The sequence below is a fragment of the Bacillus sp. 7_6_55CFAA_CT2 genome, from assembly GCF_000238655.1.
GTDB lineage: Bacteria > Bacillota > Bacilli > Bacillales > Bacillaceae_G > Bacillus_A > Bacillus_A cereus.
Genome location: NZ_JH414710.1, coordinates 200,593 through 255,855, shown reverse-complemented (window position 1 = coordinate 255,855; position 55,263 = coordinate 200,593). Strand labels below are relative to the sequence as shown.

Here is a 55,263-nt window from a genome sequence, read left to right as displayed (position 1 = left end):
ACCTGAATTTGTGAAGGAGAAGCAAAAACATCTCCGCACACCGCCGCATCTAACATTCCTTTTCCGACTAATCCTGCATGTGCCGGCTCATGGCCACTACCGCCGCCACTAATTAACGTTACTTTGTTTTCGTTCATTTCTTTCTTCTTAATAACTTTATATTTTTTCAAAAGTTCAAGCTCTGGGTGAGCCATAACCATTCCGTTACACATTTCCATTACTAATGTTTCTGGTTTGTTTATAATCTTTTTCATTGTGATTATCCCTCAATTCCTTTAATATATTGTGATATATTTGAAATCTTCTTCTTACTACTCATGTTAAAATGAAAGCGTTTTATAGTAAACGGACAAAATGGACAATCTGTCTAAAGACACCGCTCTCATTTATAGATAGGATTTTTATATTACTAACATTCTAGGGATGATTCAGATGACCTCTTCTATAATTTCTAAAAAGATAATCGCGAACTCATTGAAATATTTAATGGAAACAGAGTCGTTTCATAAAATATCAGTGAGTGATATTATGTTACACTGTCAAATGCGTAGGCAAACTTTTTATTATCATTTTAAAGATAAATTTGAACTATTAAGCTGGATTTATAGAGAAGAAACGAAAGAAAATATTATAGACTTTCTCGATTATGAAAAATGGGAAAACATTTTTGATTTATTATTTGATTACTTTTATGAAAATCAAAAATTTTACCGAAATGCTTTTAAAGTTATTGAGCAAAACTCGTTTAATCACTATTTATTTGAGCATACGAAAAACTTATATATGAAGATTATTGATGAACTATCTGTAAGCTGTGGATTCAGCCTTTCTGATGAGACAAAAAATACGATTGCCTCCTTTTATAGTCATGGCTTCGTTGGAACGATAAAAGATTGGATTGAAAGCAAGTGCGAAGTAGATCCTTCCATTATGTCTTCTCTTATGAAAAATATGATAAACAATCAATTACTACTATTACTTGAGCAATCAGCAAAGTAATTAAAGGGTGGCAAAAGCAATGAAAAAGATTATGAATGATGTACAAAATATCGTTCAAGATATGCTGCATGGCTTTTATTTTGAACATAACGACAAAGTAAATTACGACGAAACAAATAACATCATTTATGTAAAGGATATCGAAAAACTAAAGCAAAACGTCGCGATTATAAGCGGCGGTGGTAGCGGACATGAACCCGCTGATATTGGCTATGTAGGAAAAGGTATGCTTACAGCGGCAGTAAACGGCAGCATTTTCACTCCGCCTACAGTGGAACAAATTGTAGCGGCTACTCGCCTCATGCCAAAAGATAAAAGTATTTTATTCATCATTAAAAACTTTAAAGATGACGTTGAGAACTTTCTAGCGGCTGAGCAGATCGCTAAAGAAGAAGGAAGAAAAATTGACCATATCATCGTAAATGACGACGTTTCAATTGAAGATGATGCTTCTTTTAATAAAAGAAGACGCGGCGTCGCTGGTACTGTTTTCGTTCAAAAAATACTTGGTGCGGCTGCTCTTGAAGGTCATTCTTTAGAAAAACTAACAACACTTGGCCGTTCTATCACTGAAAACTTACACACATTAGGAGTTGCCCTTTCCCCTGCCAACGATCCAGTAAAAGGAAAAGCTTCATTCACATTAAACGAAGATGAAGTCTTTTATGGCGTTGGTATCCACGGCGAAAAAGGTTACCGTAAAGAAGCACTATCCTCTTCTGAAATATTAGCGATCGAACTAATGAACAAACTTAAAAGCATTTATCGCTGGAGAAAAGGAGACAACTTTGCCATCCTTATTAACGGACTCGGTGCAACGCCATTAATGGAACAATACATTTTCGCAAATGATATTCGCCGTTTGTGTGAACTGGAAGGATTGCAAGTTACATTCGTAAAAGTTGGTACACTGTTAACTTCTTTAGATATGAAAGGTGTTTCGCTTAGTTTGCTTAAGGTAGAGGATTTGGATTGGGTGAAGTGGTTGAAGGTGGATGTTAGAGTGGGTAATTGGTAAGTAAAAATTATGATGATAAAAGCCTTTAACTATAACAAGTTAAAGGCTTTTTACAAATTGAAATATCGCACGAGCGTTCAAAAGAAATTCGTAATTACCTCACTGGATGATTACAGGTCTTCCAAATAAAGCTGGATGATAAATTAACATTGCACCTACAAATGAACACACTAAACAAAAAACAGCCTCGTATTTTATGACTAAAGGAGAGTTCGTATCAAACTCTTTTTCCTCTCTTTTCAATATCAATTTAAATAACGCTGTATATAATACTTTATATAATACATACCCAACTATCGCCCCAAGGGTATTCGTAAATAAATCATCAATATCTGTAATTCTATTATTTAGTAATTGATTTAACTCAATTGCCAATGAAAAAAGGAATCCCGCGCATACGGTGTTTTTCATTTTTCTAAACTGCGGCCAAATAGTCGGTAATAGAAAGCCGAACGGCATAAACAGTACAATATTTAAAAGATACGTCGTACTACCTGCCGTATCAAATAGAGTCAAGTTGATTTGACTTACACGAATCCACGTTTCATATCTACTTATATCCCATACAGTCGCGATTTGCGTCACCTTATACACTAGCGAAAGATAGAATAGAAAAACATATACCCATAGAAAATGCCGAATAGATATGTTTCTTTTCGCTTTAAAATAAAATCCAATTTGAAACAAAACACAAAAAATTATAGTGAAAAAATACGTATACAAATAACTAATCAAAACTCCTGTATGCATGTGGAATCCCCTAACTTTACATTTTCATCTATTATTTTAGAATATAGTTTAAGAACCAGTACTTTGTTCATATATTTAATCTTCTACTTTGTCTTCGAATATAGGGGATATACTAAAAATAAAAAATCCCCACTCCTTCATTTTCAGTCTCCTCCTTGATGTAACTTGTTTATAGGATAGGAAAAACTTTTAAAATAAAAAGTAGGGTAAATATAAAATTTTTCTTAAATTTTATGTTAGTTTTTATTATTACTCTTATTAGGAATCCGCTATTCGTTGTTAGGTAACGCCATGCTTACACCTATAAAAGTATTGAATTACTGAAGAATTCTGTCCTCAATATAACAGCAGATTCACATCAAAAATGTAAATCCTCATTTCCTTCGTATTTTCCTTTATTAAGTCTTTTTCTTATGAATAATTCTGCCAAAATTAAATTAGGTACCCATGCTAACCAAGCAATAATAGCGTAACTAAGTTCAAACCGCTCTATTCCAAATAGAACGATAAACAACGGTAGCCAAATTCTTAATGTAACTGCTCCAAAGGTTAAAGAATAATTTCTAATCATCCAGTTCCGATGCTCTTTAATTTTTTTATTCTTAACTCTATGTAACGCTTGATATGCTGATGTTAGCCAAAATACAGATAACAAACCAAAGCCTAACTTCGCTACCAATCCTCCCGTAGCATAAAAGGATAGGTATAGTCCAGAAACGCCTCCTAATAATATACCAACCATGTAGATTCTCCCAACTATTCGATGACGGTTGATATTCCTCTCTCTAAATTTAGTGGATAATGTGAAAGGACCAATTACTAATGCTACTATACTAGTTGTAATATGTATAAATAGCATCATATACCAGAACGCACTTAATTTAGATCCAAACATAAGCTTCGCTTTTACAAGCCCTGTTTGAAATCCATCCATAATAGAATATTGGACAACAATATAACCAGATACTAAAAGAGCAAAAAAAGTGAATACAAACCAAATTTTTCTGTTCAAATTTTACTGCCTCCCCATTACATTCACGAAAATTAGATTATATATTACTGTTCATTCTCGGGAAAAATAGAAAAGCCTTCTAGCGAAATGAAGTGACCTCCGAAAAAGGGACATTTAATAGATTAAGATTTCCAAAAATAATGAATATATATGTTATATTGTTAGACGTACTGAAAAAGCTAAACAGTACAGCAATGGGGATTTTTCTAATGGATATGTTACAACAAGTAATAGATAAATTTAAAATGAGTAAACTCTCAAGTATATCATTCTATACTTGAGAGTTTACTCATCTATCCCTTCTCATCCCTCATACTGTAATACCCCAAATTAATAATAATCAAGAAATACCCACCCATAATTCCAGCTGCAAATGTCCACATGAATTCATGATGTTCAATTTCATACATAATAATCGCGCCGAGTATTGCGGCTGCGAACCGATTTATCATTCCGAGCATCGGTGCTTTTTCTTTTTTTACAATGCTATCTCCGAACTTTTCAATACGCCTTCCTAAAATCCAGGCGCAGTACATACTCACCAAAAGGCCAATGCTTATCGCGGCAAACTGGGCTCGAAAAGGTGTCACGAGCCCTCCCAATGACATTACACCTAGCAAACAATACATTTGTATGTTGAATGATCTTAATGCCATACGAATCATGTTATTCTCCTTTATCTTTCTCATTGTAATTCCGTATTATCAATCCAATCTTTCAGAATCCAAGCTTTCAGCTATATCTTTTTTAAAATGAGGAAATTTGATTTTGCTCACCATTAAATACGCGAGTACGCTTGTACCAAATGCCACGGAAACTGGATTATTTAGGCGACATAAAATGAGGAGACACATCGCCGCGAATGGAATGGGCATTCCGATGAATGTTGGGAGTTTGCTTTGCTGTGTGTTAAATCTCGCAAGCCGAAGCATTCCGCAAATACTGTAAGCGAGCGCGCATATCATCCCGATAGACTGCAAATCTTTTAACGAAGCATTATATGCAAGAATAGATGGTGCCACACCAAAAGTAACTAAATCCGCAAATGAGTCCAGCTCTCCACCAATTTCTGAAACAGAATCAAGTTTCCGAGCGATCATGCCATCAAACAAATCAAGGACCATACCTGTAATAATGAACATAACTGCACCGTACATATCGTCAACGAAAACAGCATGAATAGCCAAAAGCCCACACACAAAATTTGCTATCGTAATCATATTTGGTATGTAACTCATCACATGCTTCTCCTCCTTTCTACTAATTGCTTCATCTAAGTTCTTACTCATTACAATCAAGATCCTTCTGCTTTTCTTCCAATATCACTTTATTTATTTTCGTTAACGTCTCTGTCATTTGCTGCAACGCTTCAATATCAATTTTCGAGAAATACTTCTCAATTAATACATCATCTAACTTCGACAATTGCTCCATATACTTACTACCGTTTGGACCAAGTGTAAGGAAATACTCCCTTTTATTATTCGGATTCACTTGTTTTGAAATCATCTGTTGCTTTTCCAATTTCGATAAAACTTGGCTCACCGCACTTTTCGTTATATTAAACGTATTCGCAATGTTATTTGCTGTCGTGTTTTCATTTAAATGAATATGAAATAGCATGCTCTCTTGCTGTCCAGTAAGACCAAACTCATCCTTTAAATCTTGAAATAGTAAAATGTAGAGTTCCGTGTAGGCTCGATTCATTTCATTAATTACTTCTTTATATGATCTCGTCATAGCGTTCTTCCTCCAGTCACGCTTTTATATAGTTTAGTTAACTTAACTAAACTATATTATACCTTTATGTTCGTGTAAAGGGAAATATAGCTCCGGACTTTATTCACAATGAAAAAAGAAGACATCCATTAAGATGTCTCCTTTTCATGTTGAAAAATACTAACCGTTAATCAGCTGTTGCTTGAATTTATCTAAAACTTTCTTTCTCTCTTCATAATCTTCCGCATCAGCTTCTTCCCAAAGCTCAAGGTCAGCCCCTCGCTCAATTAATGCAATCGCATTGTTGCGAACTTCTTCTTGAAGACAACCTTTCTCCAATTGTATTGCCGCAAGACCAATGTATACTAAAGACATTACTTCTAAATCTTCCTCTATATCAAACTCATCTACATACTCTTCTAAAATGAGCTTAATTGCTTCTTCTACATTATTACCTTCTTCTATATATTCAATAAACTGCTCTTTCACATCACAAGTCGTATCATCATCAAATAATCCAGTTCCCCAAGCGCCCATATGCTACAGCTCCTTCTTTGTGCTTTTTTCATTCCTATTTCAATCTTAAATATAGTAAAAGTTCATTACAAGACTAGTTATATACATCATTATATTTTACAATTACTGTAGGTAACTTACATATTTCACCACATGTATCACTCTGAATAATCAAACATAAATATTGATAAAATTCCATATAGACCCATTAATGGTTAAAATGTTATAATAGAACTACCCTACATAGTTACTCATATTCAACTTGAGGAACTAGCGTCTTATTAAGCAATGCGCATAAATTAGATAAAAAAGACACTTTTTACAGTGTCTTTTTTATTTATATTCTCATGGAAAATATCTCTTTTATACACAAAATCTATTAACTGAAGAAGGAGACTATCATATGGAGCATCCTCTAGTAAGAGAACTACGTAACATACGTATATGCCTTATTATCTTGATCATTGTCATTGCATTTTGGGATCGTGAAAGAGTGGTAGAAATCAATGATCATGGCAGCAGTTCTGCCCCAAATATTAGCAATATGACCCAAATCGGTGAAAATACATTTGCACATAAAGATGACTTTGGTCAAATTAAAATATTTAAGTTTAACCCTGATACAAACGATATTTCACTCATTAAAGAATTTAATGCTGATGAATATTAATGAAATACAAAAGGACCTGCTCACATTCATGCGTCAAACATAAAGTAAATGGAATCCGTTAAAAAACACGAGTGACCCCTTGTTTTCCCCTCTTATTAAAGGAGGAACTATTATGGGATTTGGTGGTAGTTGCGGCGGAGGCTGCGGTTTTGCTGGAGGATTTGCATTATTAGTTGTGTTATTCATTTTATTAATCATCGTTGGAGCTTCTTGCTTCTGCTAACAAACTATTGGAAAAGACACTCTTATATGGGTGTCTTTTCTTTGTAAACGAAAGAGTATGAGAAGTGGAGCCTTTAGCCATAATTATGACTAAAGGCTTTTTGTATACAACTTAAAAAGGAGCTGACTTTATGGAGCATAATAAAAACGGGATGCTTGCTTTAATCGTTTTATTTGTAGGACTAGCATTTTTTGTTATCGGTATGGTTTATCATTTATGGGGAACGGTTTAAAAATAAATAATAATTCATTTAAGAAAAAGTACTCGTACGAGTACTTTTTTAAATGTCATATAAAAACATTCTAAACTTACTTACATGCATACAATCATCAATTATAGTTATATAATTGGGAAGGTTGTAAATTATCAATCTATATCTATATTGATTAGGAAAGGAGCTAAAAATGTTAGAAATCATTTTTGTTGCTGTATTACTTTTATCTAGTATCATTCCCATCTTTATCAAAAGGGGTTTGACGAAAAAAATGGAGTCCTTTTACTAATAAATTATGCATTATTATTTGCCACCATCATTGTAATTGGTGCAAACTGGCGTATGATTCCCGCCTATTTCTTATTGTTCGTTTTAACATTACAAGTTTTTTTGAAACCAAAAACTACAGCCGTTTCTAAAAAGTTAGTGATGAAAGTTTTAAAAGGTTTAGGAATTATCGTAACTGCTATCGCAATGTTTACATTACCTTTACTTTTTCCGATCATAACACTCCCGGAGCCTACTGGAAAATATACAGTAGGAACGAAAGCTTTTCATTTAATTGATACAAATCGAAAAGAAACAACTGTACCAAATAGTCAGGGAAATCGTGAGTTAATGATACAAGTATACTATCCTGCCACAAAAGGATCAGGGAAGCCTTCTGCCTATTTTGAGAACATAAACGAGCTGGCTGAACAATTGGCAGTAACAAACGGTGCTCCATATATCGTAACGACACATTTAGGGCTGACAAAAACACATTCTTATCAGAATGCTAAGCCACTTCAAGATAAAGAAAAATTCCCCCTCCTTTTATTCGGCCATGGGATGGGATTATATGGTCAACAAAATACATTCCAGTTAGAGGAATTAGCTAGTCAAGGCTATGTAGTAATCGCTCTTAATTTCACAGGATATGCAGCAACAACGATTTTTCCTAATGGAAACCGTGTAGACTCTATACCAATTGAATATACACCTACCGCCTTAAATACCATAGTTCAAAAATGGGAACAGGATACTACTTTTGTTTTAAATGAAGTAATAGAAGGCAATTTCGATAAAAGTTTTAAAACTATTGCAGACTTAATTGACTATGACAAAATTGGAATGTTCGGTCACTCTTTTGGTGGAGCAACTGCCGCACAAATGTTAGTGAAGGATACGCGTATTAAAGCTGCAATTGATATGGATGGCGGATTATATGGCGATCCACTACCTAAAGACGGTCCTCAAAAACCATTCATGTTGATGAATGCTGAAGCTACGATTCATTTTATGAAAGAGGCTGAGAATCCAAAGACAACCGGAATCCAAAATGAATTATTGGAAATAGTCTATTCAAGAAATAAAACTATTGAAAAACCGGGCGTGTACACAGTGGTAATTCCAAAAACAAACCATACTAGTTTTACAGATTTAGCAGCATTTTCACCTATTATTAATGAACCTGGCGAAGATGTAGCCACAAACTATAAACTGATTAATAAACTAGTAACTAACTTTTTCGATCAAACTTTAAAAGGCAAAAGCGAAAATCATTTAGAAGAAATTCAGAAACAATACCCTGAACTTCCTCTCATTAAACACAAATAACTATTTTCCTAGTTATGTAACCCCTCCTTATGCTTGAGGGGTTTCTACTTTAACACAATTATAAAAAGGCCCCATTATTGGGGCTCTTAAAAAATAATAAGAATAAATGAATTAAAACAAATAACAGACAACTAAAATATATATGCTTAACATTATATAATCTATATATTTATGTAAAATTATATAAATATATAGATTATTATACGCTATACTAAAATAGGAGTCGACAATCGTTATTTTCTTCTTATTTTTAAAGCAATATGGATATACCTTCTTAACTCATTTGGATTGGATAAGAAAAGAAGACAGCTTAATTGATGTCTTCTTTTTTTATAGTTTTATGAATTTTTTTGAGCAGATGCTCTCCAATCACGAAAAGATGTTGGGCGTCCAGAAAAAGCTCTTTGCTTTGTAACAGATGGTTTTTCTTCAGGAGTCATTGTTTTTTCTTTAAGCGTCGCTGGTTTTTCTTTAAGCGTCACTGATTTTTCTTCAAGAATGGTCACAGCTGTTTGCATTTTCTCTAACTGTTCTTTCAACAATTGTTGTTCAATCTTTAAATCCGTAAGTAAACGTAAAATCATCTCAGAATTAGCCATAAGATCCTCCTTCCCCCAATACACAGAATAAAATACAATATGTAGAAGACGAAATGCCGGTGACAAAAATAAGGTCGTCAACTCTTTTTAACTTCTAAAATCCTTTTATTTTTTTAAGGACCTGCTCCATTCATCCTTAAAAACATAAAGTAAATTAAATCCATTAATAAATGGTCTTTATGGAAGGAGGAGTTAATATGGGCTATGGCGGTAGTTGTGGTGGAGGCTGTGGTTTCGGCGGCGGATTTGCCTTACTTGTTGTGCTCTTCATCTTATTAATCATCGTTGGCGCTAGCTGTTGGGGCGGCGGATTCGGCTGCTAAGGAGAGGCACTCTTGAGAGTGTCTTTTTTTTAATATGTGACTCGTATACATATTAAAAAAAATTTCCGTTCTAGAAGTACTATAATATTAGCTTAACATGTCAGTTCCCCCTAATTAATAGGTGGTTCTAGCCTATAGAATTCTTTTAAATATAAAATGAAACTATATTTCTCAATGAATAAAACAATTTAACATGGTAAAATAATATTTGGATGGGAGTCCAATATATTATTAAAATTAAGATGGTTCAAGTCGAAGGAAGGCACCTTAGGGTGTCTTTTCTTTTTTATAAATAATTATAAATTAAAATTGCAAAGGATGCTTACTACTTACAAGGAACATTTTCTTCCGTACAACTATTTATTTATTTGAAACTAATTACTATTATAAATATAAAGAAGTTATGGATAAAGTAGTAAGGTAAATAAAACAAAATATAGATTTAATTCCTGTTTCTCAACGAGGTACCACCAGCATTTTCAAAAAAATACGCTAAGCAAAAAAAATAATCAGCTGTCCATATGGACAGCTGATTTACATCATTACATTTCTATTATTTATCTTACCACTTGTACAGATACTGGTTTCCACCCCTGATTTTCTACCCAATCAATATTAACCTTATATTTTTTATTATTTTGCTTATCTCGTACATTACCGTAGGCTTTATTATTACCATTATTCCCAATAAAATCGAAAATCAATTGGCTCTCTGGAACATCAACAGCATAAGAAATTGCTTTTTTCATCTCACTCCAATCTACTGTTCCTTCTTTAAATTTCATTTCAGGTTTTGCTCCTTGCTCGGTACCAATTGGCTTCCAAGAAGGATTAGTTTGAGAACCCTTTTCTTGAGATGCCGTTTTTTCTTCCTCATTATTTTCAGTTCCGTTCGTTTTTACCGATTTTTCTGTTTTTGATTTCTCTTCTAGCTGTGCTGCCTCTTTATCTTCATTTTTCTTTTCTTCTATCTTTGCTGCCTCTTTATCTTCATTTTTCTTCTCTTCTATCTTTGCTGTTTCTTTATCTTCAGTTTTCTTCTCTTCTATCTTTGCTGTTTCTTTATCTTCGGTTTTCTTTTCTTCTATCTTTGCTGTTTCTTTATCTTCAGTTTTCTTCTCTTCTATCTTTGTTACTTTCTTTTCTTGAGCAATTGCTTTCGTTGATGTATTAGAAGGGGTAAACAATTGGTATGTCACTATACCAACTGTCACTAATACCAAAGTAAATGCAATATTAAAAATTGCCTTTTGACGACGATTCTGTTGTTTTTCTTGAAATCTGCTTACTTGTCCCATTCTTCAAACCTCCGTGTTTACTTTCTCCTCTACTCTTTATGTATTATCCCTAAAATTCTTAATATTTTTATTAAACAATAGAAATAAACTACACTTTCCATACAGGATTTCATATCATAATAAAATTTGTGTTTTTTCAAGTATCTGACATATGTTATTCAAAATAGTTTAATACATTAAAAATTGATAAGCTTCTGCACTTAAGAAACCTTCAATTTTATTCAAAGGTGATTCCAATTATGTCCATATTAGATCTCCTGTAGAAAGCTTTTTAACAATTAAACCTCTTCTTCCCTTATTTATAATTTTTAAATTAAATTTCCCTCTATAGTATAATAAAGATGTTTCGTTTTCTAATGGGGTATGTCGTAAAATCAAAAGGGATTTTATCTCTTTTACCTTCTTTTCAGAGTAAATTTCACCACTAGGAAATTCTATTATTCCTAATGTAATCTTTAATTCGCTCTCATCGAAAGGCCACTCCTTATTAAGTTCCCTTATCTTTTGTATAAAGCTTCTTTTGGTTTGTCCTATATATAGCAATGTTACACTCTTAGCACATACTCTAGAGATTGCAAATATCCCCTTCTTAGAAGCTTCTTCCCTATTATAAAAATCATTTATACTATACATTCCATACCATTTAATATGTACTGTTTCTATGAATCTCACCTCATTTTTAGACAATATTATAATTTCTGAATGTTCAAATTATAGTGGGCGCATAGTCCTGATTACTTGAATTATAAATTGTGCTTTTCAATAATACATTTTATTATTACTAATTTCAATAATACAAAAAAAATACAATATTATAGTTTAATTACAAAACTTTATAAAAAAACAAAGTGATGTCGTACCAAATATTATATTTTTTCAATATCAGACTACCATGAACAAAAGTTAGAGAGTTATGGAATAAAATATAATTTGTATGTACATTTCTTTCAAAAGAAGTTTTGTAGTTTGCAACTGAATTAAAAAAACATAGATTTTTATGACTCTTTCGGAGATATACCAAAGTGAGATCTTTTATATGCACGTTACTATTACCGAACTAAATTTCGGTATAGTATTTTTTTGCAGCTCCTTGATTTTTCAACAAATACGTATAAAAAATCAATAGTAGGAAAATAAACTGCTGGCTAAAAGTTTACTTTCGATAAAATAAAAAAGGACCTACTCCATTCATTCTTAAAAACATAAAGTAAAGTGAACCCGTTAAAATACATGAATGGCCCTTAGTTTTAATCCTCTTACCTAAAGGAGGAACTATTATGGGCTATGGTGGTAGTTGCGGAGAAGGCTGTGGTTTTGCTGGAGGATTTGCTTTGCTTGTTGTACTCTTTATACTATTAATCATTATCGGATGCAGTTGCTTCTGCTAAAAAACTATTAGAAAGGACACTCTTATATGGGTGTCTTTTCTTTATGAAAAATATCTAACTATCAACCTTTTCCTTATGACTTCTAACATCAACAAAGGGTGATACAAACTATTACATATGTTTGTACCACCCTTTATTGATGCGGTTAAACTTCACAAGTGTTGAAGTTTTAGACTTCTCCCTTAGTGTACCCATATTATTAGAACATCCTGTAATCTGTAGACAAAATGTAGCTAATAAAAACAATATTAATAATTTCTTCAATAAATCCTCCTACATGCATAAAACACCATATGTTACAAAACAAACATAGCATTAACTCTTTATAAAAACAATATAATCCTCGTTCCTTAAGCTATCTCTTAACATAAGAGTACCGCTACATATTCATCAAGCTAAGATTTTAAAATATCCTCTACTTAAGGAATTTGTAAGTATCAAGTAAGAAAAACGAGAGCTTTGCTTCGTATAATCAAAATATAAAGTGAAGGAAAAAAGATTATTTTTGGGATTAATATGCATGTAACAAGAGAAGAAATCTACATTTTTTTAGAATAATAATATTAGTATGTCCAAGTTTTGGAGATTGCTTGCAAATATTTTGAAGTTTTCGCACCAGAATTCTAATTACCATACCTGTTTTGTACCAGCACATATTGGAGGTTGAAACATGAATAAAAAAAAGAAAATACAAAAATCAGTCCTTACCTTTACCCTACTCTTTTCTTTAGGCGTTTCATCTTTCCCGCTTACAACAACTATTCACGCAGATACACATGAGGAACAATCTGCTGAAAAGAAACTAGTCTCTTTAACGGAGCGTACATCATTATTTTTTGAATATCTCCAGCAAGGTAAGTATGCAGAGGCAATACAGTTGACGTCTGCTGCTTTTCAATCCAAGTTTACAGCAACCACATTACAAAACTGGTGGACACAAAGTGGTTGGAGCGGGATAAAAAGCATGGGAATCCCCGTGATAAAAGAACGAAACTTGGTCCATCAGACGGTGGAAATTCCAGCAGATACCGAAGGAACTACCATACCGCTACTCCTTAAATTCACACCTGGCGGGAAAGTAGATGAAATTGGAGAAAGGCCACCCGAGGAATCTTATACTATCCCGCATCCTAGCTATGATCAACCTGACTCCTATCAAGAACGTGAAATCGTCATTGGAAATTCTACCTATCCGTTACCAGCGACATTAACAGTTCCGAAACATAAGCGTGGTGAAAAACTGCCCGTAGTTGTTCTTGTTCATGGTGCTGGCATCCATGATCGCGATAGCACATATATGGGAACAAAAATCTTACGAGACATTGCGGTGGGCCTTTCATCCAACGGAATTGCAGTGTTGCGCTATGAAAAACGCACCTTAGAACATGCATTAAAGATGAGTACAGAACCTGTTACGTTAGACCGTGACACTACAGATGATGCTATATTTGCAGCAAAATCAGCAGCGCAGCAGGAAGGCATTGATCCAAATAATATTTTCATTCTTGGACATAGCCTAGGAGCTGGCACAATGCCACGTATACTAAGCAAAGCACCTTCCACACTTGTCCGAGGAAGCATCTTACTCGCACCACCTGCACGCCCTTTGACTGACATTGCTATTGATCATTCTCAATACCTTGGGGCGTCAAAGGAAGAAATCGATGAACTAAAAAGACAGGTCGCTTTTATTCAGGATCCTACTTTCAATCCTAATCATCCTCCAGCTGGCTACAATTTTGGGTCACCTCATTTTATGTATGATGTTTCTAGGTGGCGTCCAGTTGAAGAGGCAAAATCACGAAAAGAGCCTTTACTCATTCTGCAAGGAGCACGTGATTATCAAGTAACAGTAAAAGATGAATATACAAAATGGCAGAAAGGACTTTCAAACCGCGGGAATGTTCAGTTCAAAAAATATCCGAAATTGAATCATTTCTTCACGGAGGGTGACGGGGAATTAAGCCTCCCTAGTGAATATGAAATCCCTGCTAACGTTCCCGAATACGTCATCCAGGACATTATTACATGGGTTAACGAGACAAAAAAATAAGCAAACATCAAAAGCCTTCATGCAATCATTATTGCGTGAAGGCTTTTTGAAACTAGTGATTCAGAGATAGCTATTATTTTATATAATATTTGCCCCAAAACGAAAAATTAGAGTCTTTTATAGCAATGAAGTTCATTTTAAGAGCAACCTGTTCTGTGAGCTTAACGGTGATGGGCGGTACCCCTAGAATAAAGAAACAAGAGTAGTTAAAGAGACTACTCTTGTTTCTTTTCCTTCTCTTCTTTTTCAATTTCAGATACAGATTTTGCTGGTTTTTTAATCATTTTATCTAATTCCCCAGAACAACCAAACTTATCCTCAAATTTATCTGTAGTACTTATACTTGCATCAAACCATAATTCCTTATCATTATTTATATATCCTTCTACAGAAGGAACTCCCATTGGACTTACATCATTTTTTGTAAATGTAATCGATTTTACATCTTTAATATTATAGTGAATATATTTTTCTACTCGTTCTTTTTGCTCGTTCCAAAACTTTTCTTCAATTTCTTTTTGTTTTAAATATTCCATAGTAAAATATCCTCCTGCTATGATCACCACAGCAGATACAATCAAAATCATTACTTTCTTCATTGGAAATCTCCTTATAAAAAGCCTACCAATGTATTCTTCTTAAAATGGGATACAGAAAATAAGAGTAGTACAAAGACTACTCTTGTTTTTTTTCTTTCTCTTCTTTTTCGATTTCAGATACAGATTTTGCAGGTTTTTTTATCATTTCATCTAATTCTCCAGAACGCGTAAATTTATTTTCAAAGTTTTTAGTTGTACTTATACTAGCTATAAAATCTAATTCTTTATTATTGTTTATATAACCTTTTAATTTAGGGACTCCCGTAGGACTTACACCCTTTTCTATAAACGTAATAGATTTTACATCTTCAATATTATAATAAATATACTTTTCTACTCGTGCCTCTTGTACTTTCCAAAATTGTTCTTCTTTTTCTTTTTGTTTTAAGTATTCCATAGTAAAATATCCTCCTGCTATGAGTATCACAGCAGATATAACCAAAATCATTGCTTTCTTCATTGGAAATCTCCTTATAAAAAGCCTACCAATGTATTCTTCTTAAAATGGGATAGAGAAGACAAGAATAGTACAAAGACTACTCTTGTTTCTTTTCCTTCTCTTCTTTTTCAATTTCAGATACCGACTTATCAGGTTTTTTTATAAGTTTATCTAATTCCCCAGAACATCCAAAATCATCTTCAAAATTTTCCGTAGTACCTATACCAGTATCAAACCATAATGCCTTATCACCATTTATATAACCTCTTATATGAGGAACGCCCATTGGACTTACCTTATGTTCTCTAAATGTAATCGATTTTACATCTTTAATATTATAGTGAATATACTTTTCTACTCGTTCTTTTTGCTCGTTCCAAAACTTTTCTTCAATTTCTTTTTGTTTTAAATATTCCATAGTAAAATATCCTCCTGCTATGAGCACCACAGCAGATACAACCAAAATCATTACTTTCTTCATTGAACATCTCCTTATAAAAAACTTACCAATGCATTCTTCTTAAAAATGGGATACAGAAAATAAGAGTAGTGCAAAGACTACTCTTGTTTCTTTTCCTTCTCTTCTTTTTCAATTTCAGATACTGATTTTTCTAGGTTTTTTTACAAGTTCCCCTAATTTTCCAGAACGTGAAAGTTTATCTTCAAAATTCTTCGTAGTACTAATACTAGCTGAGAAATTCAATTCTTTATCATTATTTATATATCCATCCACAGAAGGAACTCCCATCGGATTTACTTCATGTTTTGTGAAGGTAATCGATTGCACATCTTTAATATTATAACGAATGTATTTCTCAATTCTTGTCTCTTGTTGTTTCCAAAACAGTCCCTCTTGTTCTTTTTTTGTAAGTATTCCATTCCTAAATAACCTCCTGTTATAATGAAAATTATGGATATTATAATAATTATTGCTTTTTTCATTCCTATTCCCCTTATCATTAAATATATTTAAAATATACCACGAAGTGAGTTGAGGCAGATGAATGAATTGAAAAAGAATACCATTGCGACAGATGAAGATTATTTTGAGCTTTCAAGTATGGTTTATAAAAAAGATTATTTGGAAGAAGGGAAAGAGATAAAAGGAATTGACGGTAAATTATGGAAGGTAATAGACACCTTCGATGCAGATCACACAAAGGTGAAAAATGGATTACAAGCAATCGCTGTAGTACCCGCAGATAAGTATAAATCTGGTAAAAAACAGTATGACGATGTAATCATTGCATACCGCGGTACTGAATTTGGTAGATTCGATGGAGATAAAACCACAGATATAGTTCAAATTACACTTGGACAGAAAAAGAACCTTGGTGTAGCAGGTGAAAAGGTACCGACATCATTTGATAGTGCAGTAGAATTTGCAGAAAAAATTAAGAAAAAATATAACCCTACATCTATTCACACTACCGGACATAGTAAAGGTGCTGCAGAAGCCCAATATGTAGCAGCAGAAATGAATTGTTATGCAACAACATATGCTGCACCAAATATTTATAGATTACTAAGTGATAAAGCAAAAAAACGAGTAGATGAAGGCGTAATGGAAAATAAAGTAGTAGATTATACTCATAAAGAAGATGCTGTAGGAAATTTCAATCAATTTGGAGCACCTATGATTGGTAAACAATTTACAACAAAAAGTAATGGAACAGATAGTATTCTCGCGGCTGTATTTATGGGACAACATCCAATGTCAACATTTCTAGAAATGTTCCACAATAATGGTAGTGTTCGACTAGAATTAGAACCAGATGATATCATTCGTCATGCAAAAGAGATACAAAAAATAAGCGATATATTACCTGATATTATTAGAAATATAGAAAGATTTCAACAACAAGAAGAAGAGGAAGTTGCGAAATTAAAGAGTCAATTGAAGCATGAGACAGGACCTGGAGGAAAATATCATCTGTTAGAAGAACATGAAGTAGATGAAGCAATTAGAGAGGTTGCAAAAATATCCCAAAACGGAAAAGACTATTTTCATGATATACAACTAGCAGAAGAACTAATTCATCTTTTACGGAAAAAACAAAAAGAATTGATTCATTTTGGAGATGATATTGCTTATGCAGCTAATTCATTACGAGATAAAGATAATCAATTAGGAACAAATTTTGAAGGACTGGCGGCGAGATAATATGATGGATTTTATAGGGGAAATTCAAAAAATAGAGAAAGAAATAGAAAAAGCTACAGTTGGTGCAGTTGGAACTATTATAGATGAGTTGCAAGCTGTTAAAAAGCAATTAGAAAAAGAAATGCAACAATCACTTTTAAAAACTGATGTAGCATTCAAAACAAATAGCATAGTAGCAAGCCAAAAACATGCCATTCAAAAAAACAAAGAAGCATTTCATGATGTATGCAAAAGTTTATCTGAACAAGGAATTGAATTAAACAAAAGTTTTGAAAGCAAAACAGGTAGTGCAATAAAAGAAACATTAAATAAACATCTCAATCAAATTCGAAATGAAATGATTTCTAAACAATATGATTTAATTAATAGTTGTGGAAAAAAATAAAAAATTTCTATTATTATTTTAATCTATATGTATTAGAAAAAGTCCCCTTATGTAGGACTTTTTCTAATACACGAATAGATGCTATATTATCAAGCATTGCTCCTGATTCCATTCTATGTAGCTTTAATTTCCTAAAAGCGAAATCTACAACAAGTTGAAGAGCCTCTATTGTATAGCCCTTAGCATTATGCTCCTTATCTAAAGTAAATCCCGTATAACAGCTTTGGAGGTCTCCCCTAACAATTTGAGTTAATGAAATGTCTCCGATCAGTTTATCATTTTCTCTTAAAAAGATTCCAAAAGGATTACTTGCCCTTCAGCTTTCTTTTTTCATACTTGTTCAAGACGTATTTTTTGATGTTATTTTGTATAAAAAACTTTTGCTATCAACCTGTTCGAAAAATTGATAAAGAATAAGAGATTGAAGGATGAAAACAGAAGACTACAAGGAAAACTGTATGAACAAATATAATGAAACAAGGCTCTTACTTTGTAGTGGTATCCACGAAGTAAAAGCCTTGTTTTTTCTACTCATTTTTTATATCAGTCTTGATTTTCCAATGGAAAGGCACAGAAAATCTACTACAGAAGTTGTGATACCTCTAGGATTAACAAATTCTTTAAATTTCTGTGTACTACGTACAAGCCCTCTACTTTTGGCATGTGCCTCTAATTCAGCTCGAACTTGTATTGTATCCGGAGCCATTCTTTCTAAAGCATGTTCAGAATATTTACGAACATTGATTTCAAGTTTTTAAAACTCATTTATTGTAACTGTAAAATGTGGCTTGAATTTTACTTCGATTTTTTTCTTTTCTTCTGTACCTAGAATGTATAGTGAATCATTACGAGTATATATTTCTTTCACTGATTCCATCTTGGTTTCTATGATACGTTTGTCTTCGTATAGCATTATTAATTCAACTGTTGCATCATAATAGAACATATTCATAACCAGTTCAAATCCAAGTTTATCAATTTTACTATATCGATACGCACCTGCACCTGGAATATAGTAATCTTCTGGTTCGCTTTCGAAAATTTCTAGTAACTCATACTTATCATGTTTAATATCCAATATTCCTCAACCTTTTTGTCATAGATTACTTACTATGCTATTCATTCTATTCTTTTTTCTTTGCGGGAACAACTGTGATAACGTCACCTTTATCATTTATAACTACGTAGCCTTCGTCTCTAACGTATTTCCAAGTACCAGGATTGTCTCCTGGTTTGCGAGTGCCCGTTTTTATAATATCTTCAACTACATTTGGAGTCATTCCTCGAGGATCAACTTTTTTTAATTCTTCCATGTATTTATCTGATCCGAATGTATACCCTTTTCTTTCAGCTCGCTCACGTGCTCGTTTTGTAAGCTCCGCTCGAACTTGAACTGTATCAGGTGCCATTCTTTCAAGTGCATGTTCAGAGTACTTACGTCCATCAATGACGCCGCCACCTCTTGGCATACTCCATCCAATCTCTTCAGTTACCTTTGATACTTTCCCTAAATCCTTCGCTTTTTGCTCTAACTCTCCATATTTACCAAATACTCGACCAATAACTTTAGGAGTGCCACCTACAACTGTAGAAACAGTTCCCCATACATAATCATTCGGCTCATATTTTCTGTCTGTGAAAAATTCTCTTCCATTTTATCTGGATCAACACGTACTTGCCTCAACTAATTTCCTTCACCTATATGTATAAAACTTCCAAATATAAGTATAGCAAATTGATAGAGTTGGTCCAGACATGATTCGTAAATGTGTACTTTTTAATATGTTAGCGGGCCCCATATTATTTAAATTAAGATGATTCAAGTCGGAGGAAGGCTCCTTAGGGTGTCTTTTCTTTATGAATAGAAAGCACGCCTATTTCCGTAGGTGTAGTAAATGATAACCCCTATTACCATTTATTTAAAATATTTCTAAGTTGATATTATATAATTTAGATATATTTAAATTGTATTTTTATTATATAAGTAGTGCAAAAGAAGTTAGACTTTGTTATCATGTTCTACGAATTAAAATTATTTCAAGGAGGATTTTTTGTGTTTGGTATATTAAAAAAACAATGTCGATTCAATAAAATGTCGGCAATATCGTTAGGGATTTTTGTGTTTTATATGATTTTAAAGCAACTTATCGCACTAGTTTATTTCATTAGTGATGAACAGTTTGGCGGGATGAGCATTTCGTTTGACGCAATTGATTTGTTAGTTGTTCTAATAATTTATTTTTATTATCGTAGATCTAAAGAGCCTTTTACAAATCAAAATAATTTTACGATGAGTTTGCCAAAAAGCTTACTTTTAGGTCTAGTACTAACTGTAGTATGTAAATCCCTACCGCTGTTACTAGCAGACTTTATAAGTTTTCATTCATCTAATCAAGTTGAATTAGAAAGCCAAGTAACGTTACCCATTTTAGTCTTCGCATTTTCTATTGCTCTAGTAGCACCCATTGGTGAAGAAATTGTCTATCGTGGTGTTATACAGCATGGAATTTTTAAAAATTCCTGGTTAGGTGTACTTGTTTCTTCAGCTATTTTTGCAGGTATGCATGTTAGTCTTCTTTCTTTAGAAACAATTCCATATTTCCTTTTGGGAATTGGTTTAGGTTGTACTTATAAGTTAACCGGGCGTTTATATGTGGGAATTATAATGCACATGATTAATAATTCGCTAGCAGTGATTGCTATTTATTATTTTTAACTAAAAGAATAAGAGAGAATATGCTACAGGTGAATATTAAGAAAATTAATTTGTTAATATCTTAACTCTATTTCAGACCGAACCGTCCGGTTTGAAATATTAATTCAAGTCAGAAGACACCTTTGGGTGTCTTTTTTTCTGCATTAAAAAGCCCACCTATTTTCCTAGGTAGGCCTTTTTTGATTTTGCATTAGCACGATGATATTATAACAAAACTCCTTAATCCTCAAACTCCCTGATTGTTCTTCTTTAATATACTTAAGATGATTCTATATATACTAGTCTAAAGTACGAGCAGCTGCATAGAATGATCCAGAACCACCATTTCTGTGAGTAACTTTAAGCTTATATTTACCTTTTGGAAGAGTATTGTACGTATTTGTAAAACCCTTTCCTGCTGCTAACGATCCAGAACCAATAACATTACCTTTTGAGTCTTTTAAAGACCAATCAAGTGTACCTTTAGTATTGTTTGTCATATGAACTCTCATATCTGCTTTTTTTACATGCTCGAACGATACTTCTCTTTCACCATTTATCAGACTGAAATCATCTTTAAGTATTTGGGTACGTTGGATAATTGGTGCTGAATTTTTAGTATTATCTACACCTTCTGTACTTGCTGATGTTGCTCCAATCCCTCCAGTTAATACGATACCAATTGTTAATGTTCCTACTACTAATTTCTTAAACATAATAAATCCCCCTTAAATATTTTTTATAACTTGCACCTTAAATGTATCACTTTTATATCTTTTGTAAATATTTTCAATTTGTAGAAATATTTATTTAATTATTAACAATATTGGGATTGCATTTTATCAAATGGAAAATAGAGGGATTTACAATGATATGTAATAATGCATAATAAATCAAGCGAATATCATGATATACTCTCAAAGAGCTGATACAAAATTTCTTTAGATTGGAAAACTAAAGTCTTATCTACCTAAAAGGAAGGTGCCTTATGGCGTCTTTTTTCTATTTTCAAAAGGACCTGCTCAATTAATTCTTAAAAACATAAGGTAAAGTGAACCCATTAAAATCCATGGAATGAACCCTAGTTTTACCCTCTAATCTAAAGGAGGCACTATTGTTATGGGATATGGTGGTAGTTGCGGCGAAGGCTGCGGTTTCGCTGGAGGATTCGCTTTATTAGTTGTATTGTTTATTTTATTAATCATTATCGGATGCAGTTGTTTCTGCTAAAAACTATTGGAAAAGGCACCCTTATATGGGCGCCTTTTTGTATATTAAAAACCTCCCTATTTCCGTAGGCAGGCTAAATGTGATTTTGCACAATTGAGTTATAGCAAAATCATTTATATTGAAAGTAATGAAAATTAACTTAGTAATCCTAATACCTTAATAATCTCAATTGTTTTATTATCTTTTATTTTAAAATAAAGCCTTTTCCCTATACGTTCACTAATTACAATATTTCCAAAGGCTAATTTACGCAAATGTTGTACAATCAAATCCTCTGTAATTCTTGTTTGCTTACTTAAATCAGAAACTGACAACGATCCATATGTAATCAATTTACAAACAATTGATAAGCGAGTAGAATTCCCTAATAACCCTAAAACTTTTATACTTTCGGTATAGAAACTAAAATCCATATGAAAAGCATGTAACAGATTTTCCAACCTCCTAAAATAAGATGAATATCAACCAAAATATCTTAACATAAAAACAGTAAAAAACACCCTAAAATATACCAAATATTCATTAAGAAAAATGATACTTGAATGGGAGTCCAATACATATTATTAAAATTAATGTGTATTGGACTTTCCATCCTCAATGAATGGAAAGTAGAGATGCTTCAATTATGTACCGATCTGGAGCGTCTCCTATATAGTCAAAAGGATAACAAGTTGTTAATGTTAATGTTGGCTCACTTTTTTCTACAATAACTGTTCGATCTTCTGAATCTGTTATCCAATGCTTGTTAATTTCATATGTATATGTTTTATTTTCATATTCCACGATAAGTTGGTCATTTTCCTTTAATTGACCAAGCTCGGTAAAAACAGTATCTCTATGTCCACTTAAAACTGTATGACCATTTCCAGATGGTGTAGTAGTTAAGTCACTAACAAACATACCTACACCCTTTTTTAGTACTTTATCATCAGCTCCCCAAAATATAGAGTATTTCTTTTGTATTTTAGGGATAATTAAATATGCTACTTTATCTCCTAACTGATGGTTTACCTTTGAAGCGGGAATTTGTACAGGTTCTTCTTGTAATGAAGTGTCAATCTTTGTCTCTGTTTGATTGATGTTTTGCGTTTCATTTTCTTTAGAAGGTGTGGAGGTCTCATATTGTTTAGCCTCGTTAGTTGTTAACGACTCTGCTGATTGTCTAGCATTATACCATTCTAGAAAATAATAGGAAAAGATAGTAAGTCCAATAACAGTTAAACATAAGCCTATCCATTGTTTTTTATTCACTTTTATCACTCCATTTGAAAACGACAGGATTTCTCCTGCCGTTTTAAGGAACTATTTTATGCGTTTGTCTTTTTACGACGGAACATTAATACAGAACCAGCTAATGCTAATCCTAAGCTTGCTAACATCATTGTAACACCGTTTGATGCTGTATTAGGTAATTTTTCACCTTGTTTTTTCGTTTCTTTTTTCACAACTGTATTAGTATTTTTCTTTGTTTCTTTTGCAGTTGTTTGAGGCTTAGTTTGTTCTTGTTTATTATTTGTTGTTTGGTTATTTTGTTTTGAATTCTCTTGCTTAGTGTTTTCTTGTTTAACAGGTTCTTGTTTAGTGTTTTCCTGTTTAGTATTTTCTTGTTTAGGTTGTTCTTGAGGTTTAGTAGTTTCTTTATTTTCTGTTGTAGTATTTGTGCTCTTTGGATATTTATAATCTTCACATGGAATGCCGTCTTTATCATTATCTAAACGGTGTGGATCATTTCCAACACCATATCCATTTTGATCCCAGAATGCTTGAGCATCTTGTTGACTTTTAAAATGACCACAGTTTTTTGTATCATTAGGACTCTTAGCTGCAAATGCAGAAGAACTGTACCCCACTGTTAATAGTGTTACCGCTGTTGCTGAAGCTAATAATTTTTTCATAAATTTCTTTATCCCCCTAAATGGTATGTATTTACATTGAAATATTTTACATTTAAAAACCTGAAAATACAATAATAATTTGTAGATAAATGTAAGATTTCTAGATAATAATACCAAACTATTAATTCATATATTGTCATATTATGTCGAAAGAAAATAAAAAAAGAGCCAAAGCTCTCTTTAATAACTAATACTAACCATAGTCACTATTCTCACAGTAATATGAATATGTTGTTTGTTGGATAAATAATGGCCTTGATGAGGCGTTAACTGAAGTGGCATTTAACATCCTCAAATAAGAAAGTCCTTGTATCTCCCTGGTGTTAATCTAATTGTTTGTGGAGTTGTGGATTTAAATGTTCTACTAGTCAATGTGACGAACGCAGCAAATACAAAGCTAAAGCTCAAACTAAAACGAATAAGAGTCTTAGTGTGGTTAGTTGTAAAATTTTCAAATAGAGTAATTGTAGAGTTAGGTGGAATTTCAAGACTTGTAAGGTTAGTTTCTGATCCGAAAATTGTACAGGTCTCTATAAAACTGTTGGTAGAGTTTGAAGAGTTACATGATTATCTTTATTGGAATCAAAATAAACTTACACATCCAAACTATTGATAATAGCTAATATTTGATGATCTGTCCATTTGCCATTAATCCTTATATTTTCTTTCGCTATACCTTCTTTTTTAAACCCCACTTTTTCTAATACACGAATAGATGCTATATTATCAAGCATCGCTCCTGCTTCAATTCTATGTAGCTTTAATTCCCTAAAAGCAAAATCTACAACAAGTTGAAGAGCCTCTGTTGTATAGCCCTTTGCATTATGCTCCTTATCTAAAGTAAATCCCGTATAACAGCTTTGGAGGTCTCCCCTAACAATTTGAGTTAATGAAATGTCTCCGATAAGCTTATCATTTTCTCTTAAAAAGATTCCAAAAGGGTATACTTGCCCTTCAGCTGTCTTTTTTAGAGCTTGTTCAAGACGTATTTTTTGATGTTCTTCTGTATAAAAAACTTCTGGGAGCAATGGACAAACTCGTTGAAAAAATTCGCGATTTCTAATATGTAAGTTAGCTAACTCGTTAGCATCATCAGTTTTATAAAGCCGAATATAAATGTGCTTCCCTACTAGTTTCATAACATCCCTCCAACATTTTTATATGTCTAATGAGGCAAAAGTATACCGTATACTTTATACAGTTGGCTATTGTCAGGAATCATTTTGCACGAAAGAAAAGACACTCTATATGAGTGTCTTTTCCAATAGTTTTTAGCAGAAGCAAGAAGCTCCAACGATGATTAATAAAATGAATAACACAACTAATAAAGCAAAGCCTCCAGAAAAGCCACAACCGCCACAACTACCACCATAACCCATAATAGTTCCTCCTTTAGATAAGAGGGGAAAACTAAGGTTCACTCATGTATTTTAATGGATTCGTTTCATCTTATGTTTTTCCGCATTGATTGAGCAGGTCCTTTCGAAAACTATTCACATATTAACTATATTTTTAAAAATAAATAATTTAACTATATCAATAGATAGATAAATTAATATAATGTATTAATCCTAAAAGAAGGGAGGAATAGCCATGCAATTAGTTTGTTTTAAAATAGTAAGTGGTCAATATTTCTTATTTGTAGAAGGTATTCAAATTCCTGTACCAATTCCAGCAGTTGCTGCAGCTTTATTAATTGGTTTAGGAGTAATTCCACTTTGTTCTTAATGTAAAGAATTCGGACCATTCCTATCTTTCCATTGGAAAAGCCTCAAGTATATGAATACTTGAGGCTTTCTTTATATCAAAGAAAAAACACCTTACAGCGCTTGAAGATCTCCTGATTTAATTAATGCGGCCGTTACATCATCACCGAAAGTATTGAGACAGAATACTTGCTCGTCTACCTTATCCATCACTGTAGCTTCACCTATCACGCCACCTTGAAGTTTAATAAAATAGTTATGTTCTTCTACAATTTTACTAAAATCTCTATTTGCCCATCTTTCAGTAATTGCTAATAGCTCTTCTTTGTTCTTGAAATTGTTTCCGTTTAGAATATTTCTTACTTTCTCTGCATTCTTTTTGGACATAGGGGTTGCTCCCTTTCCTTCACACGCTTTTACTTTTTGATGAGTCATGCTATGCATAGCTGAAATAACTTCTTCTTCAGTAGAAGTTACTGTAATGTGAAGTTGTGCATTTGAACCTTTCACTTCTGCTTCATTCGATAGTATGTCTTCTTTATTAACCTCTGCAAAAACATGGTCCTCACCCTTAAGCGGGACTTCAGCAAACTGTAATATTCCATAAGTCATACCAGTTGCAAGTACTACTCCCCCTATAATAGATGCTAGCCAATACTTTAGCTTCTTATCCATCTTCATTTCCCCCGTCTTCGTTTACATATCTTAACTAAAGAATACCATATTTAATTCCTTTTTATTGAAGAGTCTCTAATTTCTACTATTTAAAAATATTCTCATCGTTTAATGTAATACGATATAATCATTTTATAATACAAAAAAACCCATATTCTCATTCCCTATTTTTTTGGAGGTGATTGTCTTGAATAAAAACATCAATCTACTTCTTCAAATAATAATTGGAATTATAATTATGATTGCACCTATTCTCCTAACAGGATCTATATACGATGTCACTAAATCATTTGGTGAACTATTAGTGGCAGAACTTATTATAAGAACACTTTCTCTCATTATTGGACTTTTAGTTATTAGCACAGCTTTGCATCGTTATTCTCAATAATTATTCATGTTCAAAAAATACAAATATTTTACATACCAATTCTTATGTATTAAGACATCAAAAACAAGTGTTACGAAAGAAATATAAAAAGACATCTTTACCTCTTAAAGATGTCTTTTTTATTTAAATCTTAATTCTCGTTCTGTAAAACCCTCGCTGCCTTTACTCCCTCTTTCTCTTCTTTTAAAAACAACGATACGATAAAAGCAACAATGATAAAGACTAACCCTAGTGCAAATGCACCTTGGAATCCAGACGTTAAACCATTTAACTTCTCTACTGGGTCCATTGGATTTGCGGAGCTTTCCATATAGCTAGCTGTTCCTGAAGACATTTTCGAAATAAAGATAGCCGTACCAATTGCGCCAGCTACTTGTTGCAGTGTGCTAAACAGTGCTGTTCCGTGCGGATATAAATCTGGTGTTAACTGATTTAAACCGTATGTTTGTGCCGTCATGACAAACATGAGTCCAACCATTAATACGCTATGCATAACAATAATTTGTACCATTGATGTATCAGGAGTAATACCTTTAAATAAGAACATTGCTATCCCCACTAACACAATACCGGGGACGATAATAACTTTCGGACTAAATTTATCAAATAGTTTACCTGCGATTGGTCCCATTATGGCGCTAATAACACTTCCCGGAAGCATGATGATTCCTGATTTAAAAGCTGTAACGAGTAAAACTGTTTGCAGGAACATCGGTAATAAAGTCATCGTTGAAAATAACGACATCATCACAATGACGATTAATCCAACTGATAATGTAAACATCGGGACTTTAAATGCGCGTAATTCTAAAATTGGATTCTCAATTTTTAATTGTCGGACGACAAAAATACATAATGAGATAAATCCAACAAGTAAAGCGCCATACACTTTCGTATCAGACCATCCTAAATCACCTGATGCACTAAAGCTATACACAAGTCCGCCAAATCCGAGTGTCGATAAAAGGATTGATGGGTAATCTACTTTTGGTCTTGTTAACTCTGAAACATTTTGAATGTACTTCATCCCAATCATAATTGAAATGATCACGATTGGAATAACAATGTAGAATAACCAGCGCCAATTTAATGAATCCACAATTACTCCAGATAATGTAGGACCAATTGCCGGAGCTGCCATCATCACAAGTGCGATTAATCCCATTGTCGCACCACGTTTTTCAGGTGGACAAATGATTAAAATTGTATTCATTAATAACGGTGTAATTAATCCCGTCGCTACTGCTTGGACGATACGGCCGACTAATAAAACAGAAAATGTCGGTGCGAATCCCGCAATTAATGTACCAGCTAAAAACGTTACCATAGCGATCAAAAACATTTGTCTTGTTGTGAGCCATTGCTGAAGTAACGCTGTAATTGGGACTAAAACCCCAACCACCAACATGTAAGCTGTAGAAAGCCATTGAATCGTTGAAGCTGTTACATCAAATTCTTTCATTAATACCGTTAACGCATTACCAAGTAATGTTTCATTTAATAATGCAACCATTGCCCCTAACAGTAATGCAATTAAAATAGGGGTATGTTTCATATTAGAAGTATCAACTTTGCCACTTGCTGGGCTCTTAGTTGTCATATTCATTTGCAAATTCTCCTCCTGTTTCTTACTAAAAAACTTTAAATACACCAGAACACATGTAATATAATATACATATGTAGATTAAAAAGGGAGAATCAATTTTCAGCCACTGTATATTTAATCTACAAAAAAGGAGAATTGTAGATGAACGATAATGAAAAACAAATTGATTTACGTATTAGACGTACACATAAATTACTATGGGATTCCTTATTTGAATTAATGACACAATCAAAACAGAAATATAGTACGATCACAATTAACCAAATATGTGACCGCGCGATGGTACACCGAACAACCTTTTATAAACACTTTGAAGATAAAGATGCTTTATTAGCATTTGGATTTAAACGATACAGCAAGATGATTGCTGAAATACCCGTTTCAGATCGATTAAGTAAACCATTTCAAGTAATGGAACAATTTCTACACCATGAAGAAATCGGTAAAATATTAGAAACGCAAATGTCTGATGAACAATTTATTAACCGGACACAGTATTTAAGTCACGAAACGAGAAAACAAGAAATAGAAGCGTTACATCAACTGCGCAAAAATCATACGATGCCAAATAATCTAATCATTGAATTTTATTCAGGGGCAATCACCTCATTAAGCGCATGGTGGTTTAAAAATGAAAGAAAAGTTTCTGCTGCTGAAATGGATAGGTATCTCCACCAACTTATTAACAGGGATATTTTTCAGTTTGAAGAGGAATAAGACTACACCTGTTCAATCATGCAATAAAGTGAAACTTTAATCAGTGGGGGGTTTTGTTCATCCCCCGCTGATTATCAGCCCTCACCAATCGGACTTTAACGGACAGCCCGACCCCCACCTAACTTCTTTGCTTCCACTGAATTTTGAGATGGGGGTCTTACTGCCCGTTAAAGCGGGATCAAATTGACCACAAAATAGGAATATGATATATTTTCCGTAGAATACTATATAAGTATGACATCAAATAAAATGGCATATAATAAAAAGAAGAGATGCGCTAACATCTCTTCCTTAACTGCTACCGTATAGGGTGGTGGTTATTACACGTTACTATTTTTTACGAAACCCACCCTTTTGCTTCCTACGGCGCAGAGTGGGTTTTTTGTTGTCCTTATCCAGAAGTTGCTTCCGCAAAAAATACGCTGAAACTTCACGTACAGTCGCTTTTACAAATTCTTTTACAAGGTCAAACAAAAACTCCATATTATCACCCCCTTTCCTTCCAAATGGAAAGAAGGGATAACCACCCACCCTCACAATATGCAGTTACATATATTTCATCAAATAATTGTAAAGATATTATGTAAACAAATGAAATTTCACATAGAAAAAAAGCCCTTCTAAACCGGGCTTTTCTATCACCATTATTTAGCGCTCTTCTTCAAATCCGAACTTTCTATAACTGAAAGCATATTCACCTTTTATTAAGACGGACCATAACCAATAAGATGAGCAATTATAACTGCTATTAAACCGATCGAGTATTCAATTAGAATTAAAGGAAGAATCCACCTTGCCCACCTTGTCCATGAAATTCCTGCAATTGCTAATCCAGCCATTAGCGTACCACCTGTTGGAAAAATAATATTTCCAATACCATCCGCGAATGAAAAGGATAATACAGCTGTTTGGCGTGTAATGTCCAATAAATCTGCAAGTGGCGCCATGATAGGCATTGTCAACATTGCATGACCACTACCTGATGCTAAAATAAAATGAATCGCTACTTGGAAGTTGTACATTCCAACAACACTTAAAAAAGGAGAAATATGTTCCATTCCTTCCGACACTTGATACAGTAGTGGGTCTATAATATGCCCTTGATTCAAGACAACTAAAATAGCGCGTGATACACCAATAATTAAAGCTCCCCCGATTAAAGATGCCGATCCTTGTGTAAAAGATTCTACTGTATCATCAAGAGATATCTTGCCAAGAATTGCAATGATTATAGTTAAAATAATAAATAAGGCTGCAATTTCTTTTATATACCACTCGTACTTAATAACACCAAATACAAGAATAATATAATTGATTAAAAAGGCCGTTAATATCCATTTATGTCTTTTTGTTAACTCTACTTTCGCTGTTAGTAGGCTGTCTTGCTTGTTTGTATCGAATTTTCCGTAAATTCCGCTTGCAGGATCCCTCTTTACTTTCATCGCATGACGATAAACGAATGTAACAGCAATTACATATATGACTACGAATAAAACGAGGCGGAACCCCATCCCCGAATACATAGGAAGACCCGCTATCCCTTGAGCCAGCCCAACTGTAAACGGATTCATAATTGCCGTTGTAAATCCGACGGACGCTCCTACTAGTACCATCGCAGTTCCTGTTATCGTATCAAATCCAACCGCAAGAGCTAGCGGAATAAATAGAGGCACATACACTAAAGCTTCCTCAGCCATCCCCATTAATGACCCGCCAAGTGCAAAGAACAGCATGATAATAGGAATCATTAACTTTTCACGGTTAGCGAGTTTTTTTGCCATCGTTGAAACAAGAGCCTCAACCGTACCAGATGCCTTTAATACACCAAAAAAACCTCCAATAATAAGAATAAAAAAGATAATATTAGCAGCTTCTACCATCCCTGTAGGAATAGATTTTACCGTATCAAAAAATCCAAGTGGCGTTGATTCAATCCATTTAAATGAATCTGGATCTACTGTTGTATACCCATTTTTTTCAATCTGTTCATATTTTCCGGCCGGCAATATATGTGTAATAACAGCCGCAATAATTAACAAGACAAGTAACATTGCAAATACGTTTATTTTCCATTCTTTTCTTTCCTTTTTTTCTTCTGGCTCGAATGAAACTGCCTTCTCTGATACTTGACTCATATACCAATCCCCTTTGCAATAAAATGAAACGTTGATCAATGGGGGTTTTGTTCATCCCCCCACTGATTATTACTTTTCCGGGCAGCTAGCAGTCTGGTTTCCCCACTACCATGACGTACCAAGCTATCCACCAATTCTTTTATTTATAACACGCTAGGATTTAACTACCTTTTTACTAATTTCATTTACAAATTGGTTAAATAAACGTTGCTGCAAGACATCCCTTTCCGACATCATTTCTGGATGCCATTGAACCGCTGCTACATAACGATGAGCCTTCGATTCAATAGCCTCTATTACACCATCAAAGGACCATGCACTCGCCTCAAAATCTTTCCCTAATGTTTTCACTGCTTGATGGTGAAAAGAATTAACCATTAAAGATTTTTGGCCAATAGCCTCATAAATTTTCCCCTCTTCCAGAAGATCTACGGAATGAGAGCCCTGCCATTTACGGAACTGTTCTCGAACATGGAAATATTCTGGCCCCATCTCGTGCTCTAAGTCTTGATAAAGAGTTCCACCAGCTGCAACATTTAACACTTGTAATCCTCGGCAAATTCCTAAAATAGGAATATCTTTTTCTAAAGCCTGCTTTGCCAGATTTAATTCAAAATTATCTCGTTCTTCCTCTACAGTACCTATATATGCTTTTGGAATATCACCGTAATAAACAGGATTGATGTCCGCGCCACCAGCCAATAACAATCCATCTAATTGATTAAGTGTGGACTCAATTTGATCAACTTCCTCAATTGGAAGTAGAACAACCGTTGCACCTGCTCGTTGAATTGAACGAATGTAGTCATAAGAAAAGATAGCCATATCTTGACCTGGTAGCCCTCGTAAGCCCTCCTTCCCTATTTCACTATGATCAATATAATACCCAGTAACACCAATTAGTGGTTTCATTTTCTCTCACCTCATAATTTAAATGGTTTCGTTGTCTTTCTCTGTTGAAATTGTATACTCTTAACCTCCCTTTTCTAGCAAGTGGTAAAGAATTAAATATGTAAATTACGACTCTACTCATTTCCCTATTTCTTTACACACCATTGATATAAGCAAATATCGTGCCAACATTAAAATTCAAACAATTATTTACACATATTTAAATATTTTGTCACTTTATCGGTGTTTACTATGTTGAAATGTATTATAATTGGTTATTAAATGGTTACATAATAACCATTTAATAACCAACTTTAGACCAATTCCATTCAACTAAAGAGGTGCTCTATGAACAAATTTGAAACTAACCACATTGTATTGATCACTGTTTTAAAAGAAACACGAAAAGCCCTACATCAACAACTAACGGAGATGGTAGGTGATCTCATAGATATCGAAAGTTTTTCTATAGAAGAAAGTATTCCAAAAGTATTTCATTCTACATTAATTGTATTACCGAATACATTTACGATAGAAACGGTGAAAGACTTTATTGGGGAAAACTGCGAAGTAATCATAGCAAAACGAACATTAAATTATGAAAACGTGGATCAGCTTTTATTTTTACCAGAAGGCACACAAGCTCTATATGTGAATGATAATCATGAAACAGTATACGAATCCATTGAAACGATGCGTCAATTAGGGCTGAACCACATTGAATATGTCCCATACTATCCTGGAAAAACGAATATACAAATGATCAAGCTCGCAATCACACCTGGCGAACTTGAAATTATCCCTGACTTTGTAGAAAAAGTAATTAATATTGGTCATAGATTAATAGATATTACTACAATCATGTCCATTCTAGATCGATTTCATTTAATGGAGGAATCAGGTAACCACGTTTCTGAAAGATACTATCGAAAAATAGTAGATTTAACAAAGAATTTAGCGAAAGCTCATCGACAACTTCATCAAGTTATTGATGGTGTTGGTGATGGCATACTAGCTATTGATTATGAAGGAAGAATTGTTGTCTTTAATGAATTCTTAGAAAGCATGCTGAAAATAAAAAGTAAAAACGCTATTGGTCATCCGATTGATGCCATTATTGATAATATTGATTTAGTAAACTTCATCCTTTCAAATAAGCAACAAGAAAGCGGAATATTTGTTGTAAACGGCTTGGATGTAATAGTGGAACGTCTACATATAAATGATCAATCAATTATTGTTACTTTTAGAAATGCCCTTAAGACTATCGGGTTTGAACGGAAATTGAGAAAAGAATTTATCAAAAAAGGTTATGTAGCAAAATACAACTTCCATAATATCGTTGGCATTAGCTCTACGATCCAAGACACGAAACAAATTGCCAAAAGGTTAGCTAAGACGGATTTAACTGTATTAATTGAAGGTGAAAGTGGTACCGGAAAAGAGTTGTTTGCAAGTGCTATTCACAATGCTTCCCAGCGAAATAGCGGCCCTTTTCTTGCTGTTAACTTCAGTGCTTTATCGGATGATTTAGTCGAGAGTGAATTATTTGGTTATGAAGACGGAGCGTTTACCGGAGCAAAAAAGGGCGGGAAAATGGGACTATTTGAACAAGCAAATGGTGGCACTATTTTTTTAGATGAGATTGGAGATATTAGTCTGAAACTTCAAGCACGACTCCTTCGAGTATTGCAGGAAAAAGAAATCATGCGTGTTGGCGGAAGCCAAATTATCCCGATAGACGTCCGAATTATTGCAGCAACCAATAAAGATCTACTGAAAATGATTCAAGAAAATATGTTTAGAGAAGATTTATACCATCGGCTTAAAGTACTCTTTATACACCTTCCCGAATTAAGGGCGCGCCGAAATGACATTGAATTATTGGCTAAACATTTTGTTGCGCTATCGGACCCTAAAGTCAAAATTGAACAAGAACTAATTGAAGAACTGCAAGGATATCCATGGTACGGAAATGTAAGAGAACTTAAAAATACGATAGATTATATGCTTGCTGTCCGTACCGGAAACCAAATAACAAAAAATGATTTACCTAATCAACATTACTTTCAAAAGCCTCCACCTAGCAAAACAGATAGCGACCAAGCCGAAAGTATAACACCCTTTTCTTCAAGTTCAAACGCTCTTGATCAAGAATCACTTTTCATCCTTACCCTTATCATGAATTATGAAGAAAAAGGAAAAGCAATCGGAAGAAGGATTATTTCTGAAAAGAGCCAAGAAGTCGAAATAAATTTATCTGAAGCACAAGTGAGACACCGATTGAACTTCCTGAAGATGAAAGGTTATGTGGAAATAAAAAGAGGGAGAGCTGGAATTCATTTAACAAGAAAAGGATTGGAGATTGTACGTAGTCTTTAGTCAAGGTTCGGATTTTCAGATACGTAGAGGCTGTTTTATAAACGGATGAAACCGGATTATAAAACAGCCTCTTTATTAATGAGCATTTTTCCCGATACTTCTTATATTCTATGTAGCTTACATAGTTAATCACTGTTGTGATGGTTCGTTGAATAAATTATCCCTTAACATTTTTCAATTGTAGTATTTGACCTTTTTCTACGTCCCTTGAAGAAAAGATGTTCAAAATCACTTACTGCACATAGTCATACAGATTTTTCGCTAACAATAAACAAGTTACTGTAATGAAAAGAGCACGAACATACCCGCTTCCTTTTTTTATAGCGAATTTGGATCCAACAATCCCTCCAGCAATTTGAGCAATCCCCATTATAAAACCATACACATAGTTTACTTGCCCTACATACATAAACATCAACAATGCACCAACATTACTTCCTAAATTAAGAAGCTTCGCATTACCTGCTGCTTTTAAAAAATCATACCCAATAAATAAAAGAGCGAACATTAAAAACGAACCTGTGCCAGGCCCTAGAAATCCATCATAAAAACCAATAGCAAAAATAAAAAAGGTAAAAATAATGACGTGTCGACCAGATAATTTCTTATGAGTAGAAATACTACCCCAATCCTTTTTGAATATCGTATAAATAGCGACTGCACCAAGCATTACCAACATCAATGGCTTCAGTACTTCTGGGTTCATTAAATGAACAGTCCATGCCCCTATTATGGAACCTATGAAAGTGAGCGGAACTAATTTAAACGCCGATTTCAAATCAAGATTACCAGAACGATAAAACACAATATTACTAGTTGCACTTCCCATTGTCGATGCTAGTTTATTCGTAGCTACTGCACTTGCTGGATTCAGTCCTGTAAATAATAAAGCTGGTAAAGCAATGAGTCCACCACCACCTACAACTGAATCAATAAATGCAGCTACAAATCCAAAAACAATCAAAATCATTAATACGGATGGGTCTAAATAAAAATCCATACTATTAACCTCCCCTTTAGTCACTATTCGAATAGTAACTAATAATTTGCTAAATGTAAATAGTTATTGTAACGTTGAAATATAAAAGCAAACATCGGAGGACGAAAAAAGTGGACTACATAGTGCAACAGCTTAAAAAAATTGGTTTCAATGAATATGAAGCTAAATCTTATGTATCTCTTGTTAAACAGGGGCCTGTCACAGCCTATCAAGTGAGTAAAGATTCGGGTGTCCCAAGAGCGCGAATTTATGAGATTTTAGGTAACCTTGTAGAAAAAGGAATTGTCATGAAAGAAGAAATAAATGACACCACCCGCTATTCACCTCTACCTGTTGAAATCTTTTTACAGAAGGCGCAATCAGAATGGCAGTCTACTTATGAAGGAATTAGTGATTCATTAAAGAAACTAGAAACTTCTGAGGAAAAAACGGATAATCGAGTAATTACTTTAAAAGACAATAAAACAATCATTAGCTATTGTCAGGCATTAATAAAAAAAGCAGAACGACGTATTGTCATTTCAATGTGGGATGAGATGTATGAAGCGTTAAAAGAAGATCTATCTGAAGTAGCTGATAAAGTTACAATACAAGGTATTACCCTGCATGTTGAAAATCCCATTAAAAATCTAGAAGCCCACCGCATAACACCTTATACAGAGACCTTGTCTACAGAACATTGGTTTATTGTATCGATAGATTCTAAAGAGATGATTTATGGACCATCACTTGAAGAGCGTAATATTGCTTTTTATACAGATGACCCCGTTCATATATACTTATTAGAGGATTACGTATGGCATGATGTTTTAGTAAATCGACTTGTCCGACGTAGCCAAGATGATTTGCAGCAATGGATTACTGCAGAGAGAAAGTCTTTCTTTATGGGGAAATGAGGAACATATTCAAGAGCAAACCAAAAGATTTGCGTATTAAACCTAACAACTTCTCCGTACAAAAATAGCCGACTATTATATAGTAAATATTCGGCTATTTTTGTATAAATTTATACAGACGCTGCCATTACCCCAGCGATTAATGAGATAAACGCTTCTCCCACTCTTTCACCTTTTCAATTGTTACATCTAATTTTTTAGCTATTTCTTCTACACTCATTCCTTTAAAGAGCATTCCAGCTGCCGAAAGTGCTTTATCAATTTCTTCTTGCTTCTCTTGCTCATATAAACGACCTACTTTTGTCATCCGTAACCACTCCTTTACTTTTTTATATGTCTTCTTCTATTTTATCATCCAATCTCCACAAACCGCCCAAACTCCTTCAAAAACCTCAGCTTAAAACTCCCCACAGGCCCGTTTCGATGCTTCGCCACATGAATCTCCGTCATCTCCTTCTGCTTCGTTTCCTTATCGTAATAATCCTCACGATACATAAGCATAATGACATCCGCATCTTGCTCAATTTGTCCCGTCTCTCTTAAATCAGATAATAGCGGACGCTTATCTTGCCGTGACTCTACAGAACGAGATAACTGTGATAACGCTACTACACAAACATTTAACTCACGTGCTAATACCTTAAGCTTACGAGAAATCTCACTAATCTCTTGAAATCTATTGCCCTTATGCTTCGGATCGCCCGTAATGAGCTGCAAATAATCTACAATGACTAAAAGCTTTTTATCACCGTGCTTCCGCTTTAACTTACGAGTTTGCATCCAAATATCTTGCACCGTAACACCTGCATTGTCGTAAATCTCAAATGGTAGTTCACCAATCTCCGCAAATGCCTTACTCACCTTCTCCCAGTCCTCTATCGCAAAACGATGCTTCGGATTTTTCAATCTGCCTCCTGACACTTCACCTACGCAAGACGCCATCCTTTTCAACAATTGCTTACTACTCATCTCTAACGAAAATAATCCAACCGCCGCTCCAGACTTCGCCGCATGCAGTCCAACATTTAGTGCAAACGCAGTCTTCCCCATAGAAGGGCGCGCACCAAGAACGACAAAATCACCTTCCTGCAATCCGCACGTCATTTTATTTAACGATGTATAACCAGTCTCAATACCAGTAATCTCTTTCGCATCTTGATGAAGCTCTTCATATAAATCAACTAACGCATCCTTCAAATCAAACTCACATACACAGTCCTTTTCCTCTAACTCACAAAGTGCCGTAATCGTCTCACCAATAATTTTCTCACTCTTCTCCGCAATAAGACGCTCCCCCATCTTGTGCCCGAGAACACCAGCCTGATACATTTTCCACGCACCTCGAACAAGCCCCTCATAATAAGAGAAGTTGGCAGTTGTAGGCACACCATCCATTAACCCTATAAAATACTCCATTCCCCCGATCCCCTCTAAAAACTTCGGATCTACCCGAGAAATGAATGTCACAAGATCAATCGGTTGCCCCTCGCCTTCCATCTTTCGCATTAACTGAAATATAGACTTATGTACTGGCATAGAAAAATACTGCTCCGTCAAACGGCACTCCTTAATAAGCTCTCCATCAATTAGTAGAGAACCTAACACCGTCTTCTCCGCCTCCACATTTTGAATACTCATGGCCGCCACCCGCGCTCCGCTAAAAAGCGCTGCAACTCTTCCTCTGACGGCGCATTCTTCTCCCACTCCTCACACCTCGCCAAAAACTCCTCCGTCTCCCCCGTACTAACAGACGACTCCTTCTTCCGAAAGCTCGCCGTATCCGCCTCAACCTCACACACTTTCGTAAAACCTTTCCCATGCCAACCTCTCAAAATGCCCTTCACATAAGCAATCGTTCGCTTATTATTCTCAAACGCAATTTGAAGAGCCTTCAGCACAAGCTCCTCTGACAAATCTTCCATCCACGCACTCAGTTCCTCTACAGTATGAGGAGACAAACTACCGAAATGCTGCTCATAAAAGGAAAACACACGACTTCCTGTTTCTTCCTCTATAACCTCTTCTTCCTCTGTCTCCTCGCAAACTGGCTCAACATCATCCACAGCTAAATCACTCGGCATACCGAAATGCGCTAAAAGCATAGGAACATTCAGCTCTTCCTCAGCGCACTTCTGAAGAAACATATGTACAAACTCCTTATTCTTCACACCCTTAAGCTCACGAAGCACGCACTTCTCCACATTCGTATTCGTCACCGGATTATAACGAAGCCAATTCAAAACGAATAACTCCCGAGTATCCGCATCATACAGAATCTTCCCATAAACAATGAAGCGCTGCACAAGCTTATCAACAGTCTCCCTGTTATAACCCGTCTCCATCTCAGCTAACCGCTTCGGAAAAGGAAAAATCCCACACTGCGTCGTCTTCGAACAAGTCAACAAGTACACATAAAAATACCGCTCCTCCGGCGTCAAATCCAAAACAAAATCATCCTGCCAAAAATTCACCTGCACAGTACGATACACCGCCATCAAAGTTCCTCCCGTCTCCGTTCAAAAGTAAAAGCCCCTTCATAATATATATGGGAGGATGGCAGGGTTTTTGGCGTATTATTTCAAATTTTTTTTCGACTCCTACTACGGTGTTTGTTGGTGTTTTTGTTTTGTTATGTTTTTTCTTAGTGATTTATTACTTGGTAGGGGCTTGTAAGGGGCTTAGGAGGGGCTAGTTATCGGTTTACTTCGATTAGAAAGACCCATCTCCACATTCTACTTAAACCAATTAAATGAATCCACAAATCTAATAAAAAACATATTAAATTCCAATAAAAAAGACCATATCAAAAGCATACTCCGATGTCATTTTGATACAGCCCCATCTATATTCGCTTAATAATTTTAGAAACATAAAGATATTAAAAATTTAATATACCTACAAAACATTACCGTCCTTTATATAATCATAGATCTTATTATCAATTGATTTCTCCATAATCATATTCATCGTAACAACAGGTAGTTCTTTTCCATTTTTATCTTTCATTTCAGTTTGTTCTACACTTGCTTTATCAGGTGTCGCTTTTCCTAAATAGTAAAAGTCGCTTCCCTCGTCATCATCTTTTTTCACAAAAATATGGACGTCAATATTATTTTCTTTAGCATCAATAATTGTTTGAACTTCCTTTGATTTTAATGTTCTATTACTTCTTGTATACCATTTAAGAACATCTTGATTAAGGAATTCATCACCGTAGTTCACACTGGATTCTACCTCATCATTTTTATGGTATGTGATAAATATTGGACAAGTATAGTACTTTGTCTTATAACCATACATAGTTGAGCTCTCGTCATTATGCCAATTTAAAAGTTTACACACATCTTTTCTTGAGTATTTTTTATATACAGTAAGGTTACTATCACACTCATAGTTTTTGCTCTTTTTCCTTGCACTTTTAATAATGTCCATAACCATACGCTTAAAGTATTGATTTTGTTCTAAGCTTTTTCGGATAGAATCATTAAACATATACATCTTATCGTCCTGTAAAGAGAGAATTGGCTTTTCTCCATATTTCTTTTGACTGTTTTGTGAGAAAAACTCTAATTCAAAAATTCGTTGTACTGAAGTAATCGTTTCATCATCTGTTAAGCAATTAGATTCTTCAAGTTGTTTTATATACTCATCCTTATCAACTTTTTCTTGCTTTAATAATAAGTCTAACAAAACGATTTCGTTTTTACGTTTTCCATTCAATACTTCCAATGAAAACATCGTTAAAACTTTATTTTCGTACTCTGTTAATGCAGGGACATCTTCTTTCATTTTCAATAAGAACTGATAATAGTTCGAATATCCTTCTGCAAGTACAACTGGATCAATAGAATGGTTTACTATAAAGTCATATAGATATGGAGTTCTTCCTATTCTATTTTTCAACTCAGCAAAAGCTTCCTTCAATACTTTCATTGCTGTTAAATTACTATTGTTAATCGCTTTAAAGATCTGCTTTTTCGCTATCTCTTCAAAGTTAACTGTTGAAATACCTTTAATATAACTCGTGTCATTTGTATATCTACGTATATTATCTTTATTTTGTGATCTATCTCCTGAAAGGGCAATCGGAATTAAATAGTTATTTTTATAGTTTCCAATAAAATCAATAATCGTAACAAAATCTTTCGAATCGTGTTTTCGAAGTCCACGCCCTAACTGCTGTATAAAGATAATGCTTGATTGAGTTTGTCTCAACATAACAACTTGGTTCACACTCGGAATATCAATACCTTCATTAAAAATATCTACTGTTAAAATATAATCCAGTATGCCATTTTCTAATTGATTCACCCGCAGTTCTCTTTCCTCTTGGGAATGATCGCCGGTTAATGCAAATGTGCGAAAACCTCTATTATTTAAGGCATGTGATAATTGTTCTGCCTCATCTTTTCGGCTGCAAAACATTAGTCCTGTTACTTTCTCACCAGAAAAACCATAATATTTTACTTTTTCAACTATATGATCTACTCGTTCTTCCGTAACAAGTTTAGATAAAACAGTAGTGTCATCTATCTTTTCACCATTATATTCAAAATCAGTTACTCCAAAATAATGGAAAGGACAAAGCATATCTTCTTCAAGTGCTTCTTGCAATCGAATTTCATAAGCAATGTTGTAATCAAATAGCTCATAAATATTAAAATTATCTGTACGTTCAGGTGTAGCGGTCATTCCCATTAAAAATTTCGGTTTAAAATAATCAATAACTCTATGATAAGAACCAGCACCTGCTTTATGAACTTCATCTATTAAAATATAATCAAATAACCCAGGATCAAATTGCTGTAAATTTTCTTCTTTTGAAATGGTTTGGATCGTCGCAAATAAATATTTAGCATTTATTTGTTTATTTGACCCTGATAAAATTCCAAAGTCCTCATCTATCCCACCAAGAACTTTTTGAAAATCGGATTTCGCTTTATTTAATATTTGCTCTCGGTGAACAATAAATAACATCCGTTTAGGTGCAAAATTTCTGACATCAAATGCTGAAAGATATGTCTTCCCCGTTCCTGTTGCAGAGATAACTAAGCCTTTTTCTTTTCCGGCGTCTCGAATAGCTTGTATTTCTTGTAACGCAGCTTGTTGCATTTTATTTGGGGTAATTTTCAAAGCTTCTTCAATTGAATTGTGATATTGACCAGGTAATTCTATAACTCGATCTAGTAACTTATTTTCTGCAGCTTGCTCATATATTGTTTCGTAATTTGCAATCAACTCTTCGGTTAATACTTGAGAATGCTCCCAAACTTCTTCAAATTGGTTTTTAAAATGCTGTACAATCTCTCCATCTTCATGCGATGTTAACTTAACGTTCCATTCATAGTTTACCTTCAAAGCATGTGCAGTTAGATTTGAACTACCGACAATTAATGAACAATGTGTTTTATTATCAAATATGTATCCCTTTGAATGAAAACCAGATAAATTTGTTAATCTTACTTCTACATTTTCAAGTTTCATTAACTCTCTAAACACTTTTGGTGTATTAAAGTTTAAGAATGTAGATGTTAATATACGTCCTTTAACCCCTTTTTGTTTAAGATCAAGGAAATGTGATTTTAAAGTCGCTAGCCCGCTTTCTGTAATAAAAGCTACTGAGAAAATAAAAGATGTACTATTTTCTAGCTCCTCCAATAATGAGCTTAAAACATTTTCATTTTTTTTCGTATTGTTTACTAATAATTTCGGCTTATATATTCCAGGATGATTATGTTTTTGATCAATAAACCCTTTATATAAAGACCCCTCTAATTTTTGAATAAAATTCTCCATATGATCACCATTTATGACAATTTTTTATATTAATTGTATTACTCACTGATTTAAAGTGCAAATTTATTACAAATATAAAAAACTATCCGTATAAAACGAATAGTTTTTTTCAAATTACTTTACAATCGATTCTTTTGATAATTTCTCAATAGTCGGGATATCCGCAGGTGCCCACTCTAAAGCTGCTAGTTCATTCGGATATAACCATTTAATTGCTACGTGCTCAGTTAGAACCGGACTTCCTTCAACAAGTTTACAATAGAAAGTTTTCAAATGAACAATACCAAAATCATACTCATAGGCTGTATAATCAATTTGCTCACCAATCTGCACGCTACAATGCATTTCTTCATCAATTTCACGCTTTAACGCCTCTTGAGGTGTTTCTCCCTCTTCTATTTTCCCACCTGGAAATTCCCACATAAGAGGTAGCGATTTAGATGGTCCTCTTTGTGCACATAAAATTTTCTCATCTTGAACAATTACTGCTCCAACAACATAAATATTTTTCTTCATTATGTCCTCCTTAAATCTCACAGAAACTCTATACTTTATGTTTCCACACTTTATAGACTGAAAAATGCCTTTTATATCTTTTAACGACTAATATATTTTTAATCAGTAAGGTAGATTTTATCTATCCCTATCTAGCCATTTTAATACAATTAGCCTAACACTCTCATCTCTTTTATATTATATAGAAGTAACTACAAAAATAAAGCCTGATTGAATACTTCCCTCTTAAGCCTCTTTTTTCACCATTTCCTCATACCTAAAATGACACTCCTCCAAAAACCCCCTACTCTCCCCACTATCCTTATAAAAACTCTCCCACCCCCGCTCCCTCAAAATCCCCTTCCAACTATCACTCTCAACCATCCTCTTAATCACACTATCCCAATAAGCAACCTCTTCCTCCGTCATATCTTTTGGGCCCATAATTCCTTTCCAGTGCTGGAAGATGACGTTGATTCCTTGTTCTTTCCATGTTGGGATTTCTGGTAGGCGGTCTAGCCGTTTTGGTGCGGATACGGCTAGTATTTTTATTTTGCCGGCTTTGTATTGTTTTTCGGCTTCGGATAGGGTCATGGTTGCGGCGCCTATTTGTTTGTTCGTTAGAGCATTTATGATTTTTCCTTTGTTTTCGTAGACGAAGAATTGTAGTTCGGCAGGGTTTATGCCGAAGGCTTTGCTTACTTGTACGAAGGATAGGTGATCGTCGTTTCCTAGGCCGGGGGCAACGCCGATTTTGAAGTTTTTCTTGTTTTGTTTTAGTTGTTTCATTAGTTCGTTTGCGTTTTCTATGTTTGAGTCTTTTGATACGACAACAACTTCCCAGTCCGATGCTAATGTTGCGAGTGGCGTGAAGTCTTTATATGTTAGTTTACTGTGGCCTAGTAGGTTGTTCGTTATGAGTAAGCTTGAGTTAATCGCCAGTACGTGACCGCCTTTTTGTTTCGTATATTTCCATCCGACATCACCACTGCCACCTACTTTGTTTGTAACTGTGATTGGTTTTGTGAAGATTTTTTCTTCTGTGAGCGTTTTTTGCATCGCCCGCGCTGTTAAGTCCCATCCTGCTCCTTGAACGTTTGGTGCAACGATTTCTACTTTGTCGATGTTCACTGTATTCGTATGGGATTTTTCCGAGGAACAACCAGCTATTACTACTGTCATGATCCATATAAATAGTAATAATCGTTTTTTCATAGCCCTCGTCCTATTCGGTACTTTCGTTCTGGTCGTCCGATAATGCCGTATGTGTATTCTACTGTGCATTCGTTTGTCGCTACTAAGTATTCTAAATATCTTCTTGCGGTTGTTCTGGAGGCCCCCATTTGTTCTCCCATTTCTTCTATTGTAATGCCCTCTTCGAATCCTTTTATAATCCCTTTCACTTTTTGCAGTGTTAACGGATCTACACCTGTCGGTAAATTTTTTATGTCTTGTGTTTGCGAAATGCCGAAGAAGTTATCGATGAGTGCTTGATTCACTTCATTGTTACTATGTAATAGTTGCTTCTTTCTTTTATAATCTTCAATTGTACGAACAAATTTTTCTAACGTGACCGGTTTTATAAGGTAGTTGCTTACGCCGTTTCGAATTGCTTTTTCTAACATGTGGTTTTCATTCGCCGCCGTTACCATAATGACGTCAACGCTTGGAAAGTCGGCATGAATTTTTGGTAATAAGTCTGTCCCAATTCCGTCTGGTAAATAATTATCTAATAGAAGTAAATCGATTTCTTCCTTTTGTAGTAGTTCTATCGTTTCTTTTGCATTTAATGCTTTTCCGATTACTTTTACATCCTTTATTTTTAATAAAAACTCCTCTTGAATTTGCGCGACGCGGAAATCATCTTCTGCAATTGCAACCTTCAACATATGTCCATCCCCCTGTTTGTTATGTACTTTCTTTCAATGTTTTCGGAAGGTAAATTGTAAAAATAGCTCCCCCATTTTTCTCGTTTTGAATTTCAATTGTTCCCCCTAGTAGATCTACCATTTCTTTCACGTTTGCTAGTCCGTAACCACGATCATTTCCTTTCGTTGAAAATCCTTTTTGAAAAATAGTCGTGATTTTTTCTGCCGGTATCCCTATCCCACTATCTATCACTTCAAACACAATATCGTGCCCAATATCCGTAACAAAGAAGGAAACACTCTTTTCCTCTCGTTCATTCACCGCATCAAATGCATTGTCGATTATGTTTCCAAGAATCGTAATAAGATGCGAAACCTTTATATGGTCTGGTAACGGATGAAGCGTGCTATCTCCTTCAATATGAAAATCGATTTTCTTTTCAGACGCTGTTGCGAGTTTTCCTAATAAAATAGCTTGTACTTTCGCATCGTGAATTTGATGGAATAAAATATGATTTTGGCTTTGATGAATATTAGATTCTTGCTGGATAAATTCAATCGCTTCTTTGTAATGCCCTAGCTGAAGTAACCCTGATAAGACGAACAGCTTATTTGTAAATTCATGTGTTTGAGCGCGTAAGTCCTCCGAATACTTTCTTACCTCAGATATTGTATTCACTAAATTTTGCAATTCTGTTTTATCTCTAAAACTACATACAACGCCTACCGTATTATTATTTTCGAGTATTGGTGTCCTATTTAAAATAAACACTTTATCTTGAAACGCGATTTCTTGATCGTTTTCTAGCACTCTTTCCATATTAAATTCCGGTAAAACTTTTGAAATGTGCTGCTGCATATAATCATCATTTACATGTAGCATCTCTTCTGCCGAGGTGTTCATCATCGTAATAAAACCATTTTGATCAATGGCGATAATCCCTTCTTTTATAGATAGTAGTATTGCGCTTCGTTCCCGGTATAGCGCTGCGATTTCATTCGGTTCCAAACCGAGTGTATCTTTCCGAATGCTACGCGCTAAAAGAATGCCTCCAACAATTCCAGCTAGTAATACAGCTAAGGAAAAGAGTACAATTTCTTTCGTTCTGCTCAGTATGTTAGATTCAATCCCTTTTATTAAAAACTCTACTGTCACAACACCTACGACTTGATCGTAGTCTCCGTTATGAACAATAATGGGTGCCTTTGCCATCAAAGCCGGACCACTTTCCCCATTTCCTTCGAGCGTATAGTATCCTCCAAAAGTAAGTGCTTCATAGTTATATGGATTGTTACTCTTTGTACCAATTAACTCCGAATTAGAATGGGAATACATCACCCCAAAGCGATCTTCTATAATGACATAATCTGCGCCAGCTTGCTCACGAACTTGTTCCGCAATAGATTGAATCGTACTTTTATGCTCGTTATTCTGAAAAGCATCTTTTATAGCTGGCATAAAAGAAAGCGACTTCGCTGTTTGCAGTGCTAACTGTTCCACTTGGCGCTTCGTATCAACGGACTGAATGTAAACAAATATTCCCGCTAATAGGAGAACGACAAATAAAATTAACGCGATAATTAAGCTTACTATTTTCGTTTGTAATGACACTTTGCGTGATTTTTTCATACCCCATACCCTTTGATAAAATATTCAAAACTATCAATCTCCTTTTTCTATTATTATGACAAAACGAATAATGAAGCAACTATTAAAACTCTCCATGTACATAAAGTACAAAAAGAATAAAATTGTCATAATATTGAGATTTCATTCTACAGACAGTACAATTCAACTATAATGAACACGCTTTCATAATTTTCATTTTATTTATAAGCACGAGGAGGAATTAGTATGGCTCAAGTAAAATCAAACCGAGTCCCCGGCAATATTTTCAAAGGTTCCGTCGGTAATTTAATTGAATGGTACGACTGGTACGTTTACTCTGCTTTCGCTGTTTACTTCTCAGCAGAGTTCTTTCCTAAAGGAGATCCAACGAGTCAGTTACTCAACACAGCAGCTATTTTCGCAGTTGGATTTTTAATGCGCCCTATCGGAAGTTTATTAATGGGACGCTATGCAGATCGGCACGGACGCCGGGCAGCATTAACGCTTTCGATTACGGTTATGGCCGGTGGTTCTTTCATTATCGCCTGTACCCCTAGTTACGAAAGTATCGGTATTATGGCACCAATTATTTTAGTTCTTGCCCGTTTACTACAAGGATTATCACTTGGCGGAGAGTACGGAACTTCTGCCACATATTTATCTGAAATGGCTAGTAGTGGTCGCCGCGGCTTTTATTCAAGTTTCCAATATGTAACGCTCGTTGCTGGGCAAATGGTTGCGTTAGGCGTTCAAATTGTTCTTCAGCAATTACTAAGCGAACCAGATATGAAAGCTTGGGGATGGCGCATTCCGTTCATTATTGGAGCGATGGGTGCAGTAGCTGTATTATGGCTTCGCCGCACGATGGATGAGTCGGAGCAGTTCGCAAACATAAAATCACAAAAACGCGAAAGCGCAGGAACCGTTCGCGCTCTTATGAAACACCCGAAAGCAGTATTAACAGTAGTCGGCCTAACATTAGGAGGCACTGTCGCATTCTATACGTACACAACATATTTACAAAAGTTCATGGTAAACACAGTCGGTCTTCCGAAAGAAGTTGTAAGCTGGATTAACTTTGTCGCACTACTTATTTTCGTCGTACTTCAACCAATTGCAGGACTACTATCCGATAAAATTGGAAGACGCCCACTATTAATGGCATTCGGTATTCTCGGAACATTACTAACAGCACCAATCTTCTTCTTTATGGAAAAAACGACAGAACCAATCGTAGCATTCTTACTCATGATGGTCGGTCTCATCATCGTTACTGGTTACACTTCTATTAACGCAATTGTAAAAGCAGAACTCTTCCCGACCGAAATTCGCGCACTAGGCGTAGGTTTACCATATGCACTAACCGTTGCGATATTCGGCGGAACAGCTGAGTTCATCGCATTATGGCTAAAGAGTATCGGAATGGAATCACTATTCTACTTCTACGTAGCCGGATGTATCGCGATAAGCTTTATTACGTATTGGCGTATGGCTGAGTCATCGAAGACTTCGCAGATTGAGGTGGAGCTTGGTGGTGGAGATAGTTTAGTTAATAATAAATCTAGTTAAAATTACGTATTCTATGTTCTTCGTTTACCTGAACTCGATGAATCTCTTTCTTGGCAGAGTAAAGATGTTGTTGGTGCTTTAGAGGTAAGATTAGGATTTACCATTGATGTAAAAGTAACTGTGAATGGAGCGCCACAATACAAAGTACATAACAGCAAGGGTAAAAGATACTATGTATCTATCAGCAATTGAAGCCTATTTGTATGTAAAGTAAGAGGTACAAAAGGGCATCCACTTAAATGATACTTTTTAATTTAAATCAACAAAAGAGACTGCAAATGTTAGGTCTCTTTTGTTAATCATTCTCCATATGTAACTTTCTCTTCACTTACTCCAAGCTAGATAACATGGTTCATTGAAATATTCAATCTTAAAGAAGGCTTGTTCTTCAAAAAATTCATTTCTTGCCCTCAGAATCTAGCAAAGTAGCTATTCAATAAATTTTTTCTCTGAATCCAAAAATTTATAAAACCTATTTAATAAATCTTCTTTCGTAGTTGGGGTATCTTGGGGCATATAAGTAATAAAACTTGTCATATCTTCAGGATAATCATGTCTATCATAAAACTCTGCAATTCTATTTAATAGTTCATCCTCATCAGTAATCTTTTCTTTTAACTTAGATAAGTAAACGAATCCGAGTTTACTTATCTCATTCTGTAATTCTTCACTATTTTCTTCTAGATTAGGAAAGTGGAAATCTTTAATTTCAAACAAAATTTTATCTAAATCACTAGAATCTATTCCCCAAACCAGTTCATTAACAAAAGCTTCATCATCACCGGCTTCCATTAGTTCCACCGCATAATCAGAAATGACATTCGGTTCGAAATATTTTTTATTTACACCGGTGTAAATAGTTTTCCAATCATACTTAAGACCTTTGTTCTTAAAATCTATTAAATCCATATAATTCTCCTTTTACTTTTTGGGAACTTGATTTGGTTTCCCTGTAACAGTACCATTTTCAATAAATCTTCTATGACTTACATTTCCATTTGGTTCAACAATCCACTCAAAGACACCTTTTTTACCACCGTTGCTTCCTTCTGTTTGGAAGAATATTCTACTAATACGATCTCCTCCTACTAATGGAAATTCATCAGCAAATCTTGAGTAATTATCAACAATCTCAGAAAAGCCATGTTCCTTAGGGACATGAGGAAACTCTTTTACTATGATAGGCTTTCCTTTTTCATCTCTTCCCCAAATAAGTTTTACTTCATCAATCTTTTCTCCACTTCCAACTCGCTTTCCATCAATAACAGGTTCCTCTAATTCCTCAATTACTTTTGGATTATCTCCGCTGGTTTTATTGCTGGTATTATCCATCCCTTTAGTAGCATTTTCCTCTTTATTAAGTTTACCATTCTCTTTAACTTTATTAATACGCTCACCAGAAGATGGAGAAGACTCGAATTTTTGAAGAGTATCCTTAGCATTTCGAATCGATTTATCCCAAACCAATCCACCATGTACAACAACACCAACACCAGCCGCTGTAGCAACTGCATCTAATGGAAGAACAATTGGTGATGCTAACCCACCACTTCCTACTTCTGCGACAAGTGTTAAGAAATTAGCCCCACCTACTAAAGATGTAGCCATGTTGCAAGAAATTTCAAATCACAGCACAACACAAATCACACTAAAATACATTGGTATCAACAAAGAAAAAAAGATAATATTCTTGATACATTTCAAATTTAATTTATTTAGAATTACTATTTTTTAATTATATTTTCGAAAAAACGTTAGATTATACATTTTTTCTTTGTTATATTTAAAGAATAATTGGAGTATTAAAATCAACTGATAGAGGTGTTTGCGTGGAATTATTTGAGTATTATAAAAAAAAGGGGAAGTTTAAGTGTTTAATTGGAACTGGGCTTTTTCTTTATGGATTAATTGGTATGTATAATACTTGGGGTAACATTAATTGGGGACCAGTAATCTTAATTATTATAGCTTCTCTTGTATTTTTTAGTATTGGATTTTGGCAATTAAGCAAAGGAAATTTACTAGAAAAAAATATAGTTAAAAATGATTTAACATTTTGGGATATTGATACTTATGTTTTGTTAGAATTACCCAGCAATAATAAACATTTAGGTTTATATACTCCTGATGGAAGATATGTAGCAGGAACAAAGATGATTTCTTCAACATTACCTATTTTAAAAAATAAAGAAGTTTTTGGATTAGAAGCAAGTGATGGAGAAATTCTTGCATACTTTCATAGTGAAATTGAAAATTATGATTGGGCTATTTATGATTCAAATTATAATTGTGTAGGTATGTTTAAAGAAAATATGATACAAGGATTTGGAATGGTACGTGGTTCTTTAATAAATGAAAAAGACATAAAACTTTCTGAGATAGAAGTTGAATTTGATTTTTTTGAAACATCTTTTCGTACAATAGATGATCGTATATTAATAAACTGTAAAAAAGGATATATGCCTTTAGAATGGAGTGAAAAATTCGGATTAAATGTACCTATTATTAAATTAGGTAATAATATTTCTAATGCTGAAAAGATATTTGGTTTAGGTATTCTTATTTATATTTTAGAAACTATTAAAGTAAGAAAAAGTAGGATTTTTAATGATTAGAATTAAATTATTATAAAATTTATTAAATGTTTTATTAAGAATCACCAAAAGTGAAAGTAGCTCTAAAATCAATTTTTATTGTATATTTTGGAGCTACTTTACGTTTACTTCTTAAAATTAATAAGCATGTATCACCAAAACCAACTAGAAATAGAATTGGCAAACAGGTAAAAATCAATTGCCATTTTTTATAGCTTTGTATGTATTTGAATTCCTTTTGCTTTCTCTTCTTTACCCTTCACACGTACAATTAAATCATATGATCCGGGTTTTGGCGCTTCAAAAGAAAGCAAACCTTCTTTTTGAGAAGTGACTTCTTCTTCATAAATGACCTTATCATCTTTTGTGACTTGCAATAAAATCGTACCTTCTTCAACTGCTGCCTCATAAGGAATTTCCACATTTCCTTTTTCAGCTTTAAGCGTTTGTAAATCGTAATACCCCTGCAAAGAACCAATTGTTAAAGTCGTTTCGCCATTTTTTTGAACCTTTGTGACTTTTGTTGCTGTATTACATGCGCTTAACAATACAACAAGAGTCAAAATGAGAAATGAACGAAGTAATTTCATAGAGAGTCCCCTTCCTTTAAATATATATGTCTTAACATTCATTCATTAACTATTTCAAAAACACTAACAGCTTAAAAAAATCACCGTGTTTCTTCAACTTCTTTTTTAAATAATTTTTGAAACTCTAATTCTGTTTCATTAATAAAACCAAGATGTAAAACACTAGAAATATCTTCATGATTCAAAAAGAAATTATACTCCGAAGAAATATTACCATGAGGAAAATAACAACATACATAATCCCATGTTCTTTTTGTTTCAGAATCCATCTGTTTTCTTCCATAAACCATTAATGGATGTTCCCAATCTTTAAACATTACAACAGAACCTATTGGAAGTAATTCTAACTCTAAATTTTGTACCATCTTAGTTTCCCCTTCTTAAAATAGCCTTTTTTATAATGAAATAAGTAATAGAAAACAACAAACAAGTACCAATTGTACCAAAAACTGCAACCGAAATGTTACCTGCTAATGTTTCATTTGGATCCAATGCATTAGGTAAAATTGTACCAAAAATTGCAATACAAGCTAATATAATCATAAGATATTTAAAATTTTTCACTTTTTTATTCATACTAATTATCTCCTTTATTCCTTAACACTAACTTCTAAACCAAATCCCCATAAACCTACACCAGGACCAAATGGTGCATGGAATTTGAATCCGCTTTTTCCAGCTTCAAAAGATCCCCCGAGTGTTCCAAGCGATGCTGATCCCCCAATTTGTAACTTTTTATCCATAAATGGAATAGGAATTTTTATAGCACTCTCATATTTTACTAGAGTAGCTTCAGCTCCTATATGTAAGTTTCCATTTTCCACATGAGCACCTAACTCTGCAGTAGCAAGCGCTACTTTAGCTTCAGCTCCTATTCCAAATCCTTTAATATTCTCTTGTTCTATTCCAGCTTGGGCTACTGTAAAACCAACCATAGGTCCATAGGTTTGTTCTCTCTTTTCTTTATCTTTTACATCAAATCTATCATAAGTACGAGAACTTACAAATGGCTCTGCTTCAAGTGTAAGACCTTTAATAAATATACCACCATATCCCTTTTCCTCAGTAAATGATTTTTCATACTTTTTACCATTTATTATACTACCAATTCCTTTTACAACTACTCCAGTAACTGTTGCTACTCCATTAGCTGTTTCCTCAGCTTTTTCCTTTACCTCTTTTGAATCCATCAAAAACCAATCATTTTTAACAGCTTCTTTTTCAATTTGAACAGCATGAACTTTATCTTCTGATTTTTTTTGAATAGCCACCGTCCATTCCATATTTAATTCTTTCACACTAAATATCCCTGTTAAAGCATTAAAACCTTTTCCACTTTGGACTTCCGCAAGACCTGCAGCAATACTCGCTGCTAATTGAATTGCTGTACTATAATTATTACTAGAGGTCTGATTGAATTGATACAAATGATCCAGCTTTTCTTGCAGTTTTTTCCTCATAACAATAAAAAGATTTACCATAGCATCCATACCCGGAATTGGCATAGCTTGATTGACAGCTTCCATACTTGTTTTCATTCGGTCAATTTCTCGAATTTGTTCTAACACTTCTTGTTCAATAACATCAGTTGAAGCTACCTGTGATTGAAATTGACTTGGAAAGGCATTATTCTGACGGATTAGTTCTTCACATAAGTAAATAATTCCTTGTGCTAGAGGACGAAAAGTTTGTACAAAAAATGATTTTGCACTGCTATACGTTTGCCCTTGTAACACAGTATCAATTGCAAAAGCATCAATCGACTGAATCGCTTGTTCCATACCTTGAATGGTGGCCGTACATACAGCATTCATACTTTGAGTTTGGTTCTGTACTTCTCCCAAATACATATTTAAACTCATGAATTAGCCTCCTTTACTAATTGTTGTTGCTGATATGAAAGGGCGTTTTCTAAATTACTAAGATCTCGTTTCTCTTTAAACAATGTTTCTTTTTTGTTTTCCAATTCAAATGTTACTTTTCGTTCAATATGTTGTGCATCTTGATACGTATTCATAAAAAACTGGGACATTTCTCTATCACCATGCCAAGTTCCTAAAATTCGTTCAAACAAACGACGATTTCGACTCCTACATTCATAAAAATCTGCTTCCGCTTGTTCCTGAGCTTGAATCGCGAATTGATTTCGGTCCTGTTCTTCAAATACATTTCGTAACTTTAGATTTAACTCTTTAATTTTATTTTCAATATCTCGACCCATCTTTTTCCTCCTACTATTTTACTTTACGTAGGTTGTCACATCAGCGAAAAGTATTGTGAAGTTCGTTATCCATTCTCTCAAATTCTTTAGCTACCGAATGAATATTATCAACCGCTTGCTGGAAGGCAGCGGAAAATTGTTTCGTCAAGTCTAAAACTTGCTGATTCGCTTCTTGTGATTTGAAATTAACAGACAACGTTGTACGCGCCGCCTTTGTTATAGAACGACTGGTTGCACTTTGAATCCTATCAGAGGCTGATCCCATTTTCGTAGCAATTTGCGTTGCTGTTTGTAAATTACTTTGAAATTGTCCCATTCTTTCAAACCCTTTCTATAAGTTTTCCAGACGCACCAAAGAAATCTCATTAAATATATATCCCTATCAATATCACTCGCTAGGCATGCAATCAAATGAGCCATACAATATAAGCTGTATGGCTCATTTGAAATACTTGTTATATAGAGTAAAACAATTTTTATTTCAAACCGAAATTACGTGATAATTCTTCATCATGAGAAGCAACAGCCTCTGCAGTTTTATTAAGCTGCATATTAATTTCTTGTAATAGCTGTGCAAAGTTTTGTACCTTTGGCTTTAATTGATTGAACTGTTGGTCAAAACCTTCAAAAGCACGTCCTTCCCATTCTCCTCTTAATTCATTTTGCAAGTTTTGTAGTTGACTTAAAATGTCCTCAATTTGATTTGCACCTTGTCCATATCGAGCCGCTTTCGATTTAAGCTCCTCTGGTGACATACGAATTTGTCCAGCCATTTTCATTTCCCCTTTAATACATAATGAGCAAAATATTTATTGGTTAATTTTACTAAACACATTATAATCTATTATTCTGAACTTTTAAACGTTTTATCTTTCTATTGAATATTAGAATATGAATATTCAATTCTAATCGTTAAATATCCTACTTTTTCTAGCTTTACAAGATTTCATGCAAAAAAGACCACCAAAAGGCAGTCCCTCAAAACTCAATCCCATCCCGCGCTCCACTACTTTCTCATACAAATAATTCGCAACGATAATATCTACTACAGCCAAACCAACTGATTTAAAAATAGTAATCTCTTCATCATTTTCGCGTCCGTTTTTCCCCCGCTTAGGATTTGTCCAAGTTCGGCGTGGAGATTGCTAGTTTTATCGAAATTTGAAAATTACCTGTTTCTAGATTCTATTCAATTAAGCAATCCTACAAATGCCTCTTCTTCCTCATCTATAAAACCTACAAATATAATTTCTTCGATATCCTCATGATTAAATACAAATGTATACTCAGGATTAATATATCCTTCTGAATAAAAACAGCCAATATAGTCATACATCACAAGTTCTTTAATCCTAAGTTTTTGTTTTCTTCCATAGTTATTTATGTGAATTCAGCTCGTTTTTTTGTTTTGGGTGAAAAAATTTTTTAACTTGATAGCAATGTGGTGCTACACCTATTAGGCAAATTCGACAAAGAAAAGATACCCAAAGGTGCCTTCCTCCCACTTGAACCATCTTAATTTTATTGTGTTGTTATTATATAAGAAAAGAAGACATCACTTAAGATGTCTTCTTTTCTTGTACACTTGGTGTTAAGAAGGTATTTATTGCTTAAAAACCATAAAAAAATATAACAATCATCGAGTAAACCTATTATAGCATCAATAAATAGAGTTTTTATATGCATTTTTACATATATATAGATTTATTTATGTTTTATCTATATAGTTAAATTGTCTGTTTCTTGTTTTAATTCGTTTGTTTATTTTGAGTGCTCCAGCAATGGAGCCTTTTTTATGCAATAAAACATTTTCTTAGCATTACTTAGTTGATCTATATTAACTTTATCCTCTTAAATTATATCTATATTTTACCAAACAATTATGTAGATAACCAGTTTTTTCTAATAATATAGTGAATTGATAATTTTAATGGTAGTTATTAATACTTACAGGAAAATTCAGTATGCAATGGAAACTGAGAAATCAAGAATTATAAAAAACTTATAGTATCTTTTGTAAAAGTATATTTATAATTTGTATATTAACATGTTATAATTTAATTTCTAAAACTACCAAAAAAGGACTGCCAGTAATGGTGGTCTTTTTTAAATTGGTAAGATTGTACTAGGTTGAGCAAAAAAATGGAACCGAAAAAGTTATTTCTAATGAGGATAGCCTTCTTATGATGAAGTTTCATTCAGTGAATCTGCAAGCAAACATAAAAGAAGGAAAAAATTACGATATTACTTTACGTGGATATAGAGTACCTATACTTTCATGGTTTCCAAATTTAGATGGTGCCGAACCACAAAATTAGCACTATTCTTTAATAAAAA

65 protein-coding genes and 8 pseudogenes (1 of these 73 only partly in view) are annotated in these 55,263 nt (G+C 34.1%); 24 read left to right on the top strand and 49 right to left on the bottom strand.

Features of this window, described 5'->3' with window-relative positions:
* Positions 1-254 carry the beginning of a dihydroxyacetone kinase subunit DhaK gene (gene dhaK, locus HMPREF1014_RS30335; RefSeq protein WP_000720753.1) on the bottom strand. It extends 1,498 nt beyond the left edge of the window, so the window shows 254 of its 1,752 coding nt (coding positions 1-254); the start codon lies at positions 252-254; its stop codon lies off the left edge, out of view.
* Between the two features lie 178 nt (positions 255-432).
* Between dhaK and dhaS the strand changes: the two genes are divergently transcribed.
* Together dhaS and dhaQ are read left to right on the top strand one after the other, a co-directional pair.
* Positions 433-999 (top strand): dihydroxyacetone kinase transcriptional activator DhaS, encoded by a 567-nt coding sequence (gene dhaS, locus HMPREF1014_RS16960; RefSeq protein ID WP_000204212.1) that lies wholly within the window; start codon positions 433-435, stop codon positions 997-999.
* Between the two features lie 19 nt (positions 1,000-1,018).
* Positions 1,019-2,017 (top strand): DhaKLM operon coactivator DhaQ, encoded by a 999-nt coding sequence (gene dhaQ, locus HMPREF1014_RS16955; RefSeq protein ID WP_000723357.1) that lies wholly within the window; start codon positions 1,019-1,021, stop codon positions 2,015-2,017.
* Between the two features lie 99 nt (positions 2,018-2,116).
* On the opposite strand, the gene HMPREF1014_RS16950 is transcribed toward dhaQ, so the two are convergent.
* The 6 genes from HMPREF1014_RS16950 to HMPREF1014_RS16925 form a co-directional block, all read right to left on the bottom strand.
* The gene (locus HMPREF1014_RS16950) at positions 2,117-2,767 is read right to left on the bottom strand and encodes a VanZ family protein (RefSeq protein ID WP_000556854.1); all 651 of its coding nucleotides are present in this window, start codon (positions 2,765-2,767) and stop codon (positions 2,117-2,119) included.
* A gap of 358 nt (positions 2,768-3,125) precedes the next feature.
* A complete protein-coding gene (locus tag HMPREF1014_RS16945; protein WP_001080294.1) occupies positions 3,126-3,779 on the bottom strand; it encodes a DUF2306 domain-containing protein in 654 nt (217 codons plus the stop codon).
* Between the two features lie 293 nt (positions 3,780-4,072).
* Positions 4,073-4,444, bottom strand: coding sequence for an ATP synthase subunit I (locus HMPREF1014_RS16940; RefSeq protein ID WP_000620619.1), 372 nt, complete (start codon positions 4,442-4,444; stop codon positions 4,073-4,075).
* A gap of 39 nt (positions 4,445-4,483) precedes the next feature.
* Positions 4,484-5,068 carry a CDP-diacylglycerol--serine O-phosphatidyltransferase gene (gene pssA, locus HMPREF1014_RS16935; protein WP_000042020.1) on the bottom strand — a complete coding sequence of 195 codons (585 nt, stop codon included), beginning with the start codon at positions 5,066-5,068 and terminating at the stop codon, positions 4,484-4,486.
* Positions 5,061-5,519 carry a MarR family winged helix-turn-helix transcriptional regulator gene (locus HMPREF1014_RS16930; protein ID WP_000198626.1) on the bottom strand — a complete coding sequence of 153 codons (459 nt, stop codon included), beginning with the start codon at positions 5,517-5,519 and terminating at the stop codon, positions 5,061-5,063. Before HMPREF1014_RS16930 ends, pssA begins: the two co-directional genes overlap by 8 nt.
* A 159-nt stretch (positions 5,520-5,678) precedes the next feature.
* Positions 5,679-6,035: a DUF4259 domain-containing protein gene (locus HMPREF1014_RS16925; protein WP_000501493.1), complete on the bottom strand. Its 357-nt coding sequence runs from the start codon at positions 6,033-6,035 to the stop codon at positions 5,679-5,681.
* A gap of 382 nt (positions 6,036-6,417) precedes the next feature.
* On the opposite strand from HMPREF1014_RS16925, the gene HMPREF1014_RS16920 reads away from it, so the two are divergent.
* From HMPREF1014_RS16920 to HMPREF1014_RS16910, 3 genes and pseudogenes are all read left to right on the top strand, one after another.
* On the top strand, positions 6,418-6,684 hold the full coding sequence (locus HMPREF1014_RS16920) for a YmzC family protein (RefSeq protein WP_000400953.1): 267 nt from the start codon (positions 6,418-6,420) through the stop codon (positions 6,682-6,684).
* A 112-nt stretch (positions 6,685-6,796) separates the two neighbouring features.
* On the top strand, positions 6,797-6,907 hold the full coding sequence (locus tag HMPREF1014_RS30330; RefSeq protein WP_000505681.1) for a YjcZ family sporulation protein: 111 nt from the start codon (positions 6,797-6,799) through the stop codon (positions 6,905-6,907).
* 404 nt (positions 6,908-7,311) lie between these two features.
* Positions 7,312-8,720: pseudogene (locus HMPREF1014_RS16910) on the top strand (alpha/beta hydrolase family protein).
* Between the two features lie 338 nt (positions 8,721-9,058).
* On the opposite strand, the gene HMPREF1014_RS16905 reads toward HMPREF1014_RS16910, so the two are convergent.
* Entirely contained in the window at positions 9,059-9,319 is a 261-nt protein-coding gene (locus HMPREF1014_RS16905) for a hypothetical protein (protein WP_000013693.1), read from the bottom strand.
* Between the two features lie 197 nt (positions 9,320-9,516).
* On the opposite strand from HMPREF1014_RS16905, the gene HMPREF1014_RS16900 reads away from it, so the two are divergent.
* Entirely contained in the window at positions 9,517-9,642 is a 126-nt protein-coding gene (locus HMPREF1014_RS16900; protein ID WP_000540377.1) for a YjcZ family sporulation protein, read from the top strand.
* A 557-nt stretch (positions 9,643-10,199) separates the two neighbouring features.
* Here the strand turns inward: HMPREF1014_RS16900 and HMPREF1014_RS16895 are convergent.
* Together HMPREF1014_RS16895 and HMPREF1014_RS16890 are read right to left on the bottom strand one after the other, a co-directional pair.
* The gene (locus HMPREF1014_RS16895; protein WP_000532034.1) at positions 10,200-10,940 is read right to left on the bottom strand and encodes a YrrS family protein; all 741 of its coding nucleotides are present in this window, start codon (positions 10,938-10,940) and stop codon (positions 10,200-10,202) included.
* Positions 10,941-11,177: 237 nt separating this feature from the next.
* Complete coding sequence (locus HMPREF1014_RS16890; RefSeq protein WP_002100802.1) at positions 11,178-11,612, bottom strand: hypothetical protein; 435 nt, start codon at positions 11,610-11,612, stop codon at positions 11,178-11,180.
* Positions 11,613-12,217: 605 nt separating this feature from the next.
* Here HMPREF1014_RS16890 and HMPREF1014_RS30325 point away from each other — a divergent pair.
* Complete coding sequence (locus HMPREF1014_RS30325; RefSeq protein WP_000540371.1) at positions 12,218-12,328, top strand: YjcZ family sporulation protein; 111 nt, start codon at positions 12,218-12,220, stop codon at positions 12,326-12,328.
* 111 nt (positions 12,329-12,439) lie between these two features.
* Here HMPREF1014_RS30325 and HMPREF1014_RS31650 read toward each other — a convergent pair whose 3' ends face one another.
* Complete coding sequence (locus tag HMPREF1014_RS31650) at positions 12,440-12,592, bottom strand: hypothetical protein (protein ID WP_000734751.1); 153 nt, start codon at positions 12,590-12,592, stop codon at positions 12,440-12,442.
* A 406-nt stretch (positions 12,593-12,998) separates the two neighbouring features.
* Between HMPREF1014_RS31650 and HMPREF1014_RS16885 the strand changes: the two genes are divergently transcribed.
* Positions 12,999-14,381, top strand: a complete 1,383-nt coding sequence (locus HMPREF1014_RS16885) for an alpha/beta hydrolase (RefSeq protein WP_001035260.1) — start codon at positions 12,999-13,001, stop codon at positions 14,379-14,381.
* A 215-nt stretch (positions 14,382-14,596) separates the two neighbouring features.
* Here the strand turns inward: HMPREF1014_RS16885 and HMPREF1014_RS16880 are convergent, their stop codons facing one another.
* The 4 genes and pseudogenes from HMPREF1014_RS16880 to HMPREF1014_RS16865 all read right to left on the bottom strand — a co-directional run bounded on the left by HMPREF1014_RS16880 (position 14,597) and on the right by HMPREF1014_RS16865 (position 16,361).
* Positions 14,597-14,980 (bottom strand): DUF1433 domain-containing protein, encoded by a 384-nt coding sequence (locus HMPREF1014_RS16880; RefSeq protein ID WP_000757415.1) that lies wholly within the window; start codon positions 14,978-14,980, stop codon positions 14,597-14,599.
* Positions 14,981-15,056: 76 nt separating this feature from the next.
* Positions 15,057-15,440, bottom strand: a complete 384-nt coding sequence (locus tag HMPREF1014_RS16875; RefSeq protein ID WP_000710034.1) for a DUF1433 domain-containing protein — start codon at positions 15,438-15,440, stop codon at positions 15,057-15,059.
* A 76-nt stretch (positions 15,441-15,516) separates the two neighbouring features.
* Positions 15,517-15,900, bottom strand: a complete 384-nt coding sequence (locus HMPREF1014_RS16870; RefSeq protein ID WP_000757432.1) for a DUF1433 domain-containing protein — start codon at positions 15,898-15,900, stop codon at positions 15,517-15,519.
* Between the two features lie 77 nt (positions 15,901-15,977).
* Positions 15,978-16,361 (bottom strand): annotated as a pseudogene (locus HMPREF1014_RS16865) (DUF1433 domain-containing protein).
* 58 nt (positions 16,362-16,419) lie between these two features.
* Here HMPREF1014_RS16865 and HMPREF1014_RS16860 point away from each other — a divergent pair.
* Positions 16,420-17,583 carry an alpha/beta hydrolase family protein gene (locus HMPREF1014_RS16860; RefSeq protein ID WP_001004183.1) on the top strand — a complete coding sequence of 388 codons (1,164 nt, stop codon included), beginning with the start codon at positions 16,420-16,422 and terminating at the stop codon, positions 17,581-17,583.
* A 1-nt stretch (position 17,584) separates the two neighbouring features.
* Entirely contained in the window at positions 17,585-17,968 is a 384-nt protein-coding gene (locus HMPREF1014_RS16855) for a hypothetical protein (RefSeq protein WP_000968629.1), read from the top strand.
* Between the two features lie 13 nt (positions 17,969-17,981).
* Here HMPREF1014_RS16855 and HMPREF1014_RS30315 read toward each other — a convergent pair.
* Positions 17,982-18,358 (bottom strand): annotated as a pseudogene (locus HMPREF1014_RS30315) (GNAT family N-acetyltransferase); the annotation flags it as partial.
* Between the two features lie 38 nt (positions 18,359-18,396).
* Between HMPREF1014_RS30315 and HMPREF1014_RS16850 the strand changes: the two are divergent.
* Positions 18,397-18,726: a hypothetical protein gene (locus tag HMPREF1014_RS16850; protein WP_000845490.1), complete on the top strand. Its 330-nt coding sequence runs from the start codon at positions 18,397-18,399 to the stop codon at positions 18,724-18,726.
* Here HMPREF1014_RS16850 and HMPREF1014_RS16845 read toward each other — a convergent pair.
* Together HMPREF1014_RS16845 and HMPREF1014_RS32480 are read right to left on the bottom strand one after the other, a co-directional pair.
* Complete coding sequence (locus tag HMPREF1014_RS16845; protein WP_000351757.1) at positions 18,723-19,046, bottom strand: hypothetical protein; 324 nt, start codon at positions 19,044-19,046, stop codon at positions 18,723-18,725. The genes HMPREF1014_RS16850 and HMPREF1014_RS16845 overlap by 4 nt on opposite strands.
* A gap of 46 nt (positions 19,047-19,092) precedes the next feature.
* A pseudogene (locus HMPREF1014_RS32480) lies at positions 19,093-19,623 on the bottom strand (hypothetical protein); the annotation flags it as partial.
* A gap of 398 nt (positions 19,624-20,021) precedes the next feature.
* On the opposite strand from HMPREF1014_RS32480, the gene HMPREF1014_RS16835 reads away from it, so the two are divergent.
* Positions 20,022-20,684 carry a CPBP family intramembrane glutamic endopeptidase gene (locus HMPREF1014_RS16835; RefSeq protein WP_000467044.1) on the top strand — a complete coding sequence of 221 codons (663 nt, stop codon included), beginning with the start codon at positions 20,022-20,024 and terminating at the stop codon, positions 20,682-20,684.
* Positions 20,685-20,962: 278 nt separating this feature from the next.
* Here the strand turns inward: HMPREF1014_RS16835 and HMPREF1014_RS32610 are convergent, their stop codons facing one another.
* Positions 20,963-21,379 (bottom strand): hypothetical protein, encoded by a 417-nt coding sequence (locus tag HMPREF1014_RS32610; RefSeq protein WP_000473852.1) that lies wholly within the window; start codon positions 21,377-21,379, stop codon positions 20,963-20,965.
* A 403-nt stretch (positions 21,380-21,782) separates the two neighbouring features.
* Here HMPREF1014_RS32610 and HMPREF1014_RS30305 point away from each other — a divergent pair, with 403 nt between their 5' ends.
* A complete protein-coding gene (locus HMPREF1014_RS30305; RefSeq protein WP_000540371.1) occupies positions 21,783-21,893 on the top strand; it encodes a YjcZ family sporulation protein in 111 nt (36 codons plus the stop codon).
* Between the two features lie 134 nt (positions 21,894-22,027).
* Here the strand turns inward: HMPREF1014_RS30305 and HMPREF1014_RS16825 are convergent, their stop codons facing one another.
* The 3 genes from HMPREF1014_RS16825 to HMPREF1014_RS16815 all read right to left on the bottom strand — a co-directional run bounded on the left by HMPREF1014_RS16825 (position 22,028) and on the right by HMPREF1014_RS16815 (position 23,788).
* Positions 22,028-22,306, bottom strand: coding sequence for an ArsR/SmtB family transcription factor (locus HMPREF1014_RS16825; RefSeq protein ID WP_000347623.1), 279 nt, complete (start codon positions 22,304-22,306; stop codon positions 22,028-22,030).
* Between the two features lie 181 nt (positions 22,307-22,487).
* The gene (srtD, locus tag HMPREF1014_RS16820; RefSeq protein ID WP_001036093.1) at positions 22,488-23,144 is read right to left on the bottom strand and encodes a class D sortase, LPxTATN-specific; all 657 of its coding nucleotides are present in this window, start codon (positions 23,142-23,144) and stop codon (positions 22,488-22,490) included.
* 56 nt (positions 23,145-23,200) lie between these two features.
* Positions 23,201-23,788 carry an excalibur calcium-binding domain-containing protein gene (locus HMPREF1014_RS16815; RefSeq protein ID WP_000734536.1) on the bottom strand — a complete coding sequence of 196 codons (588 nt, stop codon included), beginning with the start codon at positions 23,786-23,788 and terminating at the stop codon, positions 23,201-23,203.
* A gap of 373 nt (positions 23,789-24,161) precedes the next feature.
* On the opposite strand from HMPREF1014_RS16815, the gene HMPREF1014_RS31890 reads away from it, so the two are divergent.
* Positions 24,162-24,401 carry a hypothetical protein gene (locus HMPREF1014_RS31890; RefSeq protein ID WP_164876736.1) on the top strand — a complete coding sequence of 80 codons (240 nt, stop codon included), beginning with the start codon at positions 24,162-24,164 and terminating at the stop codon, positions 24,399-24,401.
* Here HMPREF1014_RS31890 and HMPREF1014_RS16805 read toward each other — a convergent pair.
* Positions 24,382-24,927, bottom strand: coding sequence for a GNAT family N-acetyltransferase (locus tag HMPREF1014_RS16805; protein ID WP_000779770.1), 546 nt, complete (start codon positions 24,925-24,927; stop codon positions 24,382-24,384). The two genes, HMPREF1014_RS31890 and HMPREF1014_RS16805, sit on opposite strands and share 20 nt — an antisense overlap.
* Positions 24,928-25,059: 132 nt before the next feature.
* Positions 25,060-25,167: a YjcZ family sporulation protein gene (locus HMPREF1014_RS30300; RefSeq protein ID WP_000540375.1), complete on the bottom strand. Its 108-nt coding sequence runs from the start codon at positions 25,165-25,167 to the stop codon at positions 25,060-25,062.
* Positions 25,168-25,381: 214 nt separating this feature from the next.
* Between HMPREF1014_RS30300 and HMPREF1014_RS32215 the strand changes: the two genes are divergently transcribed.
* Positions 25,382-25,516, top strand: coding sequence for a hypothetical protein (locus HMPREF1014_RS32215; RefSeq protein WP_001177693.1), 135 nt, complete (start codon positions 25,382-25,384; stop codon positions 25,514-25,516).
* A 92-nt stretch (positions 25,517-25,608) separates the two neighbouring features.
* Here the strand turns inward: HMPREF1014_RS32215 and HMPREF1014_RS16800 are convergent, their stop codons facing one another.
* Positions 25,609-26,169, bottom strand: coding sequence for a PRK06770 family protein (locus tag HMPREF1014_RS16800; RefSeq protein WP_000358638.1), 561 nt, complete (start codon positions 26,167-26,169; stop codon positions 25,609-25,611).
* A gap of 187 nt (positions 26,170-26,356) precedes the next feature.
* Here HMPREF1014_RS16800 and HMPREF1014_RS16795 point away from each other — a divergent pair, with 187 nt between their 5' ends.
* Complete coding sequence (locus tag HMPREF1014_RS16795) at positions 26,357-26,557, top strand: hypothetical protein (RefSeq protein ID WP_001038825.1); 201 nt, start codon at positions 26,357-26,359, stop codon at positions 26,555-26,557.
* Between the two features lie 130 nt (positions 26,558-26,687).
* On the opposite strand, the gene HMPREF1014_RS16790 is transcribed toward HMPREF1014_RS16795, so the two are convergent.
* Positions 26,688-28,163: an MDR family MFS transporter gene (locus HMPREF1014_RS16790; protein ID WP_001057530.1), complete on the bottom strand. Its 1,476-nt coding sequence runs from the start codon at positions 28,161-28,163 to the stop codon at positions 26,688-26,690.
* A 141-nt stretch (positions 28,164-28,304) separates the two neighbouring features.
* Here HMPREF1014_RS16790 and HMPREF1014_RS16785 point away from each other — a divergent pair, with 141 nt between their 5' ends.
* A complete protein-coding gene (locus tag HMPREF1014_RS16785; RefSeq protein ID WP_000999277.1) occupies positions 28,305-28,880 on the top strand; it encodes a TetR/AcrR family transcriptional regulator in 576 nt (191 codons plus the stop codon).
* Between the two features lie 330 nt (positions 28,881-29,210).
* Here the strand turns inward: HMPREF1014_RS16785 and HMPREF1014_RS31645 are convergent, their stop codons facing one another.
* The 3 genes from HMPREF1014_RS31645 to HMPREF1014_RS16770 all read right to left on the bottom strand — a co-directional run bounded on the left by HMPREF1014_RS31645 (position 29,211) and on the right by HMPREF1014_RS16770 (position 31,927).
* A complete protein-coding gene (locus tag HMPREF1014_RS31645) occupies positions 29,211-29,363 on the bottom strand; it encodes a hypothetical protein (RefSeq protein WP_000394752.1) in 153 nt (50 codons plus the stop codon).
* Positions 29,364-29,584: 221 nt separating this feature from the next.
* Positions 29,585-31,015 carry a YfcC family protein gene (locus HMPREF1014_RS16775; RefSeq protein WP_000084614.1) on the bottom strand — a complete coding sequence of 477 codons (1,431 nt, stop codon included), beginning with the start codon at positions 31,013-31,015 and terminating at the stop codon, positions 29,585-29,587.
* A 153-nt stretch (positions 31,016-31,168) separates the two neighbouring features.
* On the bottom strand, positions 31,169-31,927 hold the full coding sequence (locus tag HMPREF1014_RS16770) for a gamma-glutamyl-gamma-aminobutyrate hydrolase family protein (protein WP_000803236.1): 759 nt from the start codon (positions 31,925-31,927) through the stop codon (positions 31,169-31,171).
* A gap of 327 nt (positions 31,928-32,254) precedes the next feature.
* Here HMPREF1014_RS16770 and HMPREF1014_RS16765 point away from each other — a divergent pair, with 327 nt between their 5' ends.
* Positions 32,255-34,288 carry a sigma 54-interacting transcriptional regulator gene (locus HMPREF1014_RS16765; RefSeq protein WP_001031768.1) on the top strand — a complete coding sequence of 678 codons (2,034 nt, stop codon included), beginning with the start codon at positions 32,255-32,257 and terminating at the stop codon, positions 34,286-34,288.
* Between the two features lie 232 nt (positions 34,289-34,520).
* Here HMPREF1014_RS16765 and HMPREF1014_RS16760 read toward each other — a convergent pair whose 3' ends face one another.
* Positions 34,521-35,288 carry a TSUP family transporter gene (locus HMPREF1014_RS16760; protein WP_000348459.1) on the bottom strand — a complete coding sequence of 256 codons (768 nt, stop codon included), beginning with the start codon at positions 35,286-35,288 and terminating at the stop codon, positions 34,521-34,523.
* 110 nt (positions 35,289-35,398) lie between these two features.
* On the opposite strand from HMPREF1014_RS16760, the gene HMPREF1014_RS16755 reads away from it, so the two are divergent.
* Positions 35,399-36,184 carry a TrmB family transcriptional regulator gene (locus tag HMPREF1014_RS16755; protein WP_000384585.1) on the top strand — a complete coding sequence of 262 codons (786 nt, stop codon included), beginning with the start codon at positions 35,399-35,401 and terminating at the stop codon, positions 36,182-36,184.
* Positions 36,185-36,323: 139 nt separating this feature from the next.
* Here HMPREF1014_RS16755 and HMPREF1014_RS31640 read toward each other — a convergent pair whose 3' ends face one another.
* From HMPREF1014_RS31640 to HMPREF1014_RS16715, 8 genes are all read right to left on the bottom strand, one after another.
* Positions 36,324-36,491: a hypothetical protein gene (locus HMPREF1014_RS31640; RefSeq protein ID WP_000169783.1), complete on the bottom strand. Its 168-nt coding sequence runs from the start codon at positions 36,489-36,491 to the stop codon at positions 36,324-36,326.
* A gap of 44 nt (positions 36,492-36,535) precedes the next feature.
* Positions 36,536-37,822, bottom strand: a complete 1,287-nt coding sequence (gene dnaB / locus HMPREF1014_RS16745; RefSeq protein ID WP_000027304.1) for a replicative DNA helicase — start codon at positions 37,820-37,822, stop codon at positions 36,536-36,538.
* Positions 37,819-38,679: a DnaD domain-containing protein gene (locus HMPREF1014_RS16740; protein ID WP_000312196.1), complete on the bottom strand. Its 861-nt coding sequence runs from the start codon at positions 38,677-38,679 to the stop codon at positions 37,819-37,821. The genes dnaB and HMPREF1014_RS16740 overlap by 4 nt, the downstream gene beginning before the upstream one ends.
* Before the next feature lie 400 nt (positions 38,680-39,079).
* The gene (locus tag HMPREF1014_RS16735) at positions 39,080-41,980 is read right to left on the bottom strand and encodes a DEAD/DEAH box helicase (protein WP_000427030.1); all 2,901 of its coding nucleotides are present in this window, start codon (positions 41,978-41,980) and stop codon (positions 39,080-39,082) included.
* A 114-nt stretch (positions 41,981-42,094) separates the two neighbouring features.
* Positions 42,095-42,496, bottom strand: coding sequence for a (deoxy)nucleoside triphosphate pyrophosphohydrolase (locus HMPREF1014_RS16730; RefSeq protein ID WP_000739608.1), 402 nt, complete (start codon positions 42,494-42,496; stop codon positions 42,095-42,097).
* 225 nt (positions 42,497-42,721) lie between these two features.
* The gene (locus HMPREF1014_RS16725; protein ID WP_000746676.1) at positions 42,722-43,690 is read right to left on the bottom strand and encodes a tripartite tricarboxylate transporter substrate-binding protein; all 969 of its coding nucleotides are present in this window, start codon (positions 43,688-43,690) and stop codon (positions 42,722-42,724) included.
* Entirely contained in the window at positions 43,687-44,364 is a 678-nt protein-coding gene (locus HMPREF1014_RS16720) for a response regulator (protein WP_000921503.1), read from the bottom strand. Before HMPREF1014_RS16720 ends, HMPREF1014_RS16725 begins: the two co-directional genes overlap by 4 nt.
* A gap of 19 nt (positions 44,365-44,383) precedes the next feature.
* Positions 44,384-45,973, bottom strand: coding sequence for an ATP-binding protein (locus tag HMPREF1014_RS16715; protein WP_000749628.1), 1,590 nt, complete (start codon positions 45,971-45,973; stop codon positions 44,384-44,386).
* Between the two features lie 225 nt (positions 45,974-46,198).
* Between HMPREF1014_RS16715 and HMPREF1014_RS16710 the strand changes: the two genes are divergently transcribed.
* Complete coding sequence (locus HMPREF1014_RS16710; protein WP_000079875.1) at positions 46,199-47,521, top strand: MFS transporter; 1,323 nt, start codon at positions 46,199-46,201, stop codon at positions 47,519-47,521.
* A 39-nt stretch (positions 47,522-47,560) separates the two neighbouring features.
* A pseudogene (locus HMPREF1014_RS32605) lies at positions 47,561-47,735 on the top strand (N-acetylmuramoyl-L-alanine amidase); the annotation flags it as partial.
* Positions 47,736-47,950: 215 nt separating this feature from the next.
* Here the strand turns inward: HMPREF1014_RS32605 and HMPREF1014_RS16705 are convergent.
* Both HMPREF1014_RS16705 and HMPREF1014_RS30290 read right to left on the bottom strand, forming a co-directional pair.
* Entirely contained in the window at positions 47,951-48,430 is a 480-nt protein-coding gene (locus HMPREF1014_RS16705; RefSeq protein WP_000364136.1) for a DUF2247 family protein, read from the bottom strand.
* A 12-nt stretch (positions 48,431-48,442) separates the two neighbouring features.
* Positions 48,443-49,120: pseudogene (locus tag HMPREF1014_RS30290) on the bottom strand (hypothetical protein); the annotation flags it as partial.
* On the opposite strand from HMPREF1014_RS30290, the pseudogene HMPREF1014_RS30285 reads away from it, so the two are divergent.
* Positions 49,113-49,231: pseudogene (locus tag HMPREF1014_RS30285) on the top strand (tyrosine-type recombinase/integrase); the annotation flags it as partial. The pseudogenes HMPREF1014_RS30290 and HMPREF1014_RS30285 sit on opposite strands and share 8 nt — an antisense overlap.
* Before the next feature lie 119 nt (positions 49,232-49,350).
* Positions 49,351-50,136, top strand: coding sequence for a hypothetical protein (locus HMPREF1014_RS16695; protein WP_000418485.1), 786 nt, complete (start codon positions 49,351-49,353; stop codon positions 50,134-50,136).
* Positions 50,137-50,324: 188 nt separating this feature from the next.
* Here HMPREF1014_RS16695 and HMPREF1014_RS16690 read toward each other — a convergent pair whose 3' ends face one another.
* The 9 genes and pseudogenes from HMPREF1014_RS16690 to HMPREF1014_RS16655 form a co-directional block, all read right to left on the bottom strand.
* The gene (locus HMPREF1014_RS16690; protein WP_000771855.1) at positions 50,325-50,705 is read right to left on the bottom strand and encodes a BA_1872 family lipoprotein; all 381 of its coding nucleotides are present in this window, start codon (positions 50,703-50,705) and stop codon (positions 50,325-50,327) included.
* 80 nt (positions 50,706-50,785) lie between these two features.
* The gene (locus HMPREF1014_RS16685; protein WP_000250500.1) at positions 50,786-51,070 is read right to left on the bottom strand and encodes a DUF4176 domain-containing protein; all 285 of its coding nucleotides are present in this window, start codon (positions 51,068-51,070) and stop codon (positions 50,786-50,788) included.
* Position 51,071: 1 nt separating this feature from the next.
* The gene (locus HMPREF1014_RS16680; protein ID WP_001036917.1) at positions 51,072-51,281 is read right to left on the bottom strand and encodes a hypothetical protein; all 210 of its coding nucleotides are present in this window, start codon (positions 51,279-51,281) and stop codon (positions 51,072-51,074) included.
* A gap of 14 nt (positions 51,282-51,295) precedes the next feature.
* Positions 51,296-52,567: a T7SS effector LXG polymorphic toxin gene (locus HMPREF1014_RS16675; RefSeq protein ID WP_000056069.1), complete on the bottom strand. Its 1,272-nt coding sequence runs from the start codon at positions 52,565-52,567 to the stop codon at positions 51,296-51,298.
* Positions 52,564-52,926 carry a DUF3958 family protein gene (locus HMPREF1014_RS16670; RefSeq protein WP_000532192.1) on the bottom strand — a complete coding sequence of 121 codons (363 nt, stop codon included), beginning with the start codon at positions 52,924-52,926 and terminating at the stop codon, positions 52,564-52,566. Before HMPREF1014_RS16670 ends, HMPREF1014_RS16675 begins: the two co-directional genes overlap by 4 nt.
* A gap of 40 nt (positions 52,927-52,966) precedes the next feature.
* Entirely contained in the window at positions 52,967-53,242 is a 276-nt protein-coding gene (locus HMPREF1014_RS16665) for a TIGR04197 family type VII secretion effector (RefSeq protein ID WP_000529664.1), read from the bottom strand.
* 160 nt (positions 53,243-53,402) lie between these two features.
* The gene (locus HMPREF1014_RS16660) at positions 53,403-53,699 is read right to left on the bottom strand and encodes a WXG100 family type VII secretion target (protein WP_000918591.1); all 297 of its coding nucleotides are present in this window, start codon (positions 53,697-53,699) and stop codon (positions 53,403-53,405) included.
* Positions 53,700-53,831: 132 nt separating this feature from the next.
* A complete protein-coding gene (locus HMPREF1014_RS32475; protein ID WP_332309764.1) occupies positions 53,832-53,999 on the bottom strand; it encodes an ornithine cyclodeaminase in 168 nt (55 codons plus the stop codon).
* Between the two features lie 116 nt (positions 54,000-54,115).
* A pseudogene (locus HMPREF1014_RS16655) lies at positions 54,116-54,301 on the bottom strand (DUF4176 domain-containing protein); the annotation flags it as partial.
* Between the two features lie 811 nt (positions 54,302-55,112).
* On the opposite strand from HMPREF1014_RS16655, the gene HMPREF1014_RS32205 reads away from it, so the two are divergent.
* Positions 55,113-55,244 (top strand): hypothetical protein, encoded by a 132-nt coding sequence (locus HMPREF1014_RS32205; protein WP_255344397.1) that lies wholly within the window; start codon positions 55,113-55,115, stop codon positions 55,242-55,244.
* Positions 55,245-55,263: the final 19 nt, after the last annotated feature.

Excerpts from the sequence above, each read along its gene's own strand:
- dhaS (WP_000204212.1), top strand. The coding sequence starts at position 433 with ATGACCTCTTCTATAATTTCTAAAAAGATAATCGCGAACTCATTGAAA.
- dhaQ (WP_000723357.1), top strand. The coding sequence starts at position 1,019 with ATGAAAAAGATTATGAATGATGTACAAAATATCGTTCAAGATATGCTG.
- HMPREF1014_RS16950 (WP_000556854.1), bottom strand. The coding sequence starts at position 2,767 with ATGCATACAGGAGTTTTGATTAGTTATTTGTATACGTATTTTTTCACT.
- HMPREF1014_RS16940 (WP_000620619.1), bottom strand. The coding sequence starts at position 4,444 with ATGATTCGTATGGCATTAAGATCATTCAACATACAAATGTATTGTTTG.
- pssA (WP_000042020.1), bottom strand. The coding sequence starts at position 5,068 with ATGAGTAAGAACTTAGATGAAGCAATTAGTAGAAAGGAGGAGAAGCAT.
- HMPREF1014_RS16930 (WP_000198626.1), bottom strand. The coding sequence starts at position 5,519 with ATGACGAGATCATATAAAGAAGTAATTAATGAAATGAATCGAGCCTAC.
- HMPREF1014_RS16925 (WP_000501493.1), bottom strand. The coding sequence starts at position 6,035 with ATGGGCGCTTGGGGAACTGGATTATTTGATGATGATACGACTTGTGAT.
- HMPREF1014_RS16920 (WP_000400953.1), top strand. The coding sequence starts at position 6,418 with ATGGAGCATCCTCTAGTAAGAGAACTACGTAACATACGTATATGCCTT.
- HMPREF1014_RS30330 (WP_000505681.1), top strand. The coding sequence starts at position 6,797 with ATGGGATTTGGTGGTAGTTGCGGCGGAGGCTGCGGTTTTGCTGGAGGA.
- HMPREF1014_RS16905 (WP_000013693.1), bottom strand. The coding sequence starts at position 9,319 with ATGGCTAATTCTGAGATGATTTTACGTTTACTTACGGATTTAAAGATT.
- HMPREF1014_RS16900 (WP_000540377.1), top strand. The coding sequence starts at position 9,517 with ATGGGCTATGGCGGTAGTTGTGGTGGAGGCTGTGGTTTCGGCGGCGGA.
- HMPREF1014_RS16895 (WP_000532034.1), bottom strand. The coding sequence starts at position 10,940 with ATGGGACAAGTAAGCAGATTTCAAGAAAAACAACAGAATCGTCGTCAA.
- HMPREF1014_RS30325 (WP_000540371.1), top strand. The coding sequence starts at position 12,218 with ATGGGCTATGGTGGTAGTTGCGGAGAAGGCTGTGGTTTTGCTGGAGGA.
- HMPREF1014_RS16885 (WP_001035260.1), top strand. The coding sequence starts at position 12,999 with ATGAATAAAAAAAAGAAAATACAAAAATCAGTCCTTACCTTTACCCTA.
- HMPREF1014_RS16880 (WP_000757415.1), bottom strand. The coding sequence starts at position 14,980 with ATGAAGAAAGTAATGATTTTGATTGTATCTGCTGTGGTGATCATAGCA.
- HMPREF1014_RS16875 (WP_000710034.1), bottom strand. The coding sequence starts at position 15,440 with ATGAAGAAAGCAATGATTTTGGTTATATCTGCTGTGATACTCATAGCA.
- HMPREF1014_RS16870 (WP_000757432.1), bottom strand. The coding sequence starts at position 15,900 with ATGAAGAAAGTAATGATTTTGGTTGTATCTGCTGTGGTGCTCATAGCA.
- HMPREF1014_RS16860 (WP_001004183.1), top strand. The coding sequence starts at position 16,420 with ATGAATGAATTGAAAAAGAATACCATTGCGACAGATGAAGATTATTTT.
- HMPREF1014_RS16855 (WP_000968629.1), top strand. The coding sequence starts at position 17,585 with ATGATGGATTTTATAGGGGAAATTCAAAAAATAGAGAAAGAAATAGAA.
- HMPREF1014_RS16850 (WP_000845490.1), top strand. The coding sequence starts at position 18,397 with ATGAAAACAGAAGACTACAAGGAAAACTGTATGAACAAATATAATGAA.
- HMPREF1014_RS32610 (WP_000473852.1), bottom strand. The coding sequence starts at position 21,379 with ATGTTTAAGAAATTAGTAGTAGGAACATTAACAATTGGTATCGTATTA.
- HMPREF1014_RS30305 (WP_000540371.1), top strand. The coding sequence starts at position 21,783 with ATGGGATATGGTGGTAGTTGCGGCGAAGGCTGCGGTTTCGCTGGAGGA.
- HMPREF1014_RS16825 (WP_000347623.1), bottom strand. The coding sequence starts at position 22,306 with ATGGATTTTAGTTTCTATACCGAAAGTATAAAAGTTTTAGGGTTATTA.
- HMPREF1014_RS16815 (WP_000734536.1), bottom strand. The coding sequence starts at position 23,788 with ATGAAAAAATTATTAGCTTCAGCAACAGCGGTAACACTATTAACAGTG.
- HMPREF1014_RS16805 (WP_000779770.1), bottom strand. The coding sequence starts at position 24,927 with ATGAAACTAGTAGGGAAGCACATTTATATTCGGCTTTATAAAACTGAT.
- HMPREF1014_RS30300 (WP_000540375.1), bottom strand. The coding sequence starts at position 25,167 with ATGGGTTATGGTGGTAGTTGTGGCGGTTGTGGCTTTTCTGGAGGCTTT.
- HMPREF1014_RS32215 (WP_001177693.1), top strand. The coding sequence starts at position 25,382 with ATGCAATTAGTTTGTTTTAAAATAGTAAGTGGTCAATATTTCTTATTT.
- HMPREF1014_RS16800 (WP_000358638.1), bottom strand. The coding sequence starts at position 26,169 with ATGGATAAGAAGCTAAAGTATTGGCTAGCATCTATTATAGGGGGAGTA.
- HMPREF1014_RS16790 (WP_001057530.1), bottom strand. The coding sequence starts at position 28,163 with ATGAATATGACAACTAAGAGCCCAGCAAGTGGCAAAGTTGATACTTCT.
- HMPREF1014_RS16785 (WP_000999277.1), top strand. The coding sequence starts at position 28,305 with ATGAACGATAATGAAAAACAAATTGATTTACGTATTAGACGTACACAT.
- HMPREF1014_RS31645 (WP_000394752.1), bottom strand. The coding sequence starts at position 29,363 with ATGGAGTTTTTGTTTGACCTTGTAAAAGAATTTGTAAAAGCGACTGTA.
- HMPREF1014_RS16775 (WP_000084614.1), bottom strand. The coding sequence starts at position 31,015 with ATGAGTCAAGTATCAGAGAAGGCAGTTTCATTCGAGCCAGAAGAAAAA.
- HMPREF1014_RS16770 (WP_000803236.1), bottom strand. The coding sequence starts at position 31,927 with ATGAAACCACTAATTGGTGTTACTGGGTATTATATTGATCATAGTGAA.
- HMPREF1014_RS16765 (WP_001031768.1), top strand. The coding sequence starts at position 32,255 with ATGAACAAATTTGAAACTAACCACATTGTATTGATCACTGTTTTAAAA.
- HMPREF1014_RS16760 (WP_000348459.1), bottom strand. The coding sequence starts at position 35,288 with ATGGATTTTTATTTAGACCCATCCGTATTAATGATTTTGATTGTTTTT.
- HMPREF1014_RS31640 (WP_000169783.1), bottom strand. The coding sequence starts at position 36,491 with ATGACAAAAGTAGGTCGTTTATATGAGCAAGAGAAGCAAGAAGAAATT.
- dnaB (WP_000027304.1), bottom strand. The coding sequence starts at position 37,822 with ATGAGTATTCAAAATGTGGAGGCGGAGAAGACGGTGTTAGGTTCTCTA.
- HMPREF1014_RS16740 (WP_000312196.1), bottom strand. The coding sequence starts at position 38,679 with ATGGCGGTGTATCGTACTGTGCAGGTGAATTTTTGGCAGGATGATTTT.
- HMPREF1014_RS16735 (WP_000427030.1), bottom strand. The coding sequence starts at position 41,980 with ATGGAGAATTTTATTCAAAAATTAGAGGGGTCTTTATATAAAGGGTTT.
- HMPREF1014_RS16730 (WP_000739608.1), bottom strand. The coding sequence starts at position 42,496 with ATGAAGAAAAATATTTATGTTGTTGGAGCAGTAATTGTTCAAGATGAG.
- HMPREF1014_RS16725 (WP_000746676.1), bottom strand. The coding sequence starts at position 43,690 with ATGAAAAAACGATTATTACTATTTATATGGATCATGACAGTAGTAATA.
- HMPREF1014_RS16720 (WP_000921503.1), bottom strand. The coding sequence starts at position 44,364 with ATGTTGAAGGTTGCAATTGCAGAAGATGATTTCCGCGTCGCGCAAATT.
- HMPREF1014_RS16715 (WP_000749628.1), bottom strand. The coding sequence starts at position 45,973 with ATGAAAAAATCACGCAAAGTGTCATTACAAACGAAAATAGTAAGCTTA.
- HMPREF1014_RS16710 (WP_000079875.1), top strand. The coding sequence starts at position 46,199 with ATGGCTCAAGTAAAATCAAACCGAGTCCCCGGCAATATTTTCAAAGGT.
- HMPREF1014_RS16705 (WP_000364136.1), bottom strand. The coding sequence starts at position 48,430 with ATGGATTTAATAGATTTTAAGAACAAAGGTCTTAAGTATGATTGGAAA.
- HMPREF1014_RS16690 (WP_000771855.1), bottom strand. The coding sequence starts at position 50,705 with ATGAAATTACTTCGTTCATTTCTCATTTTGACTCTTGTTGTATTGTTA.
- HMPREF1014_RS16685 (WP_000250500.1), bottom strand. The coding sequence starts at position 51,070 with ATGGTACAAAATTTAGAGTTAGAATTACTTCCAATAGGTTCTGTTGTA.
- HMPREF1014_RS16680 (WP_001036917.1), bottom strand. The coding sequence starts at position 51,281 with ATGAATAAAAAAGTGAAAAATTTTAAATATCTTATGATTATATTAGCT.
- HMPREF1014_RS16675 (WP_000056069.1), bottom strand. The coding sequence starts at position 52,567 with ATGAGTTTAAATATGTATTTGGGAGAAGTACAGAACCAAACTCAAAGT.
- HMPREF1014_RS16670 (WP_000532192.1), bottom strand. The coding sequence starts at position 52,926 with ATGGGTCGAGATATTGAAAATAAAATTAAAGAGTTAAATCTAAAGTTA.
- HMPREF1014_RS16665 (WP_000529664.1), bottom strand. The coding sequence starts at position 53,242 with ATGGGACAATTTCAAAGTAATTTACAAACAGCAACGCAAATTGCTACG.
- HMPREF1014_RS16660 (WP_000918591.1), bottom strand. The coding sequence starts at position 53,699 with ATGGCTGGACAAATTCGTATGTCACCAGAGGAGCTTAAATCGAAAGCG.
- HMPREF1014_RS32205 (WP_255344397.1), top strand. The coding sequence starts at position 55,113 with ATGAAGTTTCATTCAGTGAATCTGCAAGCAAACATAAAAGAAGGAAAA.